Annotated in this window: 44 protein-coding genes, 1 other RNA gene, 2 pseudogenes and 1 riboswitch (2 of these 48 cut by a window edge); of the genes and pseudogenes, 19 read left to right on the forward strand and 28 right to left on the reverse strand. The window is 42.1% G+C overall.

The genetic code is table 11. The annotated features are described in order from the left end of the window. Nucleotides 1-732, reverse strand: the 5' portion of a protein-coding gene (locus RVY80_RS01750) for a molybdopterin-dependent oxidoreductase (RefSeq protein ID WP_295187324.1). The gene continues 1,275 nt to the left of window position 1, outside the view; 732 of the gene's 2,007 nt are visible here — the first part of the coding sequence; it begins with the start codon at nt 730-732; the stop codon falls past the left edge of the window. 820 nt (nt 733-1,552) lie between these two features. Between RVY80_RS01750 and RVY80_RS01755 the strand changes: the two genes are divergently transcribed. From RVY80_RS01755 to RVY80_RS01765, 3 genes are all read left to right on the forward strand, one after another. Continuing rightward, nucleotides 1,553-2,692: an Ldh family oxidoreductase gene (locus RVY80_RS01755; RefSeq protein ID WP_317329419.1), complete on the forward strand. Its 1,140-nt coding sequence runs from the start codon at nt 1,553-1,555 to the stop codon at nt 2,690-2,692. Between the two features lie 400 nt (nt 2,693-3,092). Next, nucleotides 3,093-4,730 carry an L-lactate permease gene (locus RVY80_RS01760; RefSeq protein ID WP_317329569.1) on the forward strand — a complete coding sequence of 546 codons (1,638 nt, stop codon included), beginning with the start codon at nt 3,093-3,095 and terminating at the stop codon, nt 4,728-4,730. 200 nt (nt 4,731-4,930) lie between these two features. Next, on the forward strand, nt 4,931-6,130 hold the full coding sequence (locus tag RVY80_RS01765; protein ID WP_317329421.1) for a multidrug effflux MFS transporter: 1,200 nt from the start codon (nt 4,931-4,933) through the stop codon (nt 6,128-6,130). Nucleotides 6,131-6,252: 122 nt separating this feature from the next. Here RVY80_RS01765 and RVY80_RS01770 read toward each other — a convergent pair whose 3' ends face one another. After that, nucleotides 6,253-10,602: an acyl-CoA dehydratase activase-related protein gene (locus RVY80_RS01770; RefSeq protein WP_317329422.1), complete on the reverse strand. Its 4,350-nt coding sequence runs from the start codon at nt 10,600-10,602 to the stop codon at nt 6,253-6,255. A 303-nt stretch (nt 10,603-10,905) separates the two neighbouring features. Between RVY80_RS01770 and RVY80_RS10260 the strand changes: the two are divergent. Beyond that, nucleotides 10,906-11,523: pseudogene (locus RVY80_RS10260) on the forward strand (transposase). Between the two features lie 283 nt (nt 11,524-11,806). Further along, the gene (locus RVY80_RS01780; RefSeq protein ID WP_317329423.1) at nt 11,807-12,736 is read left to right on the forward strand and encodes a PocR ligand-binding domain-containing protein; all 930 of its coding nucleotides are present in this window, start codon (nt 11,807-11,809) and stop codon (nt 12,734-12,736) included. A 215-nt stretch (nt 12,737-12,951) separates the two neighbouring features. Here RVY80_RS01780 and RVY80_RS01785 read toward each other — a convergent pair whose 3' ends face one another. Together RVY80_RS01785 and RVY80_RS01790 are read right to left on the reverse strand one after the other, a co-directional pair. After that, nucleotides 12,952-14,277, reverse strand: coding sequence for a dicarboxylate/amino acid:cation symporter (locus RVY80_RS01785; RefSeq protein WP_295193202.1), 1,326 nt, complete (start codon nt 14,275-14,277; stop codon nt 12,952-12,954). 308 nt (nt 14,278-14,585) lie between these two features. After that, complete coding sequence (locus RVY80_RS01790) at nt 14,586-15,104, reverse strand: flavodoxin family protein (protein WP_317329425.1); 519 nt, start codon at nt 15,102-15,104, stop codon at nt 14,586-14,588. 397 nt (nt 15,105-15,501) lie between these two features. Here RVY80_RS01790 and RVY80_RS01795 point away from each other — a divergent pair, with 397 nt between their 5' ends. Next, nucleotides 15,502-17,784: a ribonucleoside-diphosphate reductase subunit alpha gene (locus RVY80_RS01795; RefSeq protein WP_317329426.1), complete on the forward strand. Its 2,283-nt coding sequence runs from the start codon at nt 15,502-15,504 to the stop codon at nt 17,782-17,784. A gap of 13 nt (nt 17,785-17,797) precedes the next feature. Continuing rightward, a complete protein-coding gene (locus RVY80_RS01800; RefSeq protein WP_317329427.1) occupies nt 17,798-18,826 on the forward strand; it encodes a ribonucleotide-diphosphate reductase subunit beta in 1,029 nt (342 codons plus the stop codon). Nucleotides 18,827-19,298: 472 nt separating this feature from the next. On the opposite strand, the gene RVY80_RS01805 is transcribed toward RVY80_RS01800, so the two are convergent. Together RVY80_RS01805 and RVY80_RS01810 are read right to left on the reverse strand one after the other, a co-directional pair. Beyond that, on the reverse strand, nt 19,299-20,615 hold the full coding sequence (locus RVY80_RS01805) for a M20 family metallo-hydrolase (RefSeq protein ID WP_317329429.1): 1,317 nt from the start codon (nt 20,613-20,615) through the stop codon (nt 19,299-19,301). A gap of 85 nt (nt 20,616-20,700) precedes the next feature. Next, nucleotides 20,701-22,002, reverse strand: coding sequence for an amidohydrolase (locus RVY80_RS01810; RefSeq protein WP_317329430.1), 1,302 nt, complete (start codon nt 22,000-22,002; stop codon nt 20,701-20,703). A 283-nt stretch (nt 22,003-22,285) separates the two neighbouring features. Here RVY80_RS01810 and dcuC point away from each other — a divergent pair, with 283 nt between their 5' ends. Then, nucleotides 22,286-23,539, forward strand: coding sequence for a C4-dicarboxylate transporter DcuC (dcuC, locus tag RVY80_RS01815; protein WP_295191508.1), 1,254 nt, complete (start codon nt 22,286-22,288; stop codon nt 23,537-23,539). Between the two features lie 205 nt (nt 23,540-23,744). Here dcuC and RVY80_RS01820 read toward each other — a convergent pair whose 3' ends face one another. Next, nucleotides 23,745-24,119 carry a GNAT family N-acetyltransferase gene (locus RVY80_RS01820; RefSeq protein WP_310746415.1) on the reverse strand — a complete coding sequence of 125 codons (375 nt, stop codon included), beginning with the start codon at nt 24,117-24,119 and terminating at the stop codon, nt 23,745-23,747. A 146-nt stretch (nt 24,120-24,265) separates the two neighbouring features. After that, nucleotides 24,266-24,511 carry a hypothetical protein gene (locus RVY80_RS01825; protein WP_317329432.1) on the reverse strand — a complete coding sequence of 82 codons (246 nt, stop codon included), beginning with the start codon at nt 24,509-24,511 and terminating at the stop codon, nt 24,266-24,268. 495 nt (nt 24,512-25,006) lie between these two features. Here RVY80_RS01825 and aroF (RVY80_RS01830) point away from each other — a divergent pair, with 495 nt between their 5' ends. From aroF (RVY80_RS01830) to RVY80_RS01860, 7 genes are all read left to right on the forward strand, one after another. Beyond that, nucleotides 25,007-26,026, forward strand: a complete 1,020-nt coding sequence (aroF, locus tag RVY80_RS01830; RefSeq protein WP_295191500.1) for a 3-deoxy-7-phosphoheptulonate synthase — start codon at nt 25,007-25,009, stop codon at nt 26,024-26,026. 96 nt (nt 26,027-26,122) lie between these two features. Further along, nucleotides 26,123-27,142: a 3-deoxy-7-phosphoheptulonate synthase gene (gene aroF, locus RVY80_RS01835; RefSeq protein ID WP_317329433.1), complete on the forward strand. Its 1,020-nt coding sequence runs from the start codon at nt 26,123-26,125 to the stop codon at nt 27,140-27,142. Between the two features lie 121 nt (nt 27,143-27,263). Beyond that, nucleotides 27,264-28,313 (forward strand): 3-dehydroquinate synthase, encoded by a 1,050-nt coding sequence (gene aroB / locus RVY80_RS01840; RefSeq protein WP_317329435.1) that lies wholly within the window; start codon nt 27,264-27,266, stop codon nt 28,311-28,313. Nucleotides 28,314-28,458: 145 nt separating this feature from the next. Then, nucleotides 28,459-29,727 carry a 3-phosphoshikimate 1-carboxyvinyltransferase gene (gene aroA, locus RVY80_RS01845; protein WP_317329436.1) on the forward strand — a complete coding sequence of 423 codons (1,269 nt, stop codon included), beginning with the start codon at nt 28,459-28,461 and terminating at the stop codon, nt 29,725-29,727. Further along, a complete protein-coding gene (gene aroC / locus RVY80_RS01850) occupies nt 29,717-30,811 on the forward strand; it encodes a chorismate synthase (protein ID WP_317329437.1) in 1,095 nt (364 codons plus the stop codon). Before aroA ends, aroC begins: the two co-directional genes overlap by 11 nt. After that, nucleotides 30,798-31,940 carry a bifunctional chorismate mutase/prephenate dehydratase gene (locus RVY80_RS01855; protein ID WP_317329438.1) on the forward strand — a complete coding sequence of 381 codons (1,143 nt, stop codon included), beginning with the start codon at nt 30,798-30,800 and terminating at the stop codon, nt 31,938-31,940. Before aroC ends, RVY80_RS01855 begins: the two co-directional genes overlap by 14 nt. Nucleotides 31,941-31,951: 11 nt before the next feature. After that, nucleotides 31,952-33,196, forward strand: a complete 1,245-nt coding sequence (locus RVY80_RS01860) for a shikimate kinase (protein WP_295193175.1) — start codon at nt 31,952-31,954, stop codon at nt 33,194-33,196. Nucleotides 33,197-33,589: 393 nt separating this feature from the next. On the opposite strand, the gene aroD is transcribed toward RVY80_RS01860, so the two are convergent. From aroD to RVY80_RS01880, 4 genes are all read right to left on the reverse strand, one after another. Beyond that, nucleotides 33,590-34,351, reverse strand: coding sequence for a type I 3-dehydroquinate dehydratase (gene aroD / locus RVY80_RS01865; RefSeq protein ID WP_295191637.1), 762 nt, complete (start codon nt 34,349-34,351; stop codon nt 33,590-33,592). 22 nt (nt 34,352-34,373) lie between these two features. Then, nucleotides 34,374-35,252, reverse strand: coding sequence for a shikimate dehydrogenase (locus tag RVY80_RS01870; protein WP_295191634.1), 879 nt, complete (start codon nt 35,250-35,252; stop codon nt 34,374-34,376). A 534-nt stretch (nt 35,253-35,786) separates the two neighbouring features. Then, nucleotides 35,787-37,196 carry an MFS transporter gene (locus RVY80_RS01875; RefSeq protein ID WP_317329439.1) on the reverse strand — a complete coding sequence of 470 codons (1,410 nt, stop codon included), beginning with the start codon at nt 37,194-37,196 and terminating at the stop codon, nt 35,787-35,789. Continuing rightward, the gene (locus RVY80_RS01880) at nt 37,196-37,618 is read right to left on the reverse strand and encodes an RrF2 family transcriptional regulator (protein WP_317329440.1); all 423 of its coding nucleotides are present in this window, start codon (nt 37,616-37,618) and stop codon (nt 37,196-37,198) included. Before RVY80_RS01880 ends, RVY80_RS01875 begins: the two co-directional genes overlap by 1 nt. A 163-nt stretch (nt 37,619-37,781) precedes the next feature. On the opposite strand from RVY80_RS01880, the gene RVY80_RS01885 reads away from it, so the two are divergent. From RVY80_RS01885 to RVY80_RS01895, 3 genes are all read left to right on the forward strand, one after another. Next, entirely contained in the window at nt 37,782-39,149 is a 1,368-nt protein-coding gene (locus RVY80_RS01885; RefSeq protein ID WP_317329441.1) for an NCS2 family permease, read from the forward strand. A 570-nt stretch (nt 39,150-39,719) separates the two neighbouring features. Continuing rightward, a complete protein-coding gene (locus RVY80_RS01890) occupies nt 39,720-41,189 on the forward strand; it encodes an amino acid permease (RefSeq protein WP_317329442.1) in 1,470 nt (489 codons plus the stop codon). 187 nt (nt 41,190-41,376) lie between these two features. Beyond that, nucleotides 41,377-42,213 carry a hypothetical protein gene (locus tag RVY80_RS01895; RefSeq protein WP_317329445.1) on the forward strand — a complete coding sequence of 279 codons (837 nt, stop codon included), beginning with the start codon at nt 41,377-41,379 and terminating at the stop codon, nt 42,211-42,213. A 66-nt stretch (nt 42,214-42,279) separates the two neighbouring features. Here the strand turns inward: RVY80_RS01895 and RVY80_RS01900 are convergent, their stop codons facing one another. The 16 genes and pseudogenes from RVY80_RS01900 to RVY80_RS01975 form a co-directional block, all read right to left on the reverse strand. Then, the gene (locus RVY80_RS01900) at nt 42,280-42,600 is read right to left on the reverse strand and encodes an arginase family protein (protein ID WP_317329447.1); all 321 of its coding nucleotides are present in this window, start codon (nt 42,598-42,600) and stop codon (nt 42,280-42,282) included. A gap of 177 nt (nt 42,601-42,777) precedes the next feature. After that, nucleotides 42,778-43,662 carry an RluA family pseudouridine synthase gene (locus RVY80_RS01905; RefSeq protein ID WP_295193163.1) on the reverse strand — a complete coding sequence of 295 codons (885 nt, stop codon included), beginning with the start codon at nt 43,660-43,662 and terminating at the stop codon, nt 42,778-42,780. A 236-nt stretch (nt 43,663-43,898) separates the two neighbouring features. Beyond that, complete coding sequence (locus RVY80_RS01910; protein WP_317329449.1) at nt 43,899-46,484, reverse strand: 3'-5' exonuclease; 2,586 nt, start codon at nt 46,482-46,484, stop codon at nt 43,899-43,901. A gap of 12 nt (nt 46,485-46,496) precedes the next feature. Then, a complete protein-coding gene (locus RVY80_RS01915) occupies nt 46,497-46,745 on the reverse strand; it encodes a hypothetical protein (protein WP_295191462.1) in 249 nt (82 codons plus the stop codon). A 71-nt stretch (nt 46,746-46,816) separates the two neighbouring features. Next, nucleotides 46,817-47,413, reverse strand: coding sequence for a recombination mediator RecR (gene recR / locus RVY80_RS01920; RefSeq protein WP_317329450.1), 597 nt, complete (start codon nt 47,411-47,413; stop codon nt 46,817-46,819). 1 nt (nt 47,414) lies between these two features. Continuing rightward, nucleotides 47,415-47,744 (reverse strand): YbaB/EbfC family nucleoid-associated protein, encoded by a 330-nt coding sequence (locus RVY80_RS01925; protein ID WP_295191456.1) that lies wholly within the window; start codon nt 47,742-47,744, stop codon nt 47,415-47,417. Nucleotides 47,745-47,911: 167 nt separating this feature from the next. Further along, nucleotides 47,912-50,140 (reverse strand): DNA polymerase III subunit gamma/tau, encoded by a 2,229-nt coding sequence (gene dnaX / locus RVY80_RS01930; RefSeq protein WP_317329451.1) that lies wholly within the window; start codon nt 50,138-50,140, stop codon nt 47,912-47,914. A gap of 178 nt (nt 50,141-50,318) precedes the next feature. Then, nucleotides 50,319-50,418: signal recognition particle sRNA small type (ffs, locus tag RVY80_RS01935), an RNA gene on the reverse strand. Between the two features lie 133 nt (nt 50,419-50,551). Then, entirely contained in the window at nt 50,552-51,826 is a 1,275-nt protein-coding gene (gene meaB, locus RVY80_RS01940) for a methylmalonyl Co-A mutase-associated GTPase MeaB (RefSeq protein ID WP_317329452.1), read from the reverse strand. 7 nt (nt 51,827-51,833) lie between these two features. After that, nucleotides 51,834-52,755: pseudogene (locus RVY80_RS01945) on the reverse strand (methylmalonyl-CoA mutase family protein); the annotation flags it as partial. 223 nt (nt 52,756-52,978) lie between these two features. Beyond that, nucleotides 52,979-53,150, reverse strand: a riboswitch (cobalamin riboswitch). A 169-nt stretch (nt 53,151-53,319) separates the two neighbouring features. Continuing rightward, nucleotides 53,320-53,787, reverse strand: coding sequence for an isoprenylcysteine carboxylmethyltransferase family protein (locus RVY80_RS01950; protein ID WP_317329453.1), 468 nt, complete (start codon nt 53,785-53,787; stop codon nt 53,320-53,322). A 427-nt stretch (nt 53,788-54,214) separates the two neighbouring features. Further along, on the reverse strand, nt 54,215-54,439 hold the full coding sequence (locus RVY80_RS01955) for a (2Fe-2S)-binding protein (RefSeq protein ID WP_295190908.1): 225 nt from the start codon (nt 54,437-54,439) through the stop codon (nt 54,215-54,217). A 252-nt stretch (nt 54,440-54,691) separates the two neighbouring features. Next, nucleotides 54,692-55,318: a site-2 protease family protein gene (locus RVY80_RS01960; protein WP_317329454.1), complete on the reverse strand. Its 627-nt coding sequence runs from the start codon at nt 55,316-55,318 to the stop codon at nt 54,692-54,694. 12 nt (nt 55,319-55,330) lie between these two features. Beyond that, nucleotides 55,331-56,104 (reverse strand): carboxymuconolactone decarboxylase family protein, encoded by a 774-nt coding sequence (locus RVY80_RS01965; RefSeq protein WP_295190914.1) that lies wholly within the window; start codon nt 56,102-56,104, stop codon nt 55,331-55,333. A gap of 125 nt (nt 56,105-56,229) precedes the next feature. After that, nucleotides 56,230-56,619: a hypothetical protein gene (locus RVY80_RS01970; RefSeq protein ID WP_310746419.1), complete on the reverse strand. Its 390-nt coding sequence runs from the start codon at nt 56,617-56,619 to the stop codon at nt 56,230-56,232. Nucleotides 56,620-56,651: 32 nt separating this feature from the next. Further along, nucleotides 56,652-57,128 carry a MarR family winged helix-turn-helix transcriptional regulator gene (locus tag RVY80_RS01975; protein ID WP_295190919.1) on the reverse strand — a complete coding sequence of 159 codons (477 nt, stop codon included), beginning with the start codon at nt 57,126-57,128 and terminating at the stop codon, nt 56,652-56,654. A gap of 182 nt (nt 57,129-57,310) precedes the next feature. On the opposite strand from RVY80_RS01975, the gene RVY80_RS01980 reads away from it, so the two are divergent. After that, nucleotides 57,311-57,671, forward strand: the 5' portion of a protein-coding gene (locus RVY80_RS01980) for a glutathione peroxidase (RefSeq protein WP_295190964.1). It continues 41 nt past the right edge of the window; the window shows 361 of its 402 coding nt (coding positions 1-361); the start codon lies at nt 57,311-57,313; its stop codon lies beyond the right edge, outside the window.

Consider the following 57,671-nt stretch of genomic DNA (forward strand, 5'->3'; position numbering starts at 1 on the left):
ATTAATAAATAGTCTGTTATCTAAACCTTCACGCGCCATAATATGCATCATGCCAAGCGCTAATGCACCATCACTGCCGGGTTTCACCAATACATGTTCCGACGCTGATTTGAATGTATAGGTCTCATGAGTATCAATAGCCCAAATAGTAGCTCCATTCTTTTTTGCCGCTTGTACATCATGCAGGAAATGAATGTCCGTAGCTGCTGCATTAATCCCCCACAAAACAATAAGGTCACTATGCTGAGCCTCTTGTGGCTTTGTAGCTAATGTAGCGCCCATAACAGATTTCCAACCTTCTTTTTTGGCTGGGGCACAAATGCCACGGTCTTGATCAGTTGAACCGATACGACGAAAGAAAAAGTCTGCTGCCGCCTTTTGTACGAGCCCCATCGTTCCCGCATAGGAGTAACGCATGATACTTTCACTACCGAATTGATCAATAGATCTTTTAAATTGTTCTACTATTGTATCAAAAGCTTCATCCCAGGAAATAGGTTCGAACTCCGATGGGCCTACGCCTTTTTTCCCAATACGCTTCATAGGCGTCGTCAAACGTTCTGAGGAGTGGATGGTTCTTTCGTAATGAACCATTTTAGGACATAATGTCCCCCTTGTGAAAGTATGATTAGGATTGCCTTTTACGCCCACTACCTTATCATCCTCAACTTGTAGTAACAAGCCACAAGCATCGGGGCAATCGTAGGGACATACAGAAGTAACTTCTTTCATAAGATACCTACCTTTATATAAACTAGATATGTTACTACGCCATTAACAACTATAATATGTTTCATATTATACAACGATAACACTCTGTCTGTAACTATAAAATCAAATTCCATAATAATTTCTCCGTTTATAAGGCTTCATTACATCTTATATACCGATATGCCGATATAAGTGTTAATTATATTCATCATATAAAATTATGAGGTCCCCAAGTATAACTTATAGTAATACACTGTATATAAATTTCATAAAACTTCAAAAATACCGCGTGTTTCTAGGCTACTTACCATTACATAATAGATAATCAACCTCCTTTAATATCTTCTTTAATATCGATACATATAAATACAGTAATTATACACTATTTTTTATCTATGTTATTAATTTTATCGATGTCATTATCTAATAATCCCAATATATATCTACATTTCTAGGTACATCTATTTATGGTATATGTCATGACTTTTTTAAATGCTTTTCATAAAAATACGAAAAATATTCCATTTTTTCACCCAACCTATAACCAAAACGCATAACCAACAATCTTTAGTAATAATCACGTTTTTTATAAAACACGTACTCTTCATCATGGATATTTGTCCAGCATCTATGCATATTAAGTAATGTGAATAGCCCCCGAATCTATTCACCACCGTATATTTCTGTGCTATACTGACAGTGTCATTTGAGAGAATATACAACGCTACAAACTAACTATGAGACAGTATGAAAGATGATATGAGGATTAGTCTTTCAAAAGGTTAGTTAACTAGGTTGCCTATATTCCGGTACATTTTTAACTGAGAAAGAGGTTTTAACAATGGCGGACAACAAAAACACAGTGCTTTTCCCTTATGAAACTCTTAAAAAACTTTGCATGGATGCATTCCAAAAATTCGGTTTCGACGAAAAAGAAGCTGACATCATCCAAGACGTGCTTTTGACTTCTGACTTGTTCGGTATTCAAAGTCATGGTATGCAACGTATGGTTCGTTACCACAAAGGTATCACTAATGGCTTGATCGACATCAAATCTAAAGGCGAAGTTGTTTTCGAAACTCCAGTATCTGCAGTTATCGATGGTAAAGACGGCATGGGCCAAGTTTTAGGTCACAAAGCTATGGAAATGGCTATCGAAAAGGCTAAAACTTCCGGTGTTGGTATCGTATCCGTTCGTAACTCCAACCACTATGGTATCGCTGGTTACTACGCAAAAATGGCTAGTGACCAAGGCTTAATCGGTTTCTCTTGTACAAACTCCGAAGCAATCATGGTTCCTACATATGCTCGTAAAGCTATGCTTGGTTCCAACCCATTAGCTTGGACAGTACCTGCTGATCCAGTTGATTTCTTCTTCGATTGCTCCACTACAGTAGTAACTCGTGGTAAATTGGAAATGTACAACAAAATGGGCAAAGCTACTCCAGACGGCTGGGCAGTTAACAAAGATGGTGTTCCTTCCACAGATGCTGCTGAAGTATTGGGTAACATCTCCCGTCACGAAGGCGGCGGTATCCTTCCATTAGGTGGTGCAACAGAAGTTCTTGGCGGCCATAAAGGTTATGGTAACGGCATGATTGCTGAATTGTTCTCCTCCATCTTGTCTCAAGGTGCTACAGCTAACAAATGTATGGTTGGCGGTCGTTCCAACATCTGCCACGGTTTCATGGCAATCAACCCTGCATTCTTCGGTGATGCTGCAGAAATCAAAAAACACTTCTCCACATTCTTACAAGAATTAAGAGAAGCTCCTAAAGCAGCTGGTCAAGACCGTATCTACACTCATGGCGAAAAAGAACATGAATCCGTAGCAAAAGTTAAAGCTGAAGGTATCCCTGTACTTAACGGTACAATGGTAGAAGTACTTGATCTTTGCAACGAATTAGGCTTAGACTTCGCTTCTTACTTTGGTGACTACAAACCAGAAGCTCCTCAAACAATGTTCAAAGGCAACTACTAATCCTTTGATTTTCATATCAAACGAAGTATGCCCTAACTAGGACAAAGTATAGTAATAGAATGGGACATAAACCACGTTTATGTCCCATTTATTTATTACTTGATTTACATCCATGTCTGTTAGTTCTTATATTATAATCTATAATTGTTAACATCTAACTCATGAGATGTATATTTTTTTGATGCTTATATCACTTTTTCTTCTATGTTCTCAAATCTATGTCATGCTGTAAGGTAGACTCTTACAATATGTCCTGCAATTATTATATCTTTATGTATTACCTTATATTACATCCACTTGTAATATAATCTTGAAACTAGAATGTAAAATTTGCAGCTATCAAGTGTCCTATAGGCATTTAGGATAAAGTTACCTATTCTTGTTTTACCGTGAAAGGATGATTTCACATATGACTACTTTATTAGCCTTATTACCAATTCTATGGCTCATTGTAGCCCTAGCAATCCTAAAAGTTCCAGCTTGGAAAGCCTGCGGTATCGCAGCTATTGGTTCTTTCATTATCGCTGTATTCCCATTCGCAAAAGCTCCTAGCATCATGTTTTCTGGTGCATTAGAAGGGGCTGCTCTTGCCATTTGGCCAATTCTTTTAGTTATTACAGCCGCTATTTTCACGTATAATCTTGTGGTTCACACAAAAGCAATGGAAACAATCAAAACTATGTTGTCTTCCGTTACATCTGATATGCGTGTACTTGCATTATTACTTGCATGGGGCTTTGGCGCTTTCATGGAAGGTATGGCTGGCTTCGGTACTGCCGTTGCTATTCCTGCCGCTATGATGGTTGCTGTAGGTTTTAATCCATTGAAATCCATTATTGCTTGTTTGGTAGCAAACTCCGTTCCTACAACATTCGGTTCCATTGCGATTCCAACAACAACATTGGCTTCCTTAACAGGTCTTAACCCAGTTCATCTTGGCACTTATATTTCCGTGCAATTATTCATTCTTAACATTATCGCACCATTCTTCGTAGTTGCTATCATCGGTGGTGGCTTCAAAGCTCTAAAAGGTGTATTCTTGACTACATTATTAGCTGGTCTTGCATTAGCAGTTCCTGAGCTTGTTATTAATGCAGCAGTTGGCCCTGAATTATCTGTAATGGGATCTTCCCTTATCATCATGGGTGTAATCATCGCTTGTGCAAAAGCAATGCCTCCTAAAGATCCAGAATACCAAGTTGAAGCAACTAGTGCTCCTGCTGTATCTTCTAATGAAGGTCTAGTAGCAGCTATGCCATTCATCTTGATTGTAATCTTGTTATTGGCTACTTCCAAATTGGTTCCAGCTATCAATGGACCTTTGGCTGCTATTAAAACAGCAGTGCCAATTTACCAAGGCGCCGGTGCAAAACCTTACACATTTGTATGGATTGCCACACCTGGTATCATGATTTTCATCGCCGCTTTCATCGGTGGTTTCATCCAAAAAGCTGGTTTTGGCGAAATGTTAAAAGTATTAACTACTACAGTTAAAAACTTGAAATTCACTTATGTGACTATTATCTCCGTTGTTATGACAGCAAAATTAATGACATACTCTGGTATGACTAATGAAATCGCCACTACATTAGTTAGTGCAACTGGTAACATGTACCCTGCATTCGCTCCATTAATTGGTGCGTTGGGCGCGTTCCTTACTGGTTCTGGTACAAATGCAAACGTATTGTTTGGACCTCTTCAAATCGATGCAGCAAAAGCGATGGCTCCAGACTATGCAGCACTTCCACTTTGGCTAGCAGCTATGAACTCCGGTTCTGCTGGTACAGGCAAAATGTTCTCCCCTCAAAGTATCGCTATCGCCATCGGTGCCGTAGCACCTGCTTTGGAAGCATACATTGAAGCGAACAAATCTAAAATCGACGACAGCAAAGCTAAAGAATTACGTGATAGCATCGCTGCTAACGTAATCATGACAACTGTATTGAAATACTTCATTATCTTCATCGTAGCTAATGGTATTATTTCCTACTTCGGTCATAACTTCATCTCAGCTATTGAACAAATATTGTTAAAATAATCGAGATCATGTTCATCCCGATTATCTAATTGTACAATTCAATAGAATGACTAAGGTCCTAACTTTCCCCCATGAAAGTTAGGACCTTTTTGTGCTACAATAAACGTACCATTATTTCTAGTACTATTATGATTGTTTGCTCGCTAGCACCACGCTGACAGCCTCGCAACAATAAAGATAGTGCTATTTTCGGAGGATTCATGAAAGAAGAATTACAAACAAAAGTACCATTTTCAATGATCATATTTTTAGGTTTACTCACTGCTATCACACCATTAGCAACAGACTTATATTTGCCAGCATTACCAATTATGCCTAGCGAATTAAACACTAGTGCCTCAAATATTCAAATGACCATTGGCATCATGACCATCGGTCTAGCTATCGGCAACCTTATTGGCGGTCCTATTAGCGATATGTTTGGCCGCAAAATGCCTCTCATCCTCGGCAATCTATTATGTGTAGCCTCCAGTATTCTATGTGCGATAGCCCCTAGTGTAGAACTATTACTAATAGGTCGCTTCCTACAAGGCCTCACAGGTGCGTTTAGCGTTGTTATCTCCAAGGCTATCGCCAGAGATTATGCCAAAGGTCCAGCACTAATCAAATTATTTGCCACCCTCATGATGGTCAACGGCCTCGCCCCTGTCATTGCACCACTCATTGGTGGTCAACTACTATTATTCACAACTTGGCGAGTTATATTTGTTATCCTCGCCATATTCTCTACCATCTTGATGATTTGGTCTATGATTTATAAGGAAACATTGCCACCAGAGAATCGCATTGACGGCGGACTCACTACTTCTTTTAAAGTATATGCTCAATTACTTCGCGATCCCTCATTTTTAGGACAAAGTCTAATCCAATTCTTTGCCTTTGGGGCCTTCTTCGCTTACATCACAGGTTCGTCCTTTGTATATCAAAATATTTACGGCCTTAACGCCCAACAATTCAGCTACATGTTTGGCATCAATAGTTGCGGGATTATTGCTGCCGGTGCCATTAGCGGGCGTCTCAGCAATGTCATCACAGATAGTCAATTACTACGGTTTAGCTTGTTCCAACTCGGTATTGGTAGTATTCTATTTTTACTGGCTATGCTCTTAAAGTTCCCACTCATACCTACGGCTATTATTTTGTTCTTCACCGTATGCACGGTAGCACTCTTCGGTTCTGCGAGCTTTGCCATGGCTATGCAAAAATACGGGAAAATGGCAGGCAGTGCCTCTGCCGTCCTCGGTTGTTTCTCCAACGTTTGTGCCGGCATCGTGGCCCCACTCGTTGGCATCGGTGGTAGTTACACCGGGGTGCCAATGGGTATTGTTATGGTTTTATGTTCTGCATTAGCATTACTTTGTTACTATTTACTAGTCGTAGAAAAATCAAATATACATTAATACTAAAACCAAAAACCATGGTATACCTCAAAGTTGATTCATCTTATATGAATCAACTTTGAGATATACCATGGTTTTTATATTGCATATACTAAGAATACCTATTTCTAGCAATACGATACTTACTCAAACATAGTAGACAGTAATAACTTCAGTCGATTTGCTTGATTGACCGCACTAGCGCCTGGGTCATAGTCGATGGCGGCGATGCGCACATCTGGATAGGCCTCGGACAAGGTACGAACCATACCTTTACCACTGACATGGTTTGGCAAGCAACCGAACGGTTGTAGACAAACGACTTGTTTAGCGCCTTTTTCGATGAGGTCAATCATATCGCCAGTAAGGAACCAGCCTTCACCGCATTGGTTACCGAGGTCGATATATTGAGCCGCCTCTTTGGCCACTTGTGTCATCCGTTGTAATGGATCAAAGTGTTTGCTCGCAGCCACAGCTTTGGCATATGGTCTACGGTATAGCTCAAGAGCCTCACGGGCGAGGGAACCAAAGAATCCAGATAACCACGTACCATCTAAATGTTTAGCACGGTAAGTACTATCCATTGCGCAGTACAAGAAGAAATCAAGGAGACCGGAGGTGACGACTTCGCCACCTTCTTTTTCGATGAGTTCGTTGATATGGTTATTGGCGCTTGGATGGAATTTAACGTAAATTTCACCGACAACGCCGACACGAGGTTTTTGCGTGTCTTTCACCATCGGTAACGTATCGAAATCGTGGATGATTTCCTTGAGATAGTTGCCATATTGGCGAAGGCTCGCCTTGGTAATATTGGCGCGCAGTTTTTGAACCCATTTGTCACATAGCTCATTGGCCGCACCCGCCACTTGTTCGTAAGGGCGTGTAGCCAATACGCATTGCATCAACGCGTCGCCATACACAACGGCTTGGATCATGCGATGTAAGAAGGATTTGGACAAGCGGAAGCCTGGTTGACGTTCCATATCGCTGGCATTCAAGGATAGAATTGGCACCTGTTTGATGCCCGCATCGATAAGGGCCTTGCGCAAGTAGCCGATATAGTTTGTAGCACGGCAACCGCCACCCGTTTGAGAAATGATGACCGCCGTTTTATTCACATCGTATTTGCCGGACAATAGGGCCGACATCAACTGCCCCACCACGATGATGGCCGGATAGCACGCATCATTGTTGATATATTTCAAACCCGTCTCGATATCTTCACGAGTTGGGGCTGGCAACATTTCAAAATCATAGCCTTCATGACGAAGCACTGGTTCTAACAAACTAAAATGCAATGGTGACATTTGGGGCACCAAGATTTTATAATCCTTCGCCATTTCGTCCGTAAACACCGCACGATCATAACTGTATTCAGGAACCGCAGGCACGTCCTCCATCGGAATGATTGGCGCCTCTGGATTGTGATGTTGCCTTAAACTACGTTCCATCACGGATTGTAATGAACGCAAACGAATCGTCACAGCCCCGAGATTTGTACCTTCGTCAATTTTGAGGACTGTATGGATTTTATGTTTTGCGGACAAAATATCCTTCACTTGGTCCGCTACGATGGAATCAAGGCCGCAACCAAAGGAGTTGAGTTCTACGATTTCAAAACCTTCTGTACGACTCACGAATTCCGCAGCACGATACAAACGGCTGTGATAGGTCCATTGGTCAACAACACGCAATTGTGTCACTGCTTGGCCCAACGGCGCCACCCCATCCTCTGTGAGAATGGCCATACCCAAGGAATTGATGAGCTCTGGAATGCCGTGATTGATACCAGAATCGAGATGGTACGGACGACCAGATAGCACGATAGTCGGCACCTGTTCCGCCACGAGGCGAGACACGGTCTTCTTTGTCATCTCTTGATAATCATGTTTCCATGTATCCTGTTCCGCCCATGCGGCATCAACGGCGCTGGCGATATCCTTTTTATTCACATCCATGAAAACAAGGGCTTTCACCAATGCAGGAATCAAGGATTTTTTATCCGCTAGTGGAAGGAATGGGGATTCAAACGGAATGTCCTGTAGCACGTCTTGCATATTATTTTTGATGAGTTCCGGATAGGAAATCACCATCGGACAATGGTAATTATTGTCCTTGCTATATTCCTTCGGCCCATGTTGAATGCATGGATACCAAATGAAATCAATCTGGCTGTTTGCGAGCTCACGAATGTGACCATGAACGGCCTTCGCTGGATAGCACGCCGTGTCGGATGGAATCGTATCAAGGGCACTGTTGTATTGATCCTTCGTCGTCGCCGATGAAAGCACCACCTCACAGCCGAGGTTATTAAAGAATGTGAACCAGAACGGGAAATCCTCGTACATATTGAGGACACGAGGGATACCAACGCGAAGTTTTCCCTCGAATTCTGGGATATTTTTCTTAAGATAGTAATCGAAAATGCGGCGCAATTTGATGTCCACAAGATTTGGCACCGTCTTATGCTTCTCTTGAATCATATCGCCGGCGCCACGATCACAACGATTTCCTGTTACATATTTACGGCCGTCAGAGAAGGCATTGATGGTGAGCATACAGTTGTTGCTACACACCCCACAATTGCGCATCGTCGTAGATACGTGGAGCTGTTGGAGTGCCTCTAAATCCACAAGGCCACTTCTGATAATGCCATCATATGGCACACCATCGTGAGTCATACCGCCATTAGTTGCTGCACTAGAATTTGTCGCATCTACTGTAACGCCGTAGGATTCTGCTAATTCCTCAACATGTTCCGCTGCCAAAAGAGCCATCCCATAGGCCCCCATAAGTCCAGCCGTATCAGGGCGAATAACCTCTACGCCAAGTAACTGTTCAAAGGCACGAAGTACAGATTCATTATAAAATGTACCACCTTGTACGACGATATGGTCTCCTAGTTCTTTCGGGTCTTTCACCTTGAGCACCTTGTATAAGGCATTTTTAATGACCGAATAGGCAAGGCCCGCCGCGATATCAGGCACTGTAGCACCTTCTTTTTGGGCTTGTTTTACCTTGGAATTCATAAATACGGTACAACGAGATCCGAGGTCGATAGGTAATGGCGCACGAAGACCTTCCTTCGCAAATTCCGCAATGGGCAACCCAAGGGATGTGGCAAAGGTATCTAAAAAGGAGCCACAACCAGAGGAGCAGGCCTCGTTCAACACGATGTCCTCAATATAGCCATCGCGCACCTTACAGCATTTCATATCTTGACCGCCAATGTCCAAAATGAAACTAACATCCGGACAGAAGAATCGAGCTGCACGATAATGGGCCATCGTTTCCACTTCGCCTAAATCGATGCCAAGGGCACGTTTCAAGAATGCTTCACCATAGCCAGTCACACCAGATTGGGCGATATATGCTGCATTTGGCAAAGCCTTATAAATTTGAGCGATAATCTCTTGGGATTTTTCTAGTGGTTTACCATGGTTTGGACCATAATGAGAGAAAATAATTTCTTTATTAGCGTTAATTAATACTACCTTGAGTGTAGTAGAACCCGCATCAATGCCAAGGTAGCAAGGGCCTACCGCATCCTCCATCTTGCCTTTTGGAGTGACGGCTTTATTATGACGAGCACGGAACAATTCCAAATCAAAGTCCGTTTTGAACAATGGTTCTACTCGATCGGTAGCCTCCATAGGCATGCCAATTAAACCACCGATTTGTTCTGTTAGTTCTCCCACAGTGATATGACGGCAATCTTCTTTCATCAATGCCGCCCCAAGAGCGATAAAAAGTTCTCCATTTTCCGGAATGATGACATGAGTCTCATCGATTTTCAATGTATCGATAAAGCATTGGCGCAATTCTGGTAGAAATGTCAACGGACCACCTAAAAATGCCACATAGCCTTCAATTTTATGACCACATGCCAACCCTGCTATCGTCTGATTTACAATAGCCTGGAATACGGATTTGCCGATATTTTCGTGAGATGCCCCTTGGTTCAATAACGCTTGTACGTCTGTTTTCGCAAACACGCCACAACGGGCCGCGATGGGATACAAAGTATCCGCATGAGATGCTAATTCATTGAGGCCACTCGCATCAGTTTGAAGTAATGTCGCCATTTGGTCAATAAATGCACCAGTACCACCAGCACAACTACCATTCATACGATGCTCTGCGGTTTGACCAAGATAGGTAACCTTTGCATCCTCTCCACCGAGTTCGATGATCACATCTGTTTGAGGGTATAGATTTTTAATGGCTCTCGTTTCAGCGATAACTTCCTGCACGAAGGGAATATTTATTTTATCAGCCATAGCCATGCCACCAGAGCCAGTAATCTCCACATGAACTGGACATTCTTCGTAGCCCTCTTGTGCTTCTTTCAACAAGGTATGAACGGTGTTAAGAATATTAGCATAGTGGCGTATGTATTTTTTATAAATGAACTGCTCCTGTTCATCAATTAACACAACCTTAACGGTTGTGGACCCCACATCGATCCCCATTCTTAATAGGCCTTGCATAGTTACCCCTCTAATCAAACGCATTTAACGGTGAAAGTTCCGAAATACATATATTTTCCTCTATAAATATGTATAGAACACTGTAGTAATAATCATCATTTTACCACTTTTATATATATTCTGCTATGCATGACAGTATATATTAAAATACAATTTATGCACAAAATTCCTAATAAATTAAGGATATAAAAAATTCGTAAATTGTAGAATGAAATTGAACACTAAAACTAAATAAAAAGATCCATAGGATTGCATCAATGGTAAAATTAAGTTACGACACAAAATCAACCGGAGGCAATCACTATGGACTACCTAAATAATACCATTAATACCCTACCTCTAATACCCTACCTCGCGAAAGAGGACAACACTTAAGATTTGAAGATCGATGCGAAATCAAAGCGCTCCATAAGCAAGGTTACTCTTATCGCCAGATTGCAAAAGCACTTAATTGCTCACCTAGTACTGTGGGCTACGAATTAAAACGTGGCACTGCAACTAAGACGACACATCGAGGCAGACCAACAGAGTATGTACCTAGTCGAGGTCAAGCCGTTTACTATGAAAACAGAAAACGTTCTGGTCGTAAACAGAGCATTACGTCTGAAAGTCCATTTGCTATTTGGGTTGCAGAGCAAGTTAAAAAAGCTAACTGGTCATTAGACGTATGTGCTGGCTATGCTAAGAAGCATAATCTGTTTACTGAAGAGGAACTTGTATGTGCTAAAACGCTGTATAACGCCCTTAATCAATCACGCCTACCATAAGTACGTACCTAAAGGAAAGTCTATCGAAAACTACTCTGCTGAGCAGATTCTCTGGTTTGCAGAGGATACGAATTCATTACCTAGAAAGTCCCTTGGGTATGATACGCCTGATGATTTATTTGAAGCTTATTTAGATACCGTCTATGCAGCTTAAATTATTTGGTTAAAGGTGTTCAATTTGAACTTGCAATTTTAGCTATTTTTTTATTTTTTTTTGGAGTAGATTTTTGGAGTAGAATAGAAATACATCAAGTTATTACCTGCATTTATATATGGATAAATTTTTATCATAATAACACTATTTCATCATTTTTTATCAAGAAAATGATATCAATTCTTATTTAACAAATCTATATATTATATATACACACTTCATTCATGCCATGAAAGTCTGTGGCCTAATCTTTATACATGTAAGTATTTTGAGGGGGCTTATTATGTCCATTATTTGTTCAGAAGCCGATATCAAACTAGTTAATGAAATTATGCGAGATTTTACGAATATAACAAAAATAGCGGCTATTTTTGTTAATAATCGTGGAAAAGTGTTATCCCAAGAATATAATTTTTCACCATTTTGCAAACAAGTTCGGAAAAATCCACAATATGCGAAAGCTTGTAATCAGTCCGATCTCTACGGCGGTTTAGAGGCAACTAAAGATTTGTCTTCTTGTCCTTATCGCTGTCATATGGGCCTCATCGATTTCTCTGTACCAGTTATGAAGGATGATGCCATCCTCGGCTTTATTATGGCGGGCCAAGCCAAAACCGAAGATACGACTATCAAACCACTGTTACCCTATTCGACAGATTGGAAACAAGATACAACATTACGAAATCTATATAATCAACTGCCTGTTCTTACAGCAGAACAACTCTATAGTGCCTCAAAGGTACTACGTATATTAGTGAATAATTACTTTTCCAATACCTCTAATGACGTTGAGGAATTTCCTCCGCATCGGGTACCAGAATTTGTGGAAACAAGACAACCCATTAATCGCCCTGAAATTCGAAAAGCTATTATTTACATTGAAAAAACCATTGGTAATCGTATATCCTTGAGTACAATTGCGGCTCACGTCCATCTCAGTGAATCTTATTTTTCTAAGATTTTTAAAGATGATATGGGTCTCTCTGTTGTACAATACATCACCCTAATTAGAATGCAAGAGGCAAAAAAATTACTGGTATACTCCCAATTGAGTGTCAATAAAATCAGTAAAAGCTTGGGCTACACTAGAACAAGTTATTTTTGCAAAATTTTCAAATTAACCACCCAAAAAACGCCGTATTCCTATCGACAAAAATATGCGCCACCAGAAAATAAACGTGTAGCAAATACGAGTGAAAACACCTTAGTCTGACAATAAAATAATTAATTTGTCCTATAACACTAAATTTTTGCACGCAAAAGAGCATCTAACTCTATCTTGATCTCCCCCTGACGTTAAATTATTAAATCTAACATTAATGGCAGTTCATCTCTAGAATTAGATGCTCTTTTTAATTGGCTCTTACCAAACTCGTATCACTATTATATTTAAATTTTTACGATTACTTGTATAGATGTAGCCTCTCTCTAAATCGCTTGCATGGATGTATCATCGAAATTTTCGTCATCCAAAGTACCTTCTAGGTCATGGTCAACCATGGCGCATACGGATGCATCAGACCAAACATTTTCAGCCGTTTCGATCATGTCGATGATGGTGTAGATTGGCAAGATAACGCCCATCAAACCGATTGGGGCACCGATGGAGCTCATCAAGGACAATGTGAGGAAATAGCAACCCATTGGAACGCCAGCGTTGCCAACAGCGGCTAGTACGGCGATGAACAACCACGCAATCATAGTGCCCATTGTCAATTCGATACCAGCATTTTGCATTACGAACAAGGATGTTACCAAGATGAAAGCTGCACAACCGTTCATATTAATAGTTGTACAAATTGGTAAAACGAAACGCGCTACTGCAGGATGAGCTTTCAAATTAGTCTCTGCAGATGCCAATGTTACAGGCAATGTAGCAGCGGAGCTTTTAGTAAAGAGAGCTACGGCCACAGCAGGAGACATTTTTTTGAATACTGTAATTGGATTCAACCCACGTGCCAATAGGAACAAAGGCAACACGATGAAGAATTGAATCAAGTTACCACCGATAACAACGGCAGTGTATTTACCAAGGGCACCTACAATAACGCCAGCCTCGATTTGTGCGGACAATTGAGCGGCAAAGGCAAGAATACCGATTGGCAATACATATAACAAGCCACGAATCAATGTGAACAATAATTCTTGAAAACCAAATAATACTTTCAACACAGCCTCGCGGTTTTCAGTTTTAGGCATGAATGCAAAGGCCAAACCAACGGAAGCGGAAATTAACATAACGGACAATACATTCGCAGTCAAATATGGTTGCAAAATATTGTTTGGAATAATAGACAAGAAATGATCATAATAGCTCAATTTGCCAAGTTTTTCGGGCACTTGAGTGGCCCCAGCGCCGATTACATCAAGTGGTAGGTTACCTGGTGCAATCCACAAGAACAATCCAAGACCAATTGCTGCGGCTGCAATTGTGGTCAATAACGTGTATACCACTGCATGCCCAAAGATACGTCCCGTATTTTTCTTAGCCCCTAGCATAGACAATGTAGTAATTACTGCAAGAGATACAGTTGGTATGGCAATAAATTGGAACAATCGCGTAAACACCGCTGCAATAAAATCAAATAATTCATTTAATGCTGGAATATGTAACCATCCCAACACAGCACCAATCACTAATGCGGCCATCCATAAAACAAATTGACGCAGTTTACCTTGTCCACGGCTGTTGCGAATCGCCTCTGCGGCGGTTTCCTTTACTTGCGTAGACTCTTTATTTTCCAAGTCTGCCATGAAAATCACTCCTTACTAAAACAACAATAATGAGCTACCTAGTATTCAAATGTGTCTAAATCAGATTACCTATTTTTCCGTCAATCGATTAGGCGAAAATCAAAGTATACTTATCAAGAAATATAATGACGCACCAACATAATGTCATATAAAAGAAAAATCTCAGCCCTGGGGCTGGGATGGTAAGTCATCTAGAATCCTAGTCTCGTTTGTAAAGCCTATTATATACATGTGAATTACATTCGTCAACCATTCCATTATTGTTTTTTCTTATAAATACTGATTGGATTTCACTATAACTACATTAATCATTGCCCTACTGCCGCAAGCACTTCTTGACCAAATGCTTTTGCTGCATTCAAATCATCTTCGTTCGGATGGCTGGCTGCCACTTTATGGCGTGCATCGCGTTCTGCCGATTGACCGTGAGCATGGCCTTGCGGGAACATTTTGTACATCATTTCAATGACCTGTGGATCCACCTTGCCTTGGCAGATGAAAGTTTTCACTGGTACTACACCTTCTGGTAATAATTTAGCGGCATTTTCCAAACTTTCACGAGCGTGAGGCATTTGTGTAGGCACACCGCAAGTAGCAAAAATAGCCACGTGTTTATTATTGAGTGTTTCCAATACCTTGCGAGCCTCAGCATTCGCTGTGCCACGGTCCACCCAGAAACCAGCTACCACTAGATCATAGTCGGCCAAATCGGCTGGCAATTGTTTCATATCAACGCATGGGGTGCCCGCTGGCAACACGGACGTAATCGCCTCAGCTACTTGTTTTGTATTTCCAGTTAATGAAGAATATAACACGATGGATTTCATAGGTCAGTCTCCTTTAATAAACCTCTAATGAGCTAAATACGTATTCACATAAAATACAACACACTAAAATACAATTAGTATTCAACTCAAAATATATATAGTTACTTTCACTCAAATATCTGTAATCAGTATACTATAGGCGAGAAGAATAACCTGTGACCTGAGGCACATTTTGGGTGCGAAAATTTTACGTCCGATATATCGAAATTTTTCTTTGTCAAGTCTTGATTATACTTTTTTTCTACCGTATAATCATTACATAATGTATTTGATTACACATCAAACCACAAGATATTGTAGTTTGATGATTTTTTTCGATATAGCGCCACAAGTGTAGAAATCACACGTTTCTACGCTATTTTTATGCAAAATACTGTTGGCCGAAGGGACAAAACGAATGGATATAATGATTAAAAAGAGAGATGGTCATGTAGAGCCATTATCCGTTGAGAAAACGAAACGAATGATTGCCTTTGCATGTTTGGGCTTGGATTCTTGTGATCCAATGGAATTGGAATTAGATTCTAAATTGCAATTCGTTGACGGTATGACAACACAAGAAATTCAAAAAACTTTAATTCAAACAGCGATTGAAAAGGTTATCCAAAAGAAAGATGACGGTTTCGGCAATCAAGTAAACAAAATGAACCAAGACTGGCAATTCGTTGCAGCCCGTTTGTTCTTGTTCGACTTGTACAAAGAGGCGGCTATCACTCGTCGTTATAAAGCATTCGGTTATGGTAACTTCCCTAACCTAGTAAATATGCTGGTAGAAGAAAAAAAATACGCTGATTTCTTCGTTACCGAATATACACCTGATGAATTGCAAGAATTGGGCGATTACATCAAACCTAAACGCGATTACCTCTTCAACTATGAAGGTTTAAAATTATTAGCCGATCGTTACTTGGTGAAAGGTTTCAACAAAGAGATCTACGAATTACCACAAGAACGTTTCATGGCTATCGCGATGCATTTGGCATTGGTAGAAGGCGAAAACAAAGTAAAATACGCTAAAGAATTCTACGATTTGATGAGCCAATTGAAGATGACAACAGCTACGCCTACATTGGCAAACGCTGGTACACCATTCCATCAATTATCCAGCTGCTTTATCTCTGGTGTAGACGATAATTTGTGGTCCATCTATGACGTAAACAGCAAGTTCTCTCGCGTATCCAAACATGGTGGTGCCCTTGGTATCTACCTTGGTAAAGTACGTGCCCTTAACTCCGACATCCGCGGTTTCAAAAATTCCTCTGGCGGTGTTATTCCTTGGATTCGTTTGTACAATGATACAGCCGTTGCTGTTGACCAATTAGGCAAACGTAAAGGTGGCGCAACAGTCACTCTAGATATTTGGCACAAAGACTTCTACGAATTCGTAGAGCTTCGCACAAACAATGGCGATGACCGTCGTAAAGCTCATGACATCTTCCCTGCCCTATCCGTTCCAAACTTGTTCATGGAACGCGTGATGGCTCGTGAAACTTTCACATTGTTCGATCCACATGAAGTACTAACAGTTAAAGGTTATGCACTTGAAGATTACTTCGATACAAAGGATCAAAAAGAATTCACAAAACGTTACCTCGAATGTGAAGCAGATTCAAACCTTCATGGTATTACAGTTCCAGCACTCGATATGATGAAAAAAATCATGCGCAGTGCTGTAGAAACTGGTACTCCATTCATGTTCTTCCGCGACACAGTCAACGAAGCAAACCCTAACAAACATGCTGGTATGATTTATGCCTCCAACTTGTGCCATGAAATTGCACAAAACGTGGGCTTCACAAATCTTACAGAAGAAATCATCAACGAAGATGGTACTCTCACTACGAAAACAAATACAGGCGACATGGTAACATGTAACTTGAACTCTATCAGCCTTGGTCGCATCACTGATGACGAACTAGAACACAACATCGCATTGCAAATGCGTATGCTCGACAACGTTATCACTATCAACCAAGCGCCTGTACCTGAATCTCACATCACCTCAGATCGTTACCGCGCCGTTGGCCTTGGCACAAGCGGTTACCACCACTACTTGGTAAACCACAACGTTCAATGGGAATCTGACGAACACATCGAGATTGCCGACAAGTTGTTCGAAAACATCGCCTTCTACGCGATCAAAGCATCCATGGAACTAGCTAAAGAAAAAGGTGCTTACCCTGAATTCAAAGGTTCCGAATGGGAAACTGGTGAATACTTCACGCGTCGTGGCTATACGAGCGAACGTTGGATTCAACTCGCAGCAGATGTGAAAAAATATGGTATCCGCAATGGTTACTTGATGGCCGTAGCCCCAACAGGTTCTACTTCCAACATCGCGAATACAACGGCTGGTATCGACCCTATTTTCAAAAAATTCTTCATCGAAGAGAAAAAAGGTTCTTTCACACCGAAAACTGCGCCTGATTTGAACAACGACACATTCTGGCTCTACAAAGAGGCCCACACAATCGACCAACAATGGTCCATCAAGGCCTGCGGCGTGCGCCAACGTCACATCGACCAAGCACAATCCTTCAACTTGTACATCACACCAATGATGAAAGCTGCGGAAATCTTGAACTTATACACTGAGGCGTACAAGCAAGGCGTAAAAACAATTTACTACATCCGCAACCAATCCTTGGAAATGGATGAATGTACTAGCTGCTCATCTTAATAAAGGAGACACTATGGATAAGAAACTCATATTCAACGAACACGGCGACCGTGGCACGCAAGCCATGATTGGCGGCAATACAACAAACCTTCGCGAATGGAATCGTATTAAATACGATTGGGCGAATCAAATGTATCGCACAATGCTCAACAATTTCTGGATTCCTGAAGAAATTTCCTTGAACGAAGACGTTAAGCAATTCCCATTTCTAACAGACAGCGAACGTCGTGCGTTTGATAAAATCATTTCCTTCCTTAATTTCTTGGATTCCATTCAAAGTGAAAACTTGCCAAATTTAAGCCGTTACATTACGGCATCTGAAGTGGCATCCCTATTGAATATCCAAGCATTCCAAGAGGAAATTCACGCTCAAAGCTATTCCTACATTCTAGATACGGTTACGAATCCGATCACGCGCGACCGTATTTACGACGAATGGCGTACTGACGAAACATTGCTTGCGCGTAACCGTTTCATCGCGGATGCATACCAACGTTTCAGCGACGATCCATCCGAAGAAAACTTGGTGCACACAATCATTGCCAACTACATTTTGGAAGGCATCTACTTCTACTCTGGCTTTAGCTTCTTCTATACATTAGCACGCCAAGGTAAAATGACGGCGACCAGCACAATTTTTAAATACATCAACCGCGACGAAGTAACGCATTTGGTATTGTTCCAAAACATCATCCGCGAACTTCGTATTGAACGCCCTGATTTTTTCACACCAGAACTAGAGGCTAAAATCACAGACATGATTCGCCAAGGCGCTGAAAACGAAATCGCTTGGGGCCAATACATTACAGATGACAAAATCCTAGGGCTTAATAATGTACTGATTGAAAGATACATTAAATACCTTGCGAATATTCGTTTGGAAGCTATCGGATTGCCACATTTGTATACGGAAATTAAAGAGAATCCAATGGCATGGATTGAAGGTTTCTCTAACTTGAATAACACTAAAACAGATTTCTTCGAGGCGAAAGTAACTAACTATACAAAGGCAGCTGCTTTTGATTTCGATGATCTAGTGTAGTCTTTTTCAAGATTACAGTTTCATAACGTAAACCAGGACCACCTTGTCTCTGCGCTCCGAACGCATTCGCGTAAGTCGCTTAGAGATAAGATGGTCCTGTTTACTTTGTGTACTCCGGGGTCCTTTTGAAAAAGACGAAACTAGATTATCGCTTGAATAGCGCTCTGCTTAATGTATAGTTAATTATTTTCGGCTTTACATTAATTCTGTACAGAGCGCTATTCAAGTTCGAGAAACCTTCGGTGAGAAAATAGTTAGGCACCCCTTGATTTTGCTAATGATCATCTATTGTTCCATACTCTCCAGAGCTGAGGTATAAGATATCCTCCACCTAGAGGTCGCTTCGGTACTAGGAGCGCCAGTCCGCAAAACGGACTCCGGAGTAAAGCAAGTAACCCCATACACCTTATTGATGAGAGACTTAGAGCTCTGCTCTTCGGAACGAAGAAATAAGGTGTATGGGGTTTACGTTTTAAAGGATATCCAGTTTGCGGACTAGCGATTCGAGCACCAAGATACCTGTGGAGATATCTTGTACCGAAGCGACCTCTTGGGGATTATGACTCACCCCGTCTTTACAAGGAATAAATATCATAGCTACTTGTGTTTTTTCGGCCATGTTCATCGCATCATGCCCTGCACCACTAGGGAGTTTCATATACTCTATACCTAGATCCTCACAACTAGTGCCTACTAGATTAATCATCTCTTCATCAATAGCTACTGGCGTTTCATCTGCAATTGTATCCATCGTATAGGTTAATTGTCGTTTTTCACAAACAGCGGCAATAAAGGATGTTAGTTCATTACAAACTTGTACTTTCGCCACTTGTGAAATAGACCGTATATCAATACCTAATTCTACTTGTCCAGGAATAACATTCATGGCACCAGGTCTAACGGATACAGTGCCCACTGTACCTACAACTGGAGTAATTGAAGCTGATGTCTCAATAGGAGGCATTACATTTGAGTCTAAATCAGCACTAGCTACATCATTCACAGAGCACCCAGATGCAGCTTGAGCTAGATTTTCTACTTTTAAAATAATTTCCGCAGCCCCACACATAGCATCTTGCCTCATAGACATCGGCGTAGCACCGGAATGGTCGGCACGACCACTCAAGGTCAATTTATAACGAGTAGGTGCGGCAATACCCGTTACCACACCTAAAGGTATTTTGTGTTCTTCAAGCACACGGCCTTGTTCAATATGAACCTCGATAAAGCTATGAATCGGATTTTGGTAGAGGCTTTCACCAATAGCAGAAGGTTCTAAACCACGGGATGTTAAGGCACCACGAAGAGAAACACCAGTTTTATCAACTAGGCGATCTAAATCCTCTTGAGACAATGCGCCCACCATAGCTCGGCTGCCTAGAGTAGCGGCACCAAATCGACTGCCCTCCTCATTCATAAAAATAACAACCTCAAAGGGATGCTGTATGGTACTTTTACCAGTCTCGTCTTGCAATAAACGAGCCACCTCAAGAGCACTCAACACACCTACTACACCATCATAATTGCCACCTCGCGGTACACTGTCCGTGTGTGAGCCACTCATAATAGATGGCAAAGACTCATTGCGTCCTGGCAATCTGCCAATCACATTACCAAATGCATCCTCCCGAATGGTGAGTCCCGCATCAGCCATCAGTGATTTAATGTAATCCCGGCCACGCCAATCCATGTCCGTAAAGGCAAGGCGTGTAATTCCTTCCTCAGAATCAGTAATAGTTTTGAGCATATCCAGCTCAGTTATAATATGTTCTTCTATACTATGTGTCATACATGTATTCCTATCACGCTATGTAATCAATTATTGATAAATATAAGGATAACAAGATTCCCCTGTTATCCTCAGTAGGACTATATTATTTAGATTGCAAATATTTTTCTGCCAATGCGCCCATTAATGCCACACCATGAATCATATCTTTTTCATCAATATCGAATAATGGATTGTGATGAGGAGCCTTGATGTCAGAGCCAAGAATCATATATGTTGCTTGTCCACCGAGTTCAATAACACGACGAGTAAAATACGCACAGTCTTCACTGCCACCACCGGAATAGCTGAAATCAACACGTTTAAAAATTCCGAGCTCATTAGCTAATTCTTGAACCTCGGTAGCCAATGTATCGCTATTCATAACTACTGGTGCACTGCCCGCCTTTGTAATGTTAACAGTACAATCATGCATAGCTGCAGCCGCCTCCAAAATAGTATGGCAACGTTGTTCCATGTAATCATTAATCTCAGTAGTTTCACCACGAATCTCTAATTTTAGACTCGCTACATCTGGGGTTACATTACGACCTGTACCGGCCTCTAATGTACCTACATTAACACGGCTAATGCCTTTTGAATGACGTGCAATAGCTTGTAGGTTAATTACGGCTGTACAGGCAGCAAGCATAGCATTTTTTGCTTGTTCAGGGCTTGCGCCAGCATGGGCAGAATACCCTTGGAAGCTCGCATCAATTTTACTAGTTGCTAAAAATCCTGGATCACTGCAGGCCAAACAACCGGCAAGATTTTTATCGATGCCAATATGGGTACCAAAGAAAATATCTACATCATCCACTACACCGGCCGCCTCCATAGCAGCTGCCCCACGAACACCTTCCTCTGCGGGTTGAATGATTAGTTTTACAGTGCCCTGTAATTTGTCTTTATTGGTTGCCAAATATTCGGCAAGGCCGAGAATCATCGTTAAATGCACATCATGACCACAAGCATGCATCGCTTTTTCATGAATAGAGGAGAATCCTTCTCTGGCAGGCATATGCTCAGGTGAATCGCTTTCTTGGACATCATTAGAATCGATATCAGAACGGAATGCCACGGTAGGTCCATCATCGCTAAATTTCATAGTCGCCACTAGGGCTGTTTTACCATAGCCAAAAATATCAACCCACTTTGGATCAGCACCTTCTGCAATAGCTCTCTCCATAGCAGCTTTCATAACCGCCTCAGATGGCAATCCCATCCGGGCATCAAGATCAAGGACCTCTGCACCAGCCTTGATATCATATCCAAGCTCGGTTAACACAGTAGCTGCAAAAGCTGCTGTACGATATTCTAACCAACCTGGTTCTGGATGTTTATGTAAATCACGCCGGCGAGCGATAAATTGTTCTGTATGTTGTCGTGCAAATTCAAGACTATTCATAATAGATTCCTCCTCGAGCTATATAGTATTTTCATTAAATGTACTGATACTTTCATCATACGCTAACAAATAGAGATTATCAATGTGACTAATTGATATAACCTATGCGAAATGTATACAATATATATCGTCCTAGTTAATTGTTTAATTCTATAGAATATTATATAATTTTTATAGAATATTTTCAATGTACATTTGTCTACTTTCAAGACACCTTCTATAATGAAAGTATCTTTTTAATAGTACTTATGTATATGTCATATGTATTGAAGGAGGTTTTCACATGACAATTGTAGGTTCAATTATCGTCATCGCTACTATCATACTCTTAATTATGAAGTACGATGCCAAAGTAGTTCTATTAGCCGCCGGGCTTCTCATGGGTATCATTGGTGGTCAACCAATGGAAATTTTTAAAGCCTTTGAAAAAAGTATGACTAGTGCAGGTCTTATTTCTTCCATCTGTTCTTGTATGGGTTTTGCCCTTGTTATGCGTTACACAAGTTGTGACAAACATCTTGTTAACTTCTTGGCAAGTATCTTGAAACGCGTTCCATTCTTCTTGATTCCAGGCGTAGTAATTGCAACCTACTTCATCAACATGGCATTGCCAAGTGCTGCTGGTACTGCCGCTGCTGCAGGCGCCGTATTTATTCCACTAATGATGTCTTCTGGCATTCATCCTGCTATGGCCGCTGCTGCCGTGAAAGCTGGTACATACGGTTCTATGCTAAATCCTGGCCTAGTTCACAATGCGTTCGTTGCTAAAATCAGTAATGTATCCACTATGGATGTTATCGGGTTCCACTACAGTGCGAACATCGCCTCCTTGATTACAGCTTGTGTATCCCTCGCTATCGTAGCGTTCATTATGAAAGAATACAAAGGATATGTGGCTAAAAATTTAGAAATTGAAAGCAACTTTAAGGTTAATGTTCTCTATGCGATCATGCCTATCATCCCAATCGTAATACTCCTACTTGGTGCTACAGCTATTATTCCGGCATTCAAAATGAGTGTTCCTGCAGCGATGGTAATCGGCGCTATTCTAGCAATTCTAGTAACACGCACAAGCCCGAAAGATATTGCGAACTCCTTCTTTGATGGTATGGGCGAAGGATATGCAAAAATCATGTCCATCATCATTGCAGCAGGCGTATTCGTTGCTGGTATGACCTCCATGGGACTAGTAGAAGCATTTACTGTAGCCATGATGGATAATCCTGCTGTTATGAAAGTAGCTGCTGCGGTGGGTCCATTCTTACTGGGCTTTATCACTGGTTCTGGGGATGCCGCTACTATGGCCTTCAACGAAGCCATCTCCGCCCACGCTGCTGATTTTGGTATGACCCCTGTTCAGATGGGCTCCATGGCAATGCTTGGTGGCACATTAGGTCGTACGATTTCCCCAATTGCTGGTGCTACTATTATCGTAGCAGGACTTGCAATGGTTAACCCTATGGAAGTTACAAAACGTAATGGTATTCCAATTATTTTAGCATTAATTGTAGGATCCGTAGTATTAGCTATGTCATAATTCGTATTCTAAATAAAATACACTATAATTACTCAAAAGAGCTGCGACTATGCTGCAGCTCTTTTTTCAATCTATGTTTGACCATATACCCACGGCCTCTAACGACCGCAATATGAAGGACCACCTGTTATTTTTAACCGACTTGAGCTTGCTCTCGGAGGTTCAAAATGACAGGTGCTCATTTTACGTTTTACCGCCCCCCCGATTAAAATGTTTTACGCATTAGGATATGCGGACAATGTTCATCTAAATACTCTTCCCCTTCTTGTACATACCCTAATTTTTCATAAAAGCCTTTCGCCTGTACTTGTGCAGATAGGGAACATATTTTGTAACCTTGTTCTTGAATAGCCTTTTCCGCAGCTAACATTATTTCAGCACCGAGATTTTTACCGCGGTAGGCTTTCAACACCGCCATACGACCAATGTGAGCATCGCCAGGCTCCTCGCCATCAAAGAAACGACACGTGCCTACGGGACTTTCATCCACGAAGTAAAGAATATGTGTCGCAATATCGTCAATATCATCGAACTCGTCTTGGAACCCCTGCTCTTTCATGAACACTTCCTCTCGAATCATTTTAATATCCTCATTAATTTGTTTGCATACTTGGTACATGGTAACCTCTATTTCTCAACGCTATTGTGATTCTTTACAATCCATAGCACCCTCATAAAATACATTTCTAAATTGATATTATTTTATCATGTGAAAGCGCCATTTGCCTATGTTACAATGAACTCAAGAACTCCATGTAACGTAGAATTCAAATTATTTTCTATATTGAAATATATTCCGAAATAGTCAGCTTGAATCATATTACCAATTCGCCCTTTATCACTTCGTTCCGAACGGTTTGGATCTAGCCACCCTGATTTATCGATTTCACCCAACTTTTTACCGATAAGTTTATGTGCTTCCTTAACAATGTCTTCTACAGACCACGTTTCATCATAAATAAGATTATGCATTCGTGCACCTCCATCAGTTAAAACACACTCAAAACTCTATAATATTCTACAATTAGCATATCTAATTCTAAAGAAAAAAGCCAACTAATTTTCCATATAAATTTCTTTTTTACACACCTTCCTTCATCAGTTTTGTTCACCAAGAGTACACTGTTGTTTCTTTGTAAAAGATTTTTTTGTATATTTTTACAAAAAAACACTTGCTATTCATTTTCATATGGGGTTATAATGTGTTCATCTACTTAAGAAAGGAGCCAATCAAAATGACTAACTGCATCAGCACAATGAACAGCCAATACTTCTATTTTGCGTTCTTTATCCAGTCTACGGGTAAAGAACTATTTGAGCTGCGCTGATTTATTTAGTCAATGATAGGCTTAACATAGTGAAGGAGCTACCCGTAGTATTACGGGTGGCTCCTTTTTTATTGCCACCCTACCACAGCTCCCAAGCATGTAAGTAGCAATATATTTTTCTTTCACAGGAGGCATTACCATGATTATCACATTAAAACAAAACCCAGACCAAGCGCAGTTACAGGATTTACAAAATTGGCTCACGAACCAAGGTTTCGTGATTCATCCAGTAGAGGGCGCGAATTATTCGATCATGGGTATCATCGGTGACACATCCTCCCTTGATAAACGAGCTGTGGAATCCCTTGAGATCGTTGACAAGGTTACTCGTATTCAAGAACCGTTCAAAAAAGCGAACCGAAAATTCCATCCAGATGATACAATTGTAGATGTAGGGGGCGTTAAAATCGGTGGCGGTCACTTCGCCATTATGGCTGGCCCTTGTTCCGTTGAAACACCTGAACAAGTTATCGAATGTGCTCGCGCGGTGAAAGAAGCAGGTGCTACCATCCTTCGCGGTGGTGCATTCAAACCTCGTACCTCCCCATATTCCTTCCAAGGTATGGGCCCATCTGGTCTTGAATTGTTAGTGGCTGCAAAAAAGGAAACTGGTTTACCTATCGTTTCCGAAGTTATGGATCCATCTCAATTAGAATACTTCGATGATGTAGACATGCTTCAAATCGGCGCTCGTAACATGCAAAACTTCACATTATTGAAAGAAGTTGGTAAATTACGCAAACCAGTATTATTAAAACGCGGTTTATCCGCTACTTACGAAGAATGGTTGATGGCTGCTGAGTACATTATGAGCGAAGGGAATGAACAAATCGTACTTTGCGAACGCGGTATCCGTACATTCGAAACTAAAACTCGTAACACATTAGACGTAACAGCTATCCCTATGGTTCACGAATTGAGCCATTTGCCAATCATCATGGACCCTAGCCATGCAGCGGGCATGAGCCGTATGGTTCGCCCATTGTCCCTAGCATCCACTGGTGGCGGTGCTGACGGTTTGATGATTGAGGTTCACAATGATCCATCTAAAGCATTGTGCGATGGACCTCAAGCACTTCGTCCAGATCAATTTAGCGATTTAACAAAAGATATCTTCGCTATGCGCGACATCGTTGTAAAACACAATTTGAATAAATAATCCTAATGATTACTTTCACTGAGGGCCGCCCTCTTGTGAAAGCTAACATATAAAAGAGAAAAAAGAAGAGAACATTTTTAAAAAGGAGTTATCACCATGATTATTACCGTAAAATCCAACGCAGACAAAGACCAATTAAATGAATTCCAGTCTTGGTTAACAAACCAAGGCTACACATTACACCCATCTCAAGGTGCGAACTACACATTAATCGGTGTCATCGGTGATACATCGGCTCTCGATGCACGTCTCATCGAATCACTTGAAATCGTAGACAAAGTAACTCGTATCCAAGAGCCATTTAAAAAAGCAAACCGTAAATTCCATCCTCAAGATACTATCGTGGATATCGGTGGCGTAAAAATCGGCGGTGGTCACTTTGCTATCATGGCGGGTCCTTGCTCTGTAGAAACACCTGAACAAGTTATCGAATGTGCTCACGCCGTAAAAGCAGCTGGTGCTACTATCCTTCGCGGTGGTGCGTTCAAGCCTCGTACCTCCCCATATTCCTTCCAAGGTATGGGCCCATCTGGTCTTGAGTTATTAGAGGCTGCGAAAAAAGAAACTGGATTGCCTATCGTATCCGAAGTTATGGATCCATCCCAATTACAATACTTCGATAATGTAGATATGCTTCAAATCGGCGCTCGTAACATGCAGAACTTCACATTATTAAAAGAAGTTGGTAAATTACGCAAGCCCGTATTGTTAAAACGTGGTTTATCCGCTACTTACGAAGAATGGTTAATGGCTGCTGAGTACATTATGAGTGAAGGTAATGAACAAATCGTTCTTTGCGAACGCGGTATCCGTACATTCGAAACTAAAACTCGTAACACATTGGACGTAACTGCTATTCCTATGATGCATGAATTAAGCCATTTACCAATCATCATGGACCCTAGCCATGCAGCAGGTATGAGCCGTATGGTTCGCCCATTGTCCCTAGCATCCACTGGTGGCGGCGCTGACGGCTTGATGATTGAAGTTCACAACGACCCAGCCAAAGCATTATGCGACGGTCCACAAGCACTTCGTCCAGATCAATTCAGCGATTTAACAAAAGATATCTTCGCTATGCGCGAAATCGTTATAAAACACAATTTGAACAAATAATATTATCTATTTAATGTAAAATTTGGTGCAATACAATCCAGTGCAAATATTGAAATCACAATATCCCGCAAATGGCCGTTGCGCCGAACTTTCACAATACACAGAATCTAGGAAGGAAACTATGAAACGAATCCATATTAATGCATCCCAATCCTATGATGTCATCATTGAGGAGCACGCATTATCTCGCATAACCGACTATATTTTGCCATTAAAAGGTCCATGCCCTGTTATCATCGTCAGTGATGATAATGTGGCTAGCCACTACATGGACACGGTATCTGCGCAATTAACTGAAAAAGGCTACACCGTTCACCAATACGTTTTCCCACATGGGGAAGAAGAAAAAAATGCTCATCGACTCATCGATTTAGTGGAATTCATGGCCTCTAAATCATTAACACGCAAAGACTTACTCATCGCCCTCGGTGGTGGCGTCGTAGGCGATATGGCAGGATTCGCAGCGGCAACGTATTTACGTGGCATCGATTACATCCAAATCCCAACATCCCTATTATCTGCTGTAGACTCCTCTGTAGGTGGCAAAACGGCTGTTAATTTAGAGGCTGGTAAAAATTTATGGGGTGCGTTTAAACAACCAATTTTGGTATTATGCGACCCAACTACTCTTAACACATTACCTCGCGAAGAATGGATTAACGGTTGTGGCGAAGTCATTAAATATGGATTCCTCAATGTACCTGGACTCTTGACACAATTAGAGCACAAACCGCTCGTTGATCATCCTGACACAGTCAGCGATATCATCGCCCGTTGCGTACAAGCCAAAGCGGACATCGTGGAACAAGACGAACGCGAAACAGGCGTGCGTGCGTTATTGAATCTAGGGCATACCTTCGGTCATGGCATTGAAAAAGCAACCCATTTTGAAACTCCCCACGGCAATGCTGTAGCCATCGGCATGATGCTCATGGCCAAAGGCGCCGTATTCATGGACGGCGCTGATCCAGATATGGTGGCTAAATTGCAAACCTTGTTAGAAGCCCATTACTTACCAACTACCACAAAGGTTACGAAGGCTGAAATTTTAGACGCAGCGAAACACGATAAAAAGAGCCAAGGATCTACTATTAAAATCGTGGTACCTGTTAGTTATGGTCATGCTAAACTTAAGGTCGTAACCCATGAGGAATTAGCAAATTATTTATAATTAGCTGATATTACTAACGCAACATTTACATAGTAGCTAGTAAAAAGCACTAGAAATCGCCTATTTTACTAGCTACTATGCGTATTTTACGGTAAAATAAAAGGTATATTACATACTATAGACTATAATTGCGATCGGAGAACCTATGCACACTGTTACCCCGAAACATATTGGTGGCACCATTCCGGCTATCCCTGCCAAGGCGCATGCCCACCGCGCGCTCATTGCAGCAGCGTTGGCAACAACACCATCTACTATTTTGTTATCCCGCACATCTAAGGACATTGATGCTACTATGGCATCCCTTCGTGCGTTGGGATCTGCAATTACTTACACGGACAACATTATACATGTACACCCTAGCAGCGCCCCATCCGTAGGTGGCATTTTGCCTCACGAATCAGGCACTACATTGCGTCTATTACTGCCCGTGTCCGCGTCCATCTGCAACCGCGTAGAGGTAGATGCCAAAGGTCGTTTGCCGGATCGTCCATTGGAACCATTATTAGGCGAAATGAAATCCCATGGAGTGACTTTCTCCCAAGATAAACCGCCCTTCACTATGTCCGGTAAACTCCAGGCAGGCCATTACAAAATGGTGGGCAATGTGAGCAGTCAATTCTTCTCAGGTTTATTGCTAGCAGCCCCTCAAATGGGTGAAAGTACCATCGAGAGCGTTGGCACTCTCCAATCTCGTGATTACGTAACATTAACCATCACAACCATGCAGGACTTTGGTGTGAAAGTAACTACCACGCCTGCTACAGACACAACAAATGAAACCTTCACCATAGCGAATGATACACATTTCACTGGCCGTGACAATTACCAAATCGAAGGAGACTGGTCCAATGCAGCTATCTGGCTCGTAGCCGCAGCTCTCACAGGCAATAGCATTACTATTACGGGCATGAACAAGGACTCTGTTCAAGCGGATCGTCGCATTATGCAAATCGTTGAGGATGCAGGCTCCACATTGACTTGGAACGGTATGGACCTCACTGTATCTGGCAAGGCAACGAAACCATTGAACGTAGATTTAGAACAAATGCCGGATTTACTGCCGGTATTATCCGCCCTCGCTTGTGGCATCGTTGGTGAAAGCTCCTTCACAAAAGGGGCTCGCCTTCGACTCAAAGAATCCGACCGTTTAGCGGCTGTAGCACAGTTGGTGACAGATTTAGGCGGTTCCGTTCGCATGGACGGTGACGATTTATATATTACTGGTACAGGCAGCCTCAAAGGCGGTCAAGTGGACTGCGTCAACGACCATCGCCTCGTTATGGCCGGGGCATTAGCAGCCCTTATTTCTGAAAACCCGGTAATACTCAAGGATAGCGAAGCCATTACAAAATCCTATCCTGATTTCTTTGATGATTGGAACCTATTAGGAGGTGAAGCCCATGTCATCTAGTTTCGGTAAAACAATAACAGTCTCTACCTTTGGGGCCTCTCACGGCTATGCCATCGGTGGTATCGTAGATGGATTGCCTTGCGGCTTTCACGTAGATATTGATGAATTAAGAGCTTTCATGCGCCGTCGTGCACCCGGTCAAAACCAATTGCAAACACAACGCCGCGAAGCAGATATTCCAGAATTTTTAGCTGGCTTAGTAGATGATATGACTAGTGGATCCCCACTAGCGTTCATGATTCGCAACACATCTCAACACTCTAGCGACTACAATAATCTACGCGACATCCCTCGCCCATCCCATGCAGATTACACGGCTCGCGTACGTTATGGCGATATGGTAGATATGCGTGGCGGTGGCCATTTCTCCGCTCGTATTACAGCCCCATTGTGCGTAGCTGGTGGCATCGCCCTTCAAATTCTTCGTTCTAAAGGCATTCATGTGCATGCTCATTTGAAACAAGTGGGCACCATTCAAGACGCGCCTATCAATTTGGCAAATCCTGATATGGATACTATCAAGGCCGTATCCAGTGAACCTATTGCCATGGTGGATGCGGCGAAGCGCAAAGAAGTAGAAGATTTGGTATACAAACTCAAATCCGATGGTGATTCCACAGGCGGTATCGTTGAGGTATTCGCTACTGGTCTACCTGTAGGTATTGGTAATCCAAACTTTGATGGCATTGAAAACCGTTTGGCTCGCACCGCATTCGGTGTGCCTGCTATTAAGGGCGTATCCTTCGGTAGCGGTTTCGAGGGTTGTAGTAGCTTGGGATCTTTGCAGAACGATGCTTTCACCATGGACGGTGACGTTGTGAAAACAACGACAAACAATAGCGGTGGCATCCAAGGCGGTATTACCAATGGTATGCCTCTTGTCATGCAAGTTGGCATAAAACCAACTGCCTCCATTTATACAGAACAAAATTCTGTGTCCCTATCCGCGAAAGAGCCTACAAAACTCGTTATCAAAGGACGCCACGATCCATGCGTAGCCCTCCGTGCCGTATCAATTATCGAGGCCGTCACAGCCCTCGTGTTATTAGATTTTTTAGGAGAAGTTGACCATGAACTTAGATGAAGTGCGCGTTAAGATTAACGACATTAACGACAAAATGTTAGACCTATTCAAACAACGAATGGTACTTTCAAAAGATGTAGCTGACGCAAAACGTTCCATGGGCAAAGCCGTGTACGATGCGAAACGAGAACGAGAAATCCTCGATAAAGTAACCATCGATGCAGGTCCAGAATTCGACATCTATGCTCGTCGATTCTTCGAAAATCTATTCAGCCTCAGCCGCACATACCAAGCGGAACAGTTATTCCACGAAACAGAATTTAGTATGGCCATCAAAAAGGCTGTTGAATCGTCCCCAAATTTACCACCACAACGTGGTAGCGTAGCATGCGCTGGCGAATTTGGTTGCAATACACAAATAGCGTGCGATAAATTGTTGCCATTCAGCCAGATTCTATTCGTCAACGATTTTAAAGCCGTATTCAGCGCCGTTGACCAAGGTCTTTGCCAATTCGGCGTATTACCTATCGAAAACAGTTCTAACGGTTCCGTGAAAGAAGTGTATGACCTACTTGATCAACACGATTGCTACATCGTGCGTGGTACACGACTCTGGATTTCTCATGATTTAATGGCAAAAAAAGGCATTAAATTAGAGGATATCCATACCATTTATTCCCATCCACAAGCACTTGGCCAATGTCAAATATTCTTGAATAATCTTGGGGCCAATGTAAAATTGGAACCCTACAGCAATACCGCAGAGGCTGCTAAGATGGTATCCGAAAGCGACGATCCTGGCATCGCTGCTGTAGCGCCACCACAATGTGCAGAACTCTACACATTGCAAACATTAGCGAAAAATATACAAAACAGCGATAACAACTATACTCGCTTCATTTGTATTTCCAAGAAACTCGCTATCTATCCTGGTTCTAATAAAATCAGCATTATTACATCCGCTAGTCACACACCAGGTGGACTCAGCTCCTTATTAACGAAATTCTCCAACGTAGGCATCAATCTTACAAAACTGGAGAGCCGTCCTATTCAAGGTCATAATTTTGAATTTCTATTCTACCTTGATCTTGAGGCGTCCCTCTTCGACGAAAAGGTAACGGCATTATTATCCGAGTTACATGAATCTCAAGAAAAATTCAGATTATTAGGTAATTATCCAGAAAATTAGGAGGTATAACTATGAAATACGGTCTTTTAGGACAACAACTAATACATAGTTACTCTCCTCGTATCCATCATACGTTAGGTACCACCGATTACGGGCTTGTAGAGCAAAATCCAAAACAGGTAGATACCTTCTTGGATACAACAGATATGATAGGCCTAAACGTTACCATACCTTATAAGGAAGTGGCCTTAGCACATTGTAATCATATTTCACAAATCGCTGAGCGCATCGGTTGCATCAATACTATGGTAAAACGCGATGGTACTTGGTTCGGTGATAACACGGATTACAATGGAGTTATCTACGCTCTACGATATGCCAATATTTCTGTGGACCGCAAACAATGCCTCATCCTCGGCGATGGCGCGACCTCTAAAACGGTTCATGTGGCCCTCGAAGACCTTGGTGCATCTGATATCATTCATATTTCTCGTCATAATCACCCAACCTACGGTGACCTTCAAGACTATTATGAAAGCGCCGCTATCATCATCAACGCCACTCCTGTTGGCATGTATCCACATTGCCCTAAAAATCTAATCAACCTGACACTATTTAAAAATTTATCTGGTGTAATGGACTTGATTTACAATCCGCTCCGTACGAATCTCTTGATTCAAGCAGAGCGCATGGGTATTCCTTACGTAGATGGGTTACCAATGCTCGTAGCACAAGCCGTCCACTCCTCCAATTTATTCCACAACACAGAGCTTAACGATGATCATATTGAACCGATACTTCAAGACTTGTATAAAGAAACGGAAAATATTATTCTCATCGGTATGCCTGGAGTTGGTAAAACAACAGTAGGAAAAGAACTTAGCCGTATCCTTTGCCGTCCTTTCGTGGACTGTGATGCAGAGATTACTAATGAAATTGGTCATATAGCGACGTTTATCGATACACATGGAGAGCAAGCCTTCCGACAAGTAGAATCTGCCGTTATCGAGCGATTAGGCAAAGAAAAAGGTTACATCATATCCACCGGTGGTGGCTGTGTAACCATTGCAGAAAACTTTGCACCCCTTCGCCAAAACGGGCGTATGTACCAACTAACACAACCTATCGAATCCCTCGATACCAAAGGACGCCCTCTCTCCCGCGGTGGCCTCGATCGTCTTCGCGAGCTAGAACGGGTACGCACACCAATGTACAAGTCCTTTGCCCAATGTATCATCAAACATCGTAGAGATGAAGTAGAGTCTTCCAGCAATATCTTGAATGACTTCTATGGGAATATAGAAAAGAGGAATTAATTTTCTTATGGAGCTCGACGGGTTCTAATACATTAAATCGAAATCTACAGCCCCTTGAATTTAATTCATTACGAGCATGTAAAAGAGCGTGGTAAAAACTCTTGTAGCTCAGTGTTGCTACAGTTTTTACCACGCTCTATTTGCGTATTTGAAAAGCCTAGCGTAAAGGAAGTATTACCAGTACTTCACACGTTAGGCTTTTCTAATTTAGCGATTTTTAGATGAGCCTAGCGCTAACGACACACTAGGAACTCTCTTCGTACTTTTATTATAATATACAGCCTGATTCTGTTTAGAGAATTCTAGCTAGAATCAATCCCTTTAAATCGTACTTACATGAATCGTTAATTTTAGATTCAGCCTAATACATTATGACCAACCTAAGTCTCTAAATTACTTATCCACTGTCTCCAAAATCGCCTTCAATTTATGCACTTCCACTTGACCCGGTGCAGAGCTTTGTTTTGCTGCACCAAAGGTTAATGCATTGCCAAACACGCTCCCACAAGTCCGCGTAACCACGCCTAGTTGCCCCATAGCCATTGTGATAAGTGGTTCATCAGGATATTGTGATTTTACTTGTTCGGTAGCCTGTAATACAGTGAGTACATCGCTAGGGGATTGTGGCATACAAGCCAATTTTGCTACATCTGCACCAGCTTGTTTCATGCCGACTAAACGGCCTTTAATATCATCCAATGCTGGTGTTTTATGAAAGTCATGATTACTCATCACCACTGTGACACCATGCTTATGAGCCAATGCCACCGTTTTTGTCATATGCTCACGATGTTCTGTGTCGTCAAAGAAATATTCGATATCGATAGCATCCACAAAGCCGGTTGGGATAATTTGATCGAGCATGTTGAAATAATCCTCTACGGAAATTTCACGCTCGCCCCCTTCTTGTTTCGTACGCCACGTAAACAAGAGGCCTTTGTTGCCGATAGCAGGTTTTACTATCTTCAACAATTCCAAAATACTTGTAACAGATTCGGCGCTTTCATAAAAATCAATGCGCAATTCCACCACATCACATGGCAACTCGCGAATGTACTCGCACTCTGCCAAAATATCTGCCGTCGTTTTGCCCACCATAGGCACGGCAATTTTCGTCACGCCATCACCAAGAAGAGCCGGTCCGATTGAAACCATAGGTCACCTCAAATACAGTCAATTAGAAAATAATTTCCTTAATGAAATCCGTCGGCATATCTTCACCAGTCCAGATTTTGAAAGCCTCTGCACCTTGCCAGAGCATCATGCCCATACCATTGCAATGAGGACAACCGACCTCTTTGGCCCAGCTCAAGAATTTAGTCTCCCGAGGCGCATACACAACATCCATCACGAACAAGTCAGGACGAAGGAATGATTTGTCAGGCACTGGTGTTACGTCCTCAATCGGTTTCATACCGCAAGACGTAGCATCAATCAAAATATCGCTGCTGTCGATAGACGCGCGCACCGCATCAAGATCCGCCAAATCACCGATAGTCACTTTGCAATTTGTGCGTTCCGTTAATTTTTGAACCGTCGCTTCGCCGTTAGCGTAGAATTCATCCTTACGGTTAAAGATACGAATTTCAGACACCCCATCAAGGGCTGCTTGTACCTGGATAGCCGTCGCTGCACCGCCAGCACCGAAGACAGTCATGATTTTACCTTTGTAATCCACACCCGCTTCTTCGAGGGCTTTCATCGCCCCTGTACCATCCGTAATCGTGCCAGTGAGGACGCCATTATTATTCACAACCGTGTTCACAGCGCCAATAATTTGCGCCGCCGGCGTCAATTCATCAAGATATTGCGTAATCGCCACCTTGTTCGGCATGGACACATTCCAGCCGCGCACGCCCATAGCACGCAGGCCTTTCACAGTGTCCTCCAGCGTCTCATTATCCACCTCGAACACCACGTACACATAATCAAGGCCCAATTTTTTGAAAGCCTCATTATGCATCGTCGGAGACATGCTATGACGAATCGGCTTTGCAATCAACCCGATTAACTCTGTATGACCCGTAACACGCTCTGTAACTGGAATAGAACCCATAAATCCTCCTATAGTATCACAAACCAATCCATCCACCCACGTTTTACATAACCGCGTTGGCGAATGTCAATTTGTGAAAGTACTCAATCTAAACCCTTTTTTCTCTATTTTTATCTACCATGAACTCATCCACACGAAATAATATATCAATTCCATTGATATATTTCTCTTTGCAATTACGCTCATCTATAGATAAAATCTATAGAATTTATTATAACAAATTAGACTTTAAACCTCTAGCAAAAATACTCAGAACACTATCTAAACTATGTAATTTTATATCCTGCACCCACAATATTACATCTCCCTCGCTCGTGAAATGAACGGGGCACCCCCCCTCTCCTCCCACGTATATGGACATCACTTACGTGTTTTACGTGGCGCACACTCGTTAGAATGTTGTATCTTTATCTAAATGACACCAATGCCTTATCTGAGGCGTGATGTGGGCGCCTTCTTCACGCAAAAATGCACAGAGGGGTTCTCGTAGCGCCCTCAAAGTCGCGAGAGAACCCCTCTGTGCATTTTACCCCGTTATGAAACGCGATCATGCGCCCCAGATAACATTTTTGTCTTATAAGAAAGATACAACATCAATAACCCTGTGATACCGAACACGTAAGCAATGCCCATATACGTACTCACTACGCTGGCAAACACGGGCCCAATCATACTCCCAAATTGCTGTGCCGTCGTAGTCATACCAAACATACGGCCACGGAAGGCTGGATCCGTATTTAATGTCACTGCCGCACTTAAGGACGGATTTACACCTACAATAAAGCTACCAATGAGAATTTGCAACGCTCCGAACCACCAAATACCAAATGGTAAGGCTTGAAGCAATAGGACTGCACCTGAGCCTGCCAAACAAAAGGAAATCGTTTTAAAATACCCTTTATTTTGACCCAAACACACCCATAAATTTGTGGTTACCGCACCTGCTAATCCACCAATACTTAAAATTGTACCTGCCACAATGGCTGCATTGTCCATAGTGCCTTGCATTTCCCCTACATAGAGGGCTAGAATTGGCTGCAACATCATAATGGCAAACTGCATAAAGAAGAATAACCAAACTAGCTGCATTAAAATTGGGTGGCCTTGTACATGACGGAAATCACCCATAATCGAAGTATCTTTTTGTACAGCTTTTTTATGTTCTACCGTTGCAGCAATAGTTTGACCTTTTTTCGTAATCTTACTCAAATCAGCTGCTGTTTTCGCGGCCTCATGAACGCAAGGTTCATCAACATGCGTAGTTTTTCCTGTAGCACTAGTTTCATCCACACTACTACGCACAGCCTCATTTTCATCATCAGCAGACAACTGTTTACTTGGCAATGCCGAAATATTCGGTTCTTTCACCAAGAACAATACCATAAACGTAGCGATGATAACAGCAATACCAGACACATAGAACACAGGACGCATGCCTACGACACTTTCAACGGCACCACCTAAAAAAGGACCGATGATGTTGCCCAGAATAAGACCAGTTTGAAAAATACCGAGCGCCTGCCCTACGCGTTTTTCATTAACGCTGAGGGACACCATGGTCATGGCCGCTGGAAAGAATCCATTAGCAAAACCCAAAAAGGCACGCCCCAAAAGAAGTTCCCACGCATTCGACACAAAGCCGATAATAACATAGGCGATACCAATGGCAAAACCAGCACGCAAAGCCATGCGTTTTTTCCCATGTTTATCGGCGATTTTACCCCATATAGGAGCCATGATACCGGCGATTAAAAATGTAATGCCAAACACCGCGCCGGACCACAAAGCAACGTGATCTTGTTCAACGCCCAATTCTAGCAAATAGACCGGCAAAAATGGAGTGATCATAGTGTAACAAATAGCAAGGATACTCATGCTAATGCTGAGTATCCAAACGTTACGCATGCCACCAAGTTGCTTATCTTCGTGAACTTGTTGATTCATTACGCCTCCACAGGGAATCGTTGTTCAATAACGTCCTCAAGACTGATTTGTTCCATCACCTTGCGGAATTCATCTTGGAGATGTTTCCATAATGGCGCCGTCAAACAATCGTTCATCATAGGACATTCCTCTGCATCATCGTCAAGGCATGACACGAGGGCAATGGAATCCTCTGCAGCATATAAAATTTCATATACATTGTAGTCCTTCGTTTCACAAACGAGACGATACCCGCCGTATTTGCCGCGACCACTCTTAACGAGGCCTGCTGCGGACAACCGAGATACAATGCCTTCTAAATATTTATCGGAAATTCCTTGACGCTCAGCCATTTCCCGAATTGATACATTTTTTTCACGGCCATTTTCTGCAATATCTGCTAACACCAGCAATGCATAACGACCCTTTGTCGAAATTTTCATAGATTTACCTCTAAATTTCCATTAATTTGTACTATAATAGTACATATATTTAAGTATATCACAAGTTTTCCAAATTCATACAAAAACTAGAGGGAAATATGGTACACTAGATATATCATTTTATTATATTTATTATGATTTATACATTTCTGGAGGGTATCTAATGTTAGATCAATTTTTTAAACTCACAGAACGTCAAACCTCGGTTAAGCAAGAAATTATCGCCGGGCTTACCACGTTCATCACTATGGCCTATATTTTATTCTTGGCCCCAAATCTTCTCAGCATTGCAGGGATGGATAAGGATGCGGTTCTCATCGCTACTGCACTAGGTGGCGGTTTTGTAACCATCGCCATGGGTCTCTTTGTTAACTATCCAATCGCCTTAGCACCAGGCGTAGGACTGCTAGCCTTTTATGCATTTACAGTTGTTCTAGGCATGGGAATTTCCTGGCAAACAGCACTTGGTGCAGTCTTTATTTCTGGCCTTGTATTCCTTGTACTTACGTTGACCTCCGTTCGTCAGATGATTGTGAAAGGTATTCCCGCGTCTATGAAAGTGGCCATTACAGTTGGTATTGGTCTTTTCATTTCTATCATTGGTTTAAAATTATCTGGTCTAATGACCATTGCGTTGAGTCTCTCCCCAGATACATTAGCTGCCGCTACTGCCAATCATGGCTCTATTGTTCCACCAGCCTCTCAAGCACTGCTTACACTAGGTGATTTACATCATGATGAAACCTTATTAGCCCTCTTTGGATTAATCTTCACAGCCCTCTTGATGGCTCGCAATGTGCAAGGTGCTATGCTTATCGGTGTATTTGTTACAACTATCGTATCCTATGTAACAGGTCTTTCTACTTTACCTGAACACTTCTCCTTGATGGCTGTGCCTGACTTCAGCAAAGCAGCCTTCTTTGAACTCGACATTCCAGGTGCCCTCCACATGGGTCTCATCACAATTATCTTCTCCTTCACATTCGTTGAATTATTCGACTCCATGGGTACATTAATCGGTACCGCTTCCAAGGCAAAAATCGCAGATCCTAAAACTGGCTCCTTCCCTGGTCTTGGCAAAGCAATGACCGTTGATGCTATTGGCGTGAGTGCTGGTGCCGTGCTTGGTACAAGTACAATTACTGCCTTTGTTGAAAGCGCCGCTGGCGTTGGCGCAGGTGGTCGTACAGGTCTCACCGCGGTCACAACTGGCGTAATGTTCTTATTATCCCTATTCTTTGCTCCATTGATTACATTAGTACCAAATGCAGCAACATCTCAAATTCTAGTTCTCGTTGGTGCTCTTATGATTGGCGCCATTCGCGATATTGACTTTGATGATTGGACAGAAGGATTCCCAGCATTCTTAGTTATCATATTGATGCCATTCACATACAGCATTGCTAACGGTATCTCTGCTGGTCTCGTGGCATACCCACTTGTAAAACTAGTGGCTGGTCGCGCGAAAGAAGTAAATTGGATCATGTATGTTCTAGCGGCGTTAGTGCTTGTAAGATACATTTGGTTCTAAAATGCTAGTACGATACAGTTGGTTCTAATTCTTAAACCTACACTTGTATTAGTAAGATAAATCTAGTTCTGATTCTTAAAGCTAGAATATATAACAAAACCCCGTTTGTATGATTTACATGCAAGCGGGGTTTTATAGTATATAGCGTATTCTCTATTTTTTAGTTGTTTTTGCAATCGATTTAAAAGATGACAATCCTAATACGCACGCATGCAATATGACTTTCATAAAATCGGTATTGTAAAATTTGTTTACTGACACAAAACATCTATCTAATTTTATTGGAATTATTACTTTATTATGGTAAAATTCTATAGGATGAAACATGCGACACACAGGCTAGATTTTACTGCCTAGCCTATGTGTCTTTAATTCTTTATACAGGAATCATACACAGGGAGTGTAGTATATGAAAAAGTACATAACTTTCACCATGTTAGGAATATTCTTGGCCTTAGTCCTTCCATTTCAACAAGCGGACGCCAGTTGACTAAGTAAAACATGGAATGATTTGTGATTAAGATATTCATTGTATATATTTACACACATAAATTAAAAAGAGGATTTATTATGTCTGAAGAACATGATCTCAAGCGGGGTCTCAAAAACCGCCATGTCCAATTATTAGCTATTGGCGGTGCAATCGGAACGGGGCTGTTCCTTGGTTCTGGCCGGTCTATTCATTTGGCGGGTCCATCCATTTTACTATCCTATATCATTACAGGGCTCATTTGTTTCTTCCTCATGCGTGCCTTAGGTGAGTTGTTGATGTCAAATTTAGAACATCACTCCTTCATCGACTTCGTAGAGGACTATTTAGGTGAACGGGCGGCTTTCATCACGGGCTGGACGTACTGGTTCTGTTGGCTATCCGTTGCGATGGCCGATTTAACGGCTGTAGGCCTCTATATGCAATACTGGTTTGAGTGGCTGCCTCAGTGGGTACCAGCGCTAATCGTACTGCTCATACTTGTTATGATGAATCTCACCGCTGTTAAACATTTTGGAGAAATGGAGTTCTGGTTTGCCCTCATCAAGGTTATCGCCATCATAGCCCTTATTATTATTGGTTGTGGCATGATTTTCTCTGGATTTGAAACAAGTGCAGGTCCATCCACATTCTCTAATCTTTGGAATTATGGTGGTTGGTTCCCGAACGGCTTATGGGGATTTATTCTTTCATTCCAAATGGTAGTATTCTCCTTCGCTGGCATCGAACTCGTTGGTTTGACCGCAGGGGAAACGGAAAATCCAAAACGCGTAATTCCCATGGCCATCAACAACATCCCGTTACGCATTATTTTATTCTATGTAGGCGCTTTAGCAATCATCATGAGTATTTATCCTTGGGTGGATGTTAATCCAGCGCAAAGCCCATTTGTAATGGTATTCCAAGCTATCGGCATCGTGATGGCGGGTTCCATCGTAAACTTCGTGGTATTAACCTCTGCAGCATCGGCTACAAACTCTGGTATCTTCTCTACAAGCCGCATGATTTACGCCTTGGCAAAACGTGGTCACGCACCGCATTCCATGCGTCGCTTAACAAATAGCCACGTACCATACCAAGCTACAATCTTCTCCGCTGCGGTATTGCTCATCACAGTTGTATTGAACTATATCATGCCAGAGAGCGTATTCGTTATGATTACCTCCATATCAACGTTCTGCTTTATTTATATTTGGGCCGTTATGATTTACTGCCATATGAAATATCGTGAGAAACGACCTGATTTGGTGAAAGCATCCACTTTCAAAATGCCTCTCTATCCTGTGATGAATTACCTTATCCTAGCATTCTTTGCATTTATCCTTGTGGTATTAGCATTGAACGAAGATACCCGCATTGCCCTCTTGTTCACACCAGTATGGTTTGTCATTTTATGGGCTCTCTACTCCATGTTACATACAGATGCACCTGATCCATTAGAAGACACCATTATAGACATGGCTGGTACAAAGGATGAATACAAAAAACGTAAGCATCAAGAACAATTGAATATCAAAAAATCAGAAGAATATGATGATTATAAATTATAAGAATTCCTTCTTGTATTTTTAGTGCCAGCCATATGATATACTGTAAATACAAAAGGCTAGTGGTTTTCCACAATAACGAACCCCCTTGTAGGTAACGTCTACAAGGGGGTTCTCACATTATAACGCTAATGCTGGAGCATCGGGCTGATTACTCACCATTATCTGCTCAACCACTTGTAGATATAGTTTGCCACTACACCTGCCAATACATATAGTAGCGTCTGAATTGGCAACAAAACATACTAAACGTTGTAGTGTAAGCAAAAGACTGAGTCGTACAATTACTATGGGCATCATAAATACTACATTGATATCAAATAGTGCTTTAGCGGCTAATGTAGTTGTAGATAAAAGTAATGAAGAAAGTCCTGTAACCAATACAATAACAAGTTCTACTGATGTGGCTTTAGTAGGAACAGACAACAAAATAGATACAGCTAACAAAACAAGTGTAAGCGGTAAACAGAATACAGTTACCCAGAGTGATGATGTCAATATTATTGGTCAAGGCAATACTGTCAGCAATAGCGATCGACAAAATGTTATTGGCAACAATAACAAGGCGGTGAATCTCTCTTCCGGAATTTTAATTGGTGATTATCAAAAATTGAATGCAAGCGGAGAATCTGTCATTATTGGTTCCCTAAGTCCGGCAGAACAAGAGGTAGGAACAAATGAACAGGGTGGTGGCAGTGTAGTTCTGGGCTATCATACGGTCAGCAATGGCGGCAACAATGTTGTTGTGGGGCGTAAGGCCCGGTCGAATGGGTCTATGAATACCGTAACCGGTTATAACACTAGTATTTCCGGCATCGATGGTTCTTTTACACCTATGTTTAGTTCAGCCTATGGAAGTCTTAATCAAATCGCTGCGAATGAAGAAGGTTTTGATGGGGATTTAGCTAATAGTGTTTTGGGCTCCATGAATAAGATTGCCAATTCTGGCAATTCCTTGGCACTAGGTGCCGGAAACAGGATAAATCATGCTTTTACAGGGCTTGATAATGGCGTATATACTAATTAAGGAGCCTTATGGCTCTTTTTTACATGTATCTCAATAGAGTAAATTTTAAGTCTACGAAATATCGAATTATTTTGTGATATCTAGATGAACGAAAATATGGTCAAATCGACTCATGAATTGTTTAATTTCATCATGAGATAGGAATGATTCCCTTTGAATTTTAAAATCTACACCCACATCCTTGAGGAATTTAGCTTGGGATACAAGGCAATTACCACCAAGGGTAATAATTTTATCTGGATTGCCTTCTTCTAATAATCGTACCGCTTGCTCAATATTGGCCGTTACCTCCTGACGAGCATACACGCCATCTGTAACAGGGTATTCAATACCTCTAGGAGGATCAATCTTCACCTCTACCAACGGCTGTTTATCATTTTGTGGCACAATATGGCTCAACAATTTCGCCCCGAAATAATAGGTATCGAGACCGCACCTTGAAAATCTGGATATAATAATCGAATTGTTTTCATAATCTATAACCTCAACAAAAATGAACCTATCTGCAATATTCTGCTATAGGTCCATTTTATCATTTGTATTTATACCATTACAACGAATGAATTAACAACTCACCTCTATGCGTTCGCCTGTACGCATATGGGTGAAAGCTACTTTCACAGCACGCAATTTGAACGGTTCACCCGTTGCCTTACCACCATATAGTTCGTCACCTACCAATGGATGACCGATATGGCTGAAGGCCACACGAATTTGATGTGTCCGCCCCGTTAACAGTTGTACGTCTACATCAGTGGTATTAGCTTGTTCATCACGAAGCACTACATTATAAGCGGTGCGAGTCATTTTGCCTTCGGACTCAGCTGCTTTTGGTTTTAGCACCATATAATGAATGCCATCCACGCTTTTCTTCATAGGCAATTCTAAGGTTTGCTCATCTTGTTCTACCAAACCTTCCGTTGTAGCACGATACCATTTTTCAAACACATTATGTTCAATTTGTTGTTGGTAATAGCTCTGTGCCAAACCACTCTTGGCAATGACGATACAACCAGATGTATCACGATCCAAACGGTTTAAAAAGCGCACCTTCCGTTTAATCTTATTAAGATCAAAATAATAAGCCACCCCATTTGCCAACGACGTTTGATTATGAGAATTCACCGTCAAGCCCGCTGGTTTGTCCAAAATGAGGATGTCATCATCTTCATATAATACGTTAAGATCCATCTCTTCTGGCTTATGATCAATTTTCTCCTTCGCCATTTGCAAACGAATTTCGTCCCCCTCATGCACAATAGTATGCGGATTGGAACGTTGATCATTAACCAACACGAGCTTCTCTTCAAATAATTTTTTCATACCTTTGCGAGGCAATCCCCTCGCATCTAGCACTTGGCCGAGCGTAGCTTCTTCCTCTGCATCAGCCAATAAGGTTTGGTCTACCTCCCATACGAAATCATCATCTCTATAGGTTTTTCTGCGCATCGTAGTACCATTCCCTTCTACATTTGTAATCTCTGGCCCATCATATCGCAGTGTTGGATTTACAACAGGCTTCCCTTGGTGAAAGTTGATTCTCCCCCGGTACGGTTGCCATCCACACTGTCATGATATCCAGTATCCGTTAATTGTCTATATGTTAATTTTACAACAAGTATATGCTCTATCCTAGCAAAATCCATCAAATGCGTGTAAATCTATGGTAAATACCATGTAAATGACTATACCTTTTGCACCATATGTGGATCCCGTGGCAAATAGTCTAGGAATGGACTCGCCTTTGTGCCCTGACCTTTGAGGCTTTCACGAGAATAGGTAATAACTAGTTCCTGTTTAGGACGCGTGAGAGCCACGTAGAACAAGCGTTTTTCCTCATCCTCGTTGTTATCGCGGAGAGCCATAAAGCTTGGGAATGTACCTGCATTCATACCGGCAAGATACACATGGTCGAATTCACTGCCCTTTGCCTGATGAACCGTGATAATCGGAATACGGTCATCATTTTTCACCTGTTGGCTCGGTTCGCCCGCAGTGAGGGCCGCCAGTTGTAAAATATGCATGAGTCGATCGCGACCACCGCTAGATTCGTATTCTCTATCTAATCGTTCCATAATGCGATAGAGATCGCGAATATATTCCACCTTCGCCATTTCATGATGATTTTTATAATAGGCAAGGACGCCCATGTCATTCATGATATATGCCAACAGTTGTGTCGGCGTATCAGAATCCACCTTGCGACGAAGCGTTGCCATTTGGGATGCAATACTGGCAAAGGCGCTCTTGTATTGGCTAATTAACGCCATTCGTTTTGTTTCCGTTGGTACGATATTCGTATCTAGCGCATAAATTAAGAGCTGTGCCGTAGCGAGGATGTCGTCCATCGCATTGTGTGTCGGCACGTGATTAATAGGGAAATGATCGCTCAAGAATCCCAATTTATGATTCGGCAAATTCGGATAGAATCGTCTAAAGATATCTAACGTATCATAGATGGCGCCAAATTCTGGCGTTCCCAAATTATGACGATGTAGTTCGCTAGTGAAAATGCTCACATCATAATTTACATTATGCCCAACGATAACGGCACCTTTGGAAAACACCTTAAAATCCTCTAGAACAACTTGTGGTGGTTCACCATGTTCTGCCAAAAACTCATCTGTAAAACCGTGAACCTCGGCAGAGGTCCCTACTGGCTTATCTGGCCTGATAAACCGTTCAAAGGTATCTAATATTTGGCCCCATTCATCGATACGGATAGCTGCAATTTGCACGATATTATCTGACGTAGTGTCTACGCCTGTACTTTCCACATCATAGACAATAACCTCGTGATTGGCGAGACCTTGTTTTAATTTGGCATACGGCTCGGCCTCAAAGATTTTCATATCCATGAAGTCCGTTAATTTTAGTCCCGCCTGACGTGATTCGGGACTTTCAATATCGCGAATACGAGCATCACCGATACCAGATACATAGCGTTTAATAATCCGTTTCGCGCTGACCGAATCGTTAGGATTCATCAAGAGTTTGAAATAGGCCATGACATCCTTGATTTCTTGGCGACGATAGAATTTGTACTCGTCGATAATCATGAACTGCCGCTGCTCGGTTTCAGGATAATCCTGGTTAAAGCGCTCAAAATAGGCGCTCAAGCGCTGTGCTTTTTTATTGTCACGCACCAAGACGCCTACATTAGCATCCGTCGCAAGTTTACGAATAGAATCGTAAATAAATTTAGCCTCATCGTATTCATTTTTGCCACCATAAATGCGGACCGGCGGTCCATCCTCAGCACTGACGGCACGAGGCATTTCGTTGTAAATATTGCCCACTAGTTTTGGGAACATATGACGCAATGTTTCAAAGGCCATAGTAAACAACGTCCGGTTAGAACGGAAATTTTCATAGAATACTATTTTTAACGGATCAAAATGCTCCTCAAAATCGGCCAATAACCGGAATGGATCCGACCCACGCCATTCGTAGATAGTTTGGAAATAATCGCCACATAAGAGCACGTGATTGCCCTTCCACAACATTTCCATCACCTTGTACTCCAACAGTCCCGTATCCTGCATTTCATCCACCGCGATATAGGAATAGCGACTGCGCCAACGTTCACGGATTTGCTCATCTTGGAATAAACGATGTACACCCGTTATGAGATCCGTAAAATCCATGCCATGCACGGATTGCAATGCTTCATCATAGCTAACGAGCCAATCTGCCCCCTCTTGAGTAAAGGCATGGAAGGCATCGGATTGTACTTGGTTATAATTGACGAATAATTTTTCTAGGTCCTTGGATTTTTCCTTCATCAATTGACGAATTGTTTTACCATAATCCTCGTGGGGATCATTGGAATAATAGCCATAATAGGAACGGTATTCCTTGACCATCGCCAAAAGGGCTGCAAAGCTCATATCTCGCACATTGCCAGGTTTTATGGGCATGTACAATTCCTTGCAATCCTCTTCGTCAAAAATAGTGACATCCATGAATAGGGCGTCGTTGCGTTTACTTTCATCCTGAATAATCTTAAAACAAAAGCTGTGGAAAGAACTAACCTCCACAGCTTTGGCTGCACTACCAGCTAGGGAGATGATGCGTCCTTTCATTTCGTTGCACGCCTTATTCGTAAAGGTCATACACAAAATTTGAGACGCCTCCGCACGGCCACTTTCAATAATGTGGGCCACCCGATAGGCAAGAGTATTCGTTTTTCCAGTTCCCGCAGAGGCCAATAATAAAATATTACGATCCAACTCGTCTATGACGCGTTGTTGTTCTTTATTAATTGCCATGTGGAACCTCCCTTATAATGCGTGCCAGATGGCAACAACAATCATTGGAATAGGACCGAACAGAGCAGTCAATGCCCATAACCAGAATCCCACATCCATAGGAATATTAAACATGTGTACTGCCGCGTAATAGGCCACAAAACCTAGGACGAGGTTCACTACAACCTTTTTAATCGTAAAAAATGCCATTTTGAAAGCCACGATTGCTACAATCACGGTCGTCACGGTAGACAAAATAGGCGATGCTAATAATGTTTCCATAGTTTCCTTTCCTGCACCCGTGGGGCGCTGTTCGCAGTGTATCCCCTTATATCGGCTACGAACCGAAGGTGTTATCCCTTCATTTCTTGGCGGTTATTTACGGCACCGCCTAGCGTTACTTCATCAGCATATTCGATATCGCCGCCCATTGGTACGCCACGGGCAATACGAGTGACCTTGATACCACTAGGTGCGAGCAAGCGTGCCAAATAGAGGGCTGTCGCTTCCCCTTCAATATCTGGATCCGTCGCCAAAATCACCTCTTGCACCTTGCCATCGCGAAGGCGAGCAATCAGCTCTTTCACTCGAATATCCTCGGCACCAATGCCCTCCATAGGGGACAAAGCGCCTTCTAGTACATGGTACAAGCCCTTGTAATCGCCACTGCGTTCCAAAGCGATGACGTCACGAGATGTTTCTACCACCATGATGGTCGTTTGATCGCGATTTGGATTCGAGCAGAATTCGCAAGGATCTTGGGCCGATAAATTAAAGCAAATGGAACAATGATGGGTGGCGCCCTTGGCCTCCACAATGGTGTTCACCAATTGGTCCACCTCTTCTTGAGGCAATTCTACCAAATGGTACGCCAACCGCCGCGCTGATTTAGACCCGATGCCGGGCAAACGGCGCAATTGTTCCACCAATCGTTCAAGTGCATTTGTCATCTTAGAATAAACCTGTTGGCAAGTTCAAACCGCCTGTTACTTTACCCATTTCTTGTGCTAACATATCATCTACTTTTTTGCCTGCTTCATTAATGGCAGCCAACACCAAATCCTCTAACATTTCTACGTCTTCTGAATCTACTGCAGTAGGATTGATTTTGAGGGATTCTACTACTTTTTCACCGTTCATTACAACCGCAACAGCACCACCACCTACGGATACTTCTACAGTACGAGTTTTCAATTCCTCTTGCATTTTTTTCATCTCAGCTTGCATTTTTTGTACTTTTTTCATCATGCCTTGCATGTTGCCCATACCTTTACCGAACATTGTTGTTCCTCCTATTATTGTTTAATTCATGAGTATTTACATTGAATAATTATTTACTATATATCATATCATTGTGAAAGTTTCATTAGAGTTCTACTCATGTATACCTCGGGATATCAGTCCCCTTATATTCTTGGGGGTGCGGTAACCGTTTCGGTAATTTTTAGTTAGTCCTCTTTAATAACCTCAACGATGATGTCATTATCTTCTGACAATTTTTCTAGCGTTCCTGCCAATAGAGGATTATTTTTCTCCTCTTCGGACATATTATCTGGGTCCCATGGATACTCAGATTCTATGATTACCTCAGTGGGTTCCTGTACATTCCCTTGATTCACCGGGTTGGCAGTGTGATGAACTGCAGGCCCTTGCGAGTTTTCCTCTGTTTGAGTTAATCCTTTAGGTGGCCTGGGTTTGATAGGTTCATCACCAAAGCCTTCGATAGGGATATCCTCCTCACGGGCTGGTTTCGCCTTTGGTTTAACAGCATTGCTGCCTGTTTGATCCGCCGCTTGCCGGTATTGCTTATACTCAGGACTACCTACCATAACTGCATCTACGGAAACTCCACGACCAGTCATACTTTGGAAGGCATCAAAAATATCTTTTTTATGCACATCGTTAGACAACATTTTTAAATACGTTACCGATTTGAAAGCAAACACTGCATGTACATGATCAAGAAAAATCAATTGGCCAAATCCAAGCATCGTAGCTACCATAGCGCGGCTCGTATCCTTTAGATATTTTACCACGTTGTGTTGAATCGTACTATATTCCGCTTTGTTCACAACACCCTCGCCGATTGCGACTGGTGCTGTACTTGTCTGTTGCGGTGCTCGCGCTGGCCCCCCCGTTTGTGATGATGAGCCAGCTGGCGGAACCGTACCTTTTTGCGCAGGTCCGCGACTAGAAGCTCGAGGCGGTTCTGCTCCTGGCGGCACCATGCCTGGTGCTTGATTTCCTCTTGGAGGCATATTTCCCACTGGCGGCGGCATCATTTCAGCTGGTTCATATTCATCCATAGGTGGTGGGGCGGAGAAATAATTATCTTCACTCGATTGACTGTTCTTCGATTGTGGTGCGACATAATTTGGTACGACTGCACTTGGCGCTGGTGCACTCGGTGTAGCATAGCCGTTCATCACTCCACCTGCAGTGCCACCGGAATATCCACTAGCACCGCTATTGAATCCACCCGATGACATACCCTGTTCTAATCGTGCCACACGATTGAGCAAGCCTTCTTGTTCGGCTCGGTCAGATCGTTCAAGAGCAGATACGCGTTCTTCGATACTTTCATCAATATCACTCATGCGAGCGCACAATACGAGTAGGCCCATTTCCACGATGGTTCTCGGATTATCCACTTGTTTGGCATCGTTCAAAATTGCTTGCGCACTGCGGATGTATAGGTTCAATTCCTCAAAGGACACAGATTGTGCCTGAGCGAGGAATGTGTCACGCAAACTATCGTACACCTTCAGTTCTTCCGCATCAGGCGCCACCTTGGCCACGAGTAGGGCTCTTACATGAGAAATGAGGGCCTCCATGATTTGCGTCGCATCTCTACCCTCTGAAAGCGCGGCTTTCACATGTTTTAAAATATTCGCACCATTGCCATCTCGCAAGTCATCTAGGAATTGGACAATCCAATCCTTGCCCACAAGGCCGATGAGTTCCTCCACGATTTGGGGTGTAATCTCGCCGGTAGCCATACCGGCACATTGGTCAAGAATACTCAAGGCATCGCGCAAACCACCATCTGCATGAACAGCGATGAGTCGTGCCGCACCTTCGGAAATGCTGAATTGTTCTTGATCCGCCACATATTGCAAACGTTGGGCGATATCATCGGACGTAATGCGTCTAAATGTATAACGTTGGCAACGAGACACAATCGTAACCGGCAATTTCTCAATCTCTGTGGTGGCAAAAATGAACATAATGTGGGCTGGCGGTTCCTCAATCGTTTTAAGAAGCGCATTCCAAGCCTCTGTGGTAAGCATATGGGCTTCGTCGATAATGAAGATTTTTTTACGCCCCTCTACAGGCATAAATTTTACACTTTCACGGAGGGCACGAATCTCATCAATACCACGGTTAGACGCCGCATCAATTTCCAGCACATCCATGGACTGACCACTCAAGATTTGTTTACAAGACGTACATTCATTACAAGGATGGTCCGTCGGTCCGTACTCGCAATTGATGGCGCGGGCGAAAATCTTGGCCATACTCGTTTTACCTGTACCACGAGGGCCGGCGAACAAATAGGCATGCGCCACCTTATCCTCACGAACGGCGCGCATCAACGTATCACTAACTTGATGCTGCCCTACCACATCCGTAAACGTCTGGGGGCGATATTTACGATACAGTGCAATATAAGCCATAGGATCCTCCTTTCCCATACATTTCATAGTCATCATTACCGCAACCACAACGGTGGCAGCGCATAATCCATGCACCAAACCACAGTCTGAACTAGCCAGTGTTGCGACATTTTTTCATTTATCCTATAAAAAAAAGCAGCCCTCTATGCTGCTTTCTATTTGTAGTACTCGATCATGACAGCCTCCGGGTTCCCCGTGGCACATGAAGGTTACCGCTTAGTGCTGCTACCTCTCAGTCCTGACACGATTCACAGGCCTCCATTGCACGGGCCCGAAAGCTGCCATGATCCAATACTACATATGCTTTTATTAGCCTTATAATTATATAATATTTAAAGATTTTAGTAAAGATAAAATATTTAATAGGTATCCCCGTCACAAGTTGACGGGGATACCATATTTAAACCTCAATTATATTTCTTCACTAAACGCCGACTCCCCACGTTGGAACGTCGTTTTATCAAATACATCCACCAATTCCTCAACGGCTTGGCTAGGTGACATGGAGCCTTCAATGACGGCTTCTTCCACTTCACCAAGGCGGCCTTGGACCACATGATTGCGGAAGAACAGGTTGTGCAAATGTTCATCGATCATATCATGAACCCAACGCAAAGTTTGGGATTGACGGCGTTTCTCAAACACACCATTTTCTTTACCTTGATTTTCAAATGTCTTAATGACATCCCATAATTCAGAGAGGCCTTTTTTGCTAACAGCAGAGCAAGTATAAGCGCGAGTTTGCCATTTTTCAGTAGCTGGGCGAATATAGTGTAACATCCGATCGTAATCGCCTCTTGCTACTTGGGCCTTTTTGAGATTATCTCCATCAGCCTTATTGACTACAATGGCATCGGCCAATTCCATTATCCCCTTCTTGATGCCTTGCAATTCATCACCAGCACCTGTGAGGACAATGAGCATAAAGAAATCCACCATAGAGCGAACCGTAACTTCACTCTGCCCAACGCCAACGGTCTCTACGAGGATAATATCATACCCGGCAGCCTCGCAGAGAAGCATAGTTTCTCGACTCTTGCGCGCTACACCGCCAAGAGTGCCCCCAGCTGGAGAGGGTCGAGCGTAAGCATTAGGATGCTTCGTTAACGTTTCCATACGCGTCTTATCGCCTAAAATACTACCTTTTGTGACTTGGCTCGTAGGGTCTACGGCTAATACGGTCACTTTAAAACCTTCATCACAGAGCATATTACCAAAGGCCTCTATGAAAGTACTTTTACCAGCCCCCGGGACCCCTGTAATGCCGATACGCAACGCCTTACCAGTTCTCGGTAACACAGTTTGCAATACATTTTGAGCCATTTTAAAATGCTCTCTTTTATTACTTTCCACAAGAGTAATCGCCCGAGAGAGAATGACGCGGTTCCCCTGCTCGATACCGCGCACATAATCTAGCACACCTAATTTTCGACGCGGTTTCATTGGTCGCCGCGTCGGCTGTAGGTGTTCAGAGCCCGTGCTTGCCATGCCATCATGGGCCTCTTTGACCCCTTTCATCACATGGCAAGCAAAGGTATCCTCTGATTTTGCGTGCTCAGGCACCCAATCGGGTCTATAGGTGTTGCTATGATTAACCTCGCGAGTCTCATTTATCGTGCGTTTTTCATTAGACACTGCATCAAATGAGGTTTCGCGATTACTCGTCACATCCCGATTGTTACTCATAGTATTATCACTCATTCGTTTCCGCTTGTACGTGTTCCATCAATGTTTCAAGCAGTTTTTTCGCTGCTACTGGAAGCACTGTACCAGGACCAAAGATAGCAACGGCGCCATGGTCGCGTAAGAACTCATAGTCCTGAGCAGGAATTACGCCGCCAATTGCTACGAGAATATCGCCACGGCCACGTTTTTCAAGTTCTTCTACCAATTGTGGTAACAATGTTTTGTGACCTGCTGCGAGGGCGACGACCTTCCATATCCTCAAAGTCATCTGCCAATTGGCGAACTTCTTTGATGACATCATCATCTTCAAATTCACTGCTGTATACACCAGAAATAGAACGAATAACGGCTTTATGACGGCCTGTTACTTTTTCTACGGCAAAGGAAATTTCACCTAAGGATGCACGAGCACGGGCCGCTTCAAGAGCTAATGCCAACAAATTGCCTTCCCCAGATTCTGTAGCATTTGTAATTTTTTCAAGACAAGATTGAACAGTCTCTTCATCACGATTAGCACGCAATTTTTCAAGACGACGAATTTGGGCTTCACGTACAGCTGTATTATCTACGTCAAGGATATCTAATGGATCTTCTTTATCTAGACGATATTTATTGATGCCCACGATAGCTTCTCTGCCAGAGTCGATACGAGCTTGACGACGAGCTGCCGCTTCTTCGATACGCATCTTAGGAAGACCAGTATCGATAGCTTTCGCCATGCCGCCAAGGGATTCGATTTCTTGGATATGGCCCCAAGCGCGACGAATCAATTCATCGGTTAAGGCTTCTACATAATAAGAACCGCCCCATGGATCGATAACTTTACATACTTTTGTTTCATCTTGAATATAAAGCTGCGTATTACGAGCAATACGAGCTGAGAAGTCCGTAGGCAACGCAATGGCTTCATCAAGGTCATTCGTATTTAATATTATGGATGGAGGACCCCTTTACAATTTCATACAAACTAGAGTGGTTCGCATTCTTTGGCATCGTATCGTCTACATATTGAGATACGCCCCACGTTTCTTGAATGTAACCACTTACTTTTGTGCCCCTGGTATGACCAAAACCTCAATTTGATTCAATACATTGACTCAATACATCGTTTCTCGACTGCTACAATCCCCTTCCTATCGCTCGTAGGTACATACGGTGATTCTTAAATAGGCAGTTCTCCTGGCTTAGATTCATCGCTTCTCTTACCTTCCCAGATTACTCCAGTGGCATAATCAAGAGTCGCTCCTCTTACAGTGGCGGGACCGCATCGGCTTATACCGATTTCTCTATTGAGTCTTTCGACACCTATTCTCGATATTCTGTTGTCTTGCTTAGAGTATAGGTTAACAATTTACATTTCGTCAACCAAATTCCCCTCTTCATAAAATCAATTCATAAGCACCAAATCCCAATTTATAGCTCAAGGTAATAATTGTATGATTTTAAGGTATACCCCCTTAGCTATACTTACTTTACTGGAAAACTCCGATTATCTAAAATGATTCTACTTTCAATAGTTCAATAATTTTATTTTCCTCGATGATGCGAATGTACATGATAATCGCATATATAGGCAATAGTAATAGGGCCGTATACCACGCTTGGCATACTAGAATAATTCCCACCAATTCAGGCACAATATTTAAGAAATAATTCGGATGCTTAATATTGCGGAATAACCAATGATCTACATATTGATGGTTCTTCGCTACCATTAATTTGACGGTCCAAATCGGACTGAGTAAACGACTCACCATATATAACATATACATAGAGAATACCACGAGGCCCATGCCGATGAAAGTCAGTGAATTCACACTTCTATCTAGATAATAAAACTCACCTAAGGCATAAAAATAGATAAGCACATGAACTATAGCCATTAATTTACTATTAAACGCACCATACTCACGGCCCCCATCCGCTACTATACGAGCTTCATTCTGCTTAGATACACGCAAGAAATAAATCGAATGACAAAAATAATTGCCACAAAACCATACACACACATTGAGGTCATATTAGAGCTCCTTTTTGCACACACATTAATACTATTTTTCAATACAAATATTGTACAATAAAATGCAAAATGCGCATTTATATGCTTTAAGTTTTATAACAATTTTCATACATATATTTAATAGATTCCTCTAAATAAGATTTACCAAACATGATCGTCCTTAATAAGCTAAATCCCACTAGCGTATCAACGCTAAATAGCTCAAAATACAGTTCCTCCCACGTGCCTAACCGATCCTCGATGGGGAGGTTAGGCCACACGCGATCTCTCCATTATGCTATAAGAAAAACTCCCTCAATGCCTTCGCAACGACATTCGACTTGACGTCAGGAGTAAGAAGGTATTGGGGGAGTTTGTATTATAAATAATTATTTTTCTTGCATTTCTTTTAGTAATTTTACAATCCGTGGTCCACAGCCCTTGCCACCGCAAGCACCAGTACCAGCCTTCGTAGCTTCTTTTACTTTTGGAAATGTATCAGCACCATTCAAAATGGCTTCCTTAATTGTTTTGCGCGAAATACTGCGACATGTGCAAACCTTTGTTAATTTGTCCAGAATTGCTTCCGGCACTTGATTTTCTTCAAAATCCATTGTCATCTTCCTTTTGCTTACCTAAGCACTATCAATGCATCACTCGATGCAAACCATGTAATATATACCATTCTTGATGAAAGTTTCAAAGATCATTACAACGACCCAAACCATCTCACCAAAAATATTTTTATCTTCATAATACACCACATCGATTTTTTTCGCTATAGATAATATTATGGATATCACTTAGATTAATTTAACGATACAATAGATTATTTAAATAAACTAACCCCCACCAATATATCAGCACTAAATTATCAATTGCACGATTGCTTGGAATGCACTTAGTATCGTCCTTTGTAAAGGATACATAATGGCACTCATGATTGGACTGTTAAGCAGTAGTAAAAATACGAACATGCTCACCCATCCAAACTGATAGATTTGTACACGCATCTGCCATGGCATAAATGTCATGATAATGCTACTACCATCTAATGGTGGGATGGGCAACATGTTAAAAATTGCAAAGTTAATATTATACAATACTATGAGTCGTAACACCGTATACAGTGCATCAGAGGTCAGTAGATTTGCCGCATCAAGACCAATCATCAAGCAGTACGCGATAAATGCCATAATCACATTTGATGTTGGACCAGAAAGGGCCACCAATAGTTCATCTGTACGACGATCCTTAAAGGCTGCAATATTGATTGGTACCGGTCTAGCCCAACCAAAGCCTATGAGAAACATGGCAAGAGCACCTACTGCATCAATATGTGCCATTGGATTCAATGTCAAGCGGCCTGCTAGACGAGGCGTCGGATCTCCTAGCCAAGTAGCCATACGCGCATGGGCATACTCATGCCCCGCTATGGCCAAAATGAGTGCTGGCACGCCAGCCAGAAAACCCATGATATCAAAATTAAACATAAAAATTCACCTTTATTTATGTGCCTCGAATTGAGCATTACCGCGATTAATACAAGTAAGCGCATTGAGACAACGCGGGTATCCAATATACGGTACACATTGGGACACCACATTAATCAAATATTGTTTGGAATGGCCCAACCGGAGATTACCGATTACATGAGCCTCTAACTGACTTTCACAACCACCTTGAGCCATTAAAAAGCAGAATGTAATGAGCTCACGTTGCGCCAAAGTAAGGCCAGTTCTAGTGTAATAATCACCAAAACAATTACGAGCAAGCCACAAATTAATGTGACGAGACTCCTCAGGCCCGGACTTGTAGAATTCACGCATACCTTCGCCGAAAATTTCCACTTGTGCTTCGATACCTTTTTCAAGGCGCGTTTCAGGACGTACGGTATTACGAGCTGGTTTCTCCACACTGAGACCAGAGTAATCAAAAATTTTATTCGTCCGTTTAATGAAAGGGCGAACACGACCGATGCCGAGGTATGGCACGCCTTGGTACACGATTTCCTTTACTTCATCAGGGGTAACACCAAAATTAAGTGCGGCCGGCATCATCAATGCATATTCATCGATAGCTTGGCTACCAATTAGGGCTGCTAAAATCGCCATAAAACGATCTTTAGCAGGTACATTTTTCCCCTCTTCCGTAATGACTTCATCATAGGCGAAATTATCAAAAATATCTTCAAATTCTGGATCAATACGCCCCGCTGGAGATGCTACTTCAGGAAACATTTTCTCCGTATATGCTTCTGCAAAATCTGTTTTGCCCATACTGTCCTCCTATATTCTTATATAGTATTATAGTGTGCTTGTGAAAGCTCCCAAATAGATGCCTAGTAAATGCCAATCTTTATTGCTAATATTCTGACTCTCACAATCATCTATATAATTTACATTTAACGGATAAATTTCACGTTGTACACAGTTTCCCATACTTGTTCAAACATAGCATACTCAGCCGTGCCAGGTTCTACTAAATTTGCATTACCATTCATATCGTATTTATATACCAATTTCTGACTAGGCTCTACCATATATTTATAAAGTGTTGCATCCCCATACTGGTTATTATGCATGTTGATAACATTAATGCCAAACACAAAGTTACGGCTACCATCGATACCTTTGAATTGGGATGCTAAATCAAAATAGTATGTTTCTGTGCCGTGAGCACTATTTTGTACTTCTGGATAATTTTCCAAACCATTCCAATTAGCAGCACTCGCAACGCCACCAACCATCAACGTAGCACCAAGAACTACTGCAGCTAATAGTTTTGTATTCATCAGAAACTCCTTTCCGGATATCACTCAACGTATCATTTTTCTTCTTCAGGTTGTAGTACACCCATGGCTACTTGCAATTTGCGTAACAAGCGTTTGAGTTCACGCACATCTTCTACAGAAAATCCTTTTACACTCTTTGTTAGCTCTTGTGGCACTGTCATAGCTCGTTCACGTAGTGCTTTACCTTCAGCAGTTAAAATCACCATAACCACACGTTCATCTTTTTTAGAACGTTTACGAGATAAATAGCCTTTTGCCTCTAACTTTTTCAACAATGGTGTAAGTGTCCCAGAATCAAGCATCAATAAATGACCTAATTCTTTTACCGCCATATCTTTATACTCCCATAATGCCATCATTACGATATATTGGGTGTACGTCAAATCCAATGGTTCTAAATATGGACGATAGGCATTAACAATTTCCTTTGATGTTACATATAATGAAAAACATAACTGATTTTCTAATTTCAGCATATCTTCTACTTTGATTTCCTCAAGACCTTCCATTTGAATCTCCCTTACTTTTTTTATTTGTCATGATAATTAATAGTATAACATGCTATTAATCGCTTCTTTAATTTAATTTTATGCAATTTACTACAAAATGTCAAAAACTATTTGACAAACTTTTGTAAATCTTTTATACTGAAAGCACAGTAAGTTTTATACAATTCAATTTTACACAAATAATAAAGAAATTTTACAATTTTAGTTTTAATCTCGTGCCCACCAATTTGGTGAATCACAAGCTTTCAAAAAGAAACGATGATATCCAACACTTCTGCAAGGTAAACTTTGGTGTCACATTCCCTGTAATGGCAAAAGCAAACGTACGTGGTGAAAACGTAATGCCAGTATTCAAATACATGACTGAACAACAAGGTTTCAAAGGTTTCCCTGAATCCGACATGACTGAAATGTTAACTGGCCATTTACAAGCTAACTTTCCTGAATATTTAGAAGGCGACTCCATTAAATGGAACTTCACTAAATTCTTGATCAACAAAAAAGGCGAAGTCGTAGAACGTTTTGAACCAATGGTAGCCCCAG

It is taken from the genome of Veillonella absiana, from assembly GCF_032970865.1.
GTDB classification, from domain to species: domain Bacteria; phylum Bacillota; class Negativicutes; order Veillonellales; family Veillonellaceae; genus Veillonella; species Veillonella absiana.

Bases quoted from the DNA above. Each gene is read 5' to 3' on its own strand.
- RVY80_RS01780 (WP_317329423.1), top strand. From the start codon at position 11,807: ATGTCCATTATTTGTTCAGAAGCCGATATCAAACTAGTTAATGAAATT.
- RVY80_RS01910 (WP_317329449.1), bottom strand. From the start codon at position 46,484: ATGGCAATTAATAAAGAACAACAACGCGTCATAGACGAGTTGGATCGT.
- RVY80_RS01975 (WP_295190919.1), bottom strand. From the start codon at position 57,128: ATGGAAGGTCTTGAGGAAATCAAAGTAGAAGATATGCTGAAATTAGAA.
- RVY80_RS01795 (WP_317329426.1), top strand. From the start codon at position 15,502: ATGGATATAATGATTAAAAAGAGAGATGGTCATGTAGAGCCATTATCC.
- aroF (WP_295191500.1), top strand. From the start codon at position 25,007: ATGATTATCACATTAAAACAAAACCCAGACCAAGCGCAGTTACAGGAT.
- RVY80_RS01765 (WP_317329421.1), top strand. From the start codon at position 4,931: ATGAAAGAAGAATTACAAACAAAAGTACCATTTTCAATGATCATATTT.
- RVY80_RS01955 (WP_295190908.1), bottom strand. From the start codon at position 54,439: ATGGATTTTGAAGAAAATCAAGTGCCGGAAGCAATTCTGGACAAATTA.
- RVY80_RS01925 (WP_295191456.1), bottom strand. From the start codon at position 47,744: ATGTTCGGTAAAGGTATGGGCAACATGCAAGGCATGATGAAAAAAGTA.
- RVY80_RS01855 (WP_317329438.1), top strand. From the start codon at position 30,798: ATGAACTTAGATGAAGTGCGCGTTAAGATTAACGACATTAACGACAAA.
- dnaX (WP_317329451.1), bottom strand. From the start codon at position 50,140: ATGGCTTATATTGCACTGTATCGTAAATATCGCCCCCAGACGTTTACG.
- RVY80_RS01810 (WP_317329430.1), bottom strand. From the start codon at position 22,002: ATGAATAGTCTTGAATTTGCACGACAACATACAGAACAATTTATCGCT.
- aroC (WP_317329437.1), top strand. From the start codon at position 29,717: ATGTCATCTAGTTTCGGTAAAACAATAACAGTCTCTACCTTTGGGGCC.
- aroD (WP_295191637.1), bottom strand. From the start codon at position 34,351: ATGGTTTCAATCGGACCGGCTCTTCTTGGTGATGGCGTGACGAAAATT.
- RVY80_RS01965 (WP_295190914.1), bottom strand. From the start codon at position 56,104: ATGGGCAAAACAGATTTTGCAGAAGCATATACGGAGAAAATGTTTCCT.
- RVY80_RS01805 (WP_317329429.1), bottom strand. From the start codon at position 20,615: ATGACACATAGTATAGAAGAACATATTATAACTGAGCTGGATATGCTC.
- RVY80_RS01885 (WP_317329441.1), top strand. From the start codon at position 37,782: ATGTTAGATCAATTTTTTAAACTCACAGAACGTCAAACCTCGGTTAAG.
- RVY80_RS01860 (WP_295193175.1), top strand. From the start codon at position 31,952: ATGAAATACGGTCTTTTAGGACAACAACTAATACATAGTTACTCTCCT.
- RVY80_RS01890 (WP_317329442.1), top strand. From the start codon at position 39,720: ATGTCTGAAGAACATGATCTCAAGCGGGGTCTCAAAAACCGCCATGTC.
- RVY80_RS01880 (WP_317329440.1), bottom strand. From the start codon at position 37,618: ATGAAAATTTCGACAAAGGGTCGTTATGCATTGCTGGTGTTAGCAGAT.
- meaB (WP_317329452.1), bottom strand. From the start codon at position 51,826: ATGAGTAACAATCGGGATGTGACGAGTAATCGCGAAACCTCATTTGAT.
- RVY80_RS01785 (WP_295193202.1), bottom strand. From the start codon at position 14,277: ATGGCAGACTTGGAAAATAAAGAGTCTACGCAAGTAAAGGAAACCGCC.
- aroF (WP_317329433.1), top strand. From the start codon at position 26,123: ATGATTATTACCGTAAAATCCAACGCAGACAAAGACCAATTAAATGAA.
- RVY80_RS01820 (WP_310746415.1), bottom strand. From the start codon at position 24,119: ATGATTCGAGAGGAAGTGTTCATGAAAGAGCAGGGGTTCCAAGACGAG.
- RVY80_RS01870 (WP_295191634.1), bottom strand. From the start codon at position 35,252: ATGGGTTCTATTCCAGTTACAGAGCGTGTTACGGGTCATACAGAGTTA.
- RVY80_RS01905 (WP_295193163.1), bottom strand. From the start codon at position 43,662: ATGCGCAGAAAAACCTATAGAGATGATGATTTCGTATGGGAGGTAGAC.
- RVY80_RS01755 (WP_317329419.1), top strand. From the start codon at position 1,553: ATGGCGGACAACAAAAACACAGTGCTTTTCCCTTATGAAACTCTTAAA.
- RVY80_RS01915 (WP_295191462.1), bottom strand. From the start codon at position 46,745: ATGGAAACATTATTAGCATCGCCTATTTTGTCTACCGTGACGACCGTG.
- recR (WP_317329450.1), bottom strand. From the start codon at position 47,413: ATGACAAATGCACTTGAACGATTGGTGGAACAATTGCGCCGTTTGCCC.
- RVY80_RS01825 (WP_317329432.1), bottom strand. From the start codon at position 24,511: ATGCATAATCTTATTTATGATGAAACGTGGTCTGTAGAAGACATTGTT.
- RVY80_RS01875 (WP_317329439.1), bottom strand. From the start codon at position 37,196: ATGAATCAACAAGTTCACGAAGATAAGCAACTTGGTGGCATGCGTAAC.
- aroB (WP_317329435.1), top strand. From the start codon at position 27,264: ATGAAACGAATCCATATTAATGCATCCCAATCCTATGATGTCATCATT.
- dcuC (WP_295191508.1), top strand. From the start codon at position 22,286: ATGACAATTGTAGGTTCAATTATCGTCATCGCTACTATCATACTCTTA.
- aroA (WP_317329436.1), top strand. From the start codon at position 28,459: ATGCACACTGTTACCCCGAAACATATTGGTGGCACCATTCCGGCTATC.
- RVY80_RS01800 (WP_317329427.1), top strand. From the start codon at position 17,798: ATGGATAAGAAACTCATATTCAACGAACACGGCGACCGTGGCACGCAA.
- RVY80_RS01970 (WP_310746419.1), bottom strand. From the start codon at position 56,619: ATGAATACAAAACTATTAGCTGCAGTAGTTCTTGGTGCTACGTTGATG.
- RVY80_RS01960 (WP_317329454.1), bottom strand. From the start codon at position 55,318: ATGTTTAATTTTGATATCATGGGTTTTCTGGCTGGCGTGCCAGCACTC.
- RVY80_RS01770 (WP_317329422.1), bottom strand. From the start codon at position 10,602: ATGCAAGGCCTATTAAGAATGGGGATCGATGTGGGGTCCACAACCGTT.
- RVY80_RS01790 (WP_317329425.1), bottom strand. From the start codon at position 15,104: ATGAAATCCATCGTGTTATATTCTTCATTAACTGGAAATACAAAACAA.